Genomic DNA, 44,328 nt, shown 5'->3' with positions numbered 1-44,328 from the left:
AATGATGAAGGTCCTATCTTTGAAGGGGAACAGTTATTAACACTTGTAAAATAATGAATAATGGAGAGTGTATTCCTATGCTCTCCAATTAAATATAAGGAGTGAATGATAATGGCAAAAGCAATTAAAGGATTCAAACCAGACTTTTTATGGGGTGGAGCTACAGCAGCCAACCAGGTAGAAGGTGCATATGACAAAGATGGCAAAGGCCTGAACACCGCTGATATGGTGAAATACATTCCAAAAGAAGAACGAGGCATTCACAACTTTTCAATGGATGTAACAGCAGATTATATTGAAGATGTTCTAGCAGGAAAAGTAGATGATCGCTATCCTAAACGTGATGGTATCGATTTTTACCATCATTACAAAGAAGATATCGCATTATTCGCCGAGCTTGGCTTTAAAGTATTCCGTCTATCCATTAACTGGTCACGTATTTTCCCTAATGGTGATGATGCAGAACCAAATGAAGCAGGTTTACAATTTTATGACAATGTCTTTGATGAATTAAAGAAATATGATATTGAGCCATTAGTTACACTGTCACACTATGAAACACCATTAGAACTTTCCCGTAAATACAATGGCTGGTATGATCGCAGAGTGATTGGCTTCTTCACGAAATATGCAGAAACAGTTTTCACAAGATATAAAGATAAAGTAAAATATTGGTTAACTTTCAATGAGATCAATGTAATGACACACAGTCCTTATACTGGCGGCGGGGTTTTAGTTGATAAGCTACCTAATAAAACAAAAGATCAAATCGCTTATCAAGCAGTTCACCATCAGTTTGTAGCAAGCTCACTTGCTACTAAGTTAGCTCATGAAATCATTCCTGACGTTCAAGTTGGTTGTATGCTTGCGCGTATGGAAACATACCCACATACGAATAATCCAGATGATATTCTGGAAGCACAGCATCAAAATGACCTGAATTTGTTCTTTACAGATGTACAAGTAAAAGGGGAATATCCAAGCTATATGAACCGTTACTTTGCTGAGAATAACATCACTGTCGAAAAAGAAACAGGAGATGATGAAATTATTAAGCAATATCCTGTTGATTTTATTTCCTTCAGCTATTACATGTCAGTAACTGTGTCTACACAAGGTAAGCATGATGAAGTAGCAGGAAATATGATTAAAGGCGGAGTGAAAAACGAATACTTAGAAACATCTGACTGGGGCTGGCAAATCGACCCTAAGGGCTTACGTGTAGCATTACGCGATTTCCATAATCGCTATGGCAAGCCATTATTCATTGTAGAAAATGGCCTTGGTGCTTTTGATAAAGTAGAAGAAGATGGATCCATCCATGATCCTTACCGTATTGACTATTTGAAGAAACACATCGAGCAAATGAAAGAAGCAGTAAAAGATGGCGTTGATTTAATGGGTTATACAGCTTGGGGACCAATCGATTTAATCAGTATGTCTACATCTGAAATGTCCAAGCGTTATGGATTTATCTACGTTGATCAAGATGATGATGGGAATGGAACATTGAACCGTTCTAAGAAAGATTCCTTTGACTGGTATAAGAATGTTATTGCTACGAACGGGGAAGAATTGTAATATAAAAATATTGCGGCATACTTCTTAAGTGTGCCGCAACTTTTTTATCATTCTGCTTTAATACAGTCTTTTTGAATAGCTTTCTTTCAGTCTCTTCTCAATTGAGTAAACAGTTGTATCCGATTGTCTGGCATGTTCAAAAATCATTTTCGCTGCTGTCGGTAATTGTTTTTTATCAGCCCAGGATTCAGGATCCCAGAGACCTGAGCGTATGAAAGCTTTCGCGCAATGAACATAACATTCATCTACCTCAACTGCAATTGCTAATAAGGGAGTTTTTCCCTTTGCGATCAGTTGATTAAGTATCACTTCATCTTTAATGATTGTGGCATTCCCATTCACCCTCAGTGTTTCACCCAATCCCGGGATAAAGAATAAAAGGCCAACTTTTGGATTCGATATTATATTTCGCAATGAATCTGCCCTCTTATTCCCAGGTCTTTCTGGAATAATCAATTGGCGATCATTCAATACTTTCACAAATCCTGCATCATCACCTCTTGGGGAAACATCGCAAAATCCCGACTTCTCAGATGTTGAAATGGTCAAAAATGGCGATTTGGATATAAATTCAATACAATTGCTGTCAAGATGATGTATTACCTTGTTATTAATTAATTCACCGGGATATCCAATCAGTTCCCGAAGTTCTTCTTCTGTATCAATGGTATTTAAAAACTGATAACATTCTTGCATATCTGCACCCTTTTCTTTTTCATTCAATCAAAAACTGACTAATTTTATTTGCTTTTGTGAACTATCCAGGATAACTCTGCCACCAATCGGGAATGTGATACTTGGCTGTGTATGTCCAAAGTCCACATCATATAAAACAGGAATAGACATTAATAACGGATGTTTACCTAAGATAAATCGCAATTGAGCGTTTGTCATTTCAGAAGCTCGCTGAAATCTACCAATCACAAGTCCTTTCAATTGTTTAACCGTCTGCAGCAAGGAGCTTAAATCTCTTGCAAATGTTTCGGGAATGGACATCTCATCATCTTCTATAAATAATATACTGTCTTCTATGTCAGGCATATGTGGCGTGCCCTGCAGTAAATTAAATGTGCAAAGATTCCCTCCATAAAGCTGCCCCTCCGCATACCCCTCATTAAATATCTTCCATTCAGCCTTTTCGAATTGCCGCTTTTTCTGATCCAGGAACCAGGCATCATCACTCCAGAGATCAGAAGAAAAGATCTCATATGGTCCACTTTGCATTACACATTTTTTGAAATAGTCTGTTTGATACTCTTGCAGCATATTCATATGAAAGCTCGAAAAATGGGGACCACAATATGTCACTAATCCTGTTTTCGCTGTAATTGATGCTGCAATTGCCGTTATATCACTATATCCACAGAATACTTTAGGATTTTCGCGAATACAGTCATAATCAATATAAGGCAATAACTCGTTGCTGTTAAAACCACCGATTACGGTCAAAATTCCTTTAACATTCGGATCCTGAAAAGCATGATGTAAATCTTCCAATCTGCTATTTATGGAGGAAGAATTTTGGATATCAGATTCAAAGATATGTTCACCAAATGTGACGATAAAGCCCATCTCTTCCAGTCGTTTTGTTGCAGCCTGAATCCCTTCTTCTGATAAGATAACAGCACTTCTGCTTGGTGCAATTATACGGATTTCGTCCCCTGCTTTTAATTTATCCGGGATGTACAATTGTCTCACCTCTCTTCTATATCTTTAGCAAACTTATATTAGTAATCTGCTTTATATTTTATCACATTGCTGCCCTGGAGATGTTCTGCACACAATTGCTCTGATTTGGTGTATACTTTATATGATAGATAATAAGCCAGAAAGAGAGTGTTCACAATGGGTCGTAAATGGAATAATATTAAAGAAAAGAAAGCTGCGAAGGATAAAAATACGAGTCGTATTTATGCCAAATTTGGCCGTGAAATTTATGTTGCCGCTAAACAAGGTGAACCTAATCCTGAATCAAATCAGGCATTGAAGATTGTATTAGAACGAGCAAAAACATACAGTGTACCAAAAGCAATCATTGACCGCGCCATCGACAAGGCAAAAGGCGGAGATGATGAGAACTTTGATGAATTACGTTACGAAGGTTTTGGACCAAATGGAGCAATGGTGATTGTTGATACATTAACCAATAATGTCAACCGTACAGCGGCAGATGTTCGTGCTGCCTTCAATAAAAATGGAGGAAACATGGGCACAAATGGTTCGGTTTCTTATATGTTTGATCATACAGCTGTTTTCGGAATTGAAGGGATGTCTTCTGATGAGGTACTGGAAATCTTAATGGAAGCTGACATTGATGCACGTGATTTAATGGAAGAAGATAATGTTGTCATTGTTTACGCAGAGCCTGACCAATTCCACGCCTTTCAAGAAGCTTTTAAAGATAAAGGTGTGACTGAATTTACAGTTGCAGAATTAACCATGCTTCCTCAAAACGATGTTAATCTTGATGAAGACACGCAAGAGCAATTTGAAAAACTGATTGATGCATTAGAAGATTTAGAAGATGTGCAACAGGTCTATCATAATGTTGAATTAGGATAAGGTAATCAACCTTTCCAGAAATAGTTGGGGTGTCCTGGAAAAACAGGATACCCTTTTACCCTAATTAATTCTTTTCCGGATCCCTCTCCTACTGGTATAACTTGTATTTCATACCATTTTGATCTCATACATAATTCCCTATCAAGAAAAATAAATTAAATACAGGATTATTCACTAAGTAAACTATTGTTCAATTTTGCTTAGAATAGATACAATGATAAAAAGGAGTGTGATAATCGTGAAATATAATGATACATGGGATCTTGAATCCATTTTCTCTGGCGGTACAGAATCCGAGGAGTTACAAACAAAGTTAAAAGAAACAGAACATCAAATGAATGCATATCGTACTTTACTGAAAGACTGGGAAGGATCAGTCGACTTATTTAAAACCATACTCGAAAAGCGTGAGTCAATCGAAAAAAGCTTAGAGCAAGCCTCCACCTTCGTTCACATGTGGCATGACGCCTACATGAATGATGAACATGCAAATGTTGTAAAAGGGCAAATTATGGAGCTTTATAGTGAAATGCAAAAGCTTTCCAATATCTTTACCAAAAAGTTAGTTGAAATGGCGAATAATGAGTGGGACCACTTATTAGAGGATAAAGATTTACAGAAAGTCTCTTTCGCTCTAAATGAAATTCGTGATGAAGGAAAACGCCTGTTATCTGAACAGGAGGAAGAGCTTATCGCAGAGTTAAACAAAGATGGGCTTGCTGCATGGAGCAGTTTATATGATACAGTTGTGTCGATTATGACAATTCCATTCACAGATAATGCAGGGCAAACTACCGAGTTGTCAGTTGGACAAGCGATGAATCGAATGTATTCAGATCCAGATCCCGATGTAAGGAAACAATTATTCGAAAATTGGGAAGCAGCTTGGGCAAAAAACGGGCCAATATTCACCGATACTTTAAATCATTTAGATGGATACCGTATTACCCTGCAAAAGAAACACCAGTATGATAACCACTTGGAAGAACCTTTGGAATATAATCGGATGAGCAAAGAATCGCTCGATGCGATGTGGTCAGCGATTACAAAGAATAAGCAGCCATTTATTGATTTTCTAAATCAGAAAGCAAAATTGTTAGGGATGGAAAAACTGGGCTGGCAGGATGTGGATGCTCCTGTAACTTTAGGAGAAGTAAAACCAACAAAATTTACGTATGATGAGGCTAGTGATTTCGTTAAGGAAAACTTTGCTACATTCGGGCCAAAATTAGCCGATTTCACAAAACATGCCTTAGAAAATCGTTGGGTAGAAGCAGAAGATAGACCAAATAAGCGGCCAGGCGGATATTGCACAAGTCTTCCAGAGTTTGAAGAGTCAAGAATTTTTATGACATTTACAGGTTCATCATCTGACACAAGTACCTTAGCTCATGAACTGGGACATGCTTTCCACAGCCATGTGATGAAAGATCTGCCAACATTAAATCAAAGTTATGCAATGAATGTAGCCGAGACTGCCAGTACATTTGCTGAGACAATTATCGGGAATGCAACACTAGCGAATGCAAAGTCAGAGGAAGAGAAGATTTCCTTATTAAACACAAAACTGGAAAACGCAACAGCAATGTTTATGAATATTCATGCCCGTTTCTTATTTGAAGATGCATTTTATAAGGAGCGTGCAGGAGGAATTGTTTCTGAAAAGAGATTAAATGAATTAATGGTCGAAGCACAGAAAGAGGCATATGCAGATAGTTTATCAGGGTATCATCCTCACTTCTGGTGCAGTAAACTGCATTTCTTTATTGACGATGTGCCGTTTTATAATTTCCCATACACCTTTGGCTTCCTGTTCAGTTTAGGTATTTATGCAAAGTATATAGAAAATCCAGAAGGGTTCGAAGATAAATACATTGCCTTACTGCGGGACACAGGATCGATGAAGGTGGAAGATCTTGCAGCAAAACACCTTGGCGTTGATATCACAAAAGAAGACTTCTGGGTTGGCGGAATTGATTTAATGGCAAAAGATGCAGAAGAATTTATCCGATTGACTAATAAAGTGATATAACATTCTAATTATTGACCTAAGAAGCTAGGACATAACAAAAATAGTTAATTCTAAAAACCGAACAATAATTAAACAACTATATCACTCATTAATGTACTAATAGAGTTAATGCCAGCTCACCGCTGGGAAAATACCCGCTTTCACCTGAAGGTATAAGTGCGACATCTACTCAAGCAAAATGCACTTGAGTAGTGTCTACTTTACCATGGCCACGGCGGTCTGCTAACTTGGTAAAGACAGCAGCACTTAAGGTAAGTTTAAGTACGATCATCCATTCCATTGAAAGTTTTTCTTCCAAAGCAGTAATCTGCCATTTGGTAGAGGATGATAAATCCAGTTTATAGAAGCTAGCCGTCCGGGTTACAGATACTAACTTAAATACCTCTGACTAAATAGATAAACCTCCATCTATTGTTATATTACTTCCATTCATAAATGCCGCCTCATCACAGGCAGCAAATAATATGGTATGGGCGATTTCGGAGGTTTTAGCTAATCTGTTCACAGGCTGTCTGGCAAGGTACATTGCTTCCATTGCTTCTGGATCGTCAGCAGAATCAATTTTTGCTTGTACCCCTTCTGTTATCGTCGTACCTGGCGACACACAGTTGACTCGGATATTATCGTCAATACAATCCTTTGCGATTGATTTTGTTAGTGCTAACACTGCACCCTTTGATGCTGAATAAGCACTTCGATCCTTATGTCCTTTTTCGGCTGCGACCGAACCTACATTTACAATAACCCCGCCATTTTGTTTCTTCATTTCTTTCACCACATACTTTGAAACTAAAAAAGTCCCTTGAACATTAACCAGCAATGTCTCTAACAAATCTTCTTCGGTTGTAGTCTCAATTGTTCCGGGCAATACTACTGCAGCATTGTTCACAACAATATCAATCCGGCCATAGGTGTCAATCACTTTCTGTACCATTTGCATAACATCGTTCACATTGGAAACATCTGCTTGAACAAAGATGGCATCTGCACCATTTTCCTTTAATTGCTTTAGCGTTTCTCCCCCTCGGTTACTGCGCGAATTAACGACAACTTTTGCCCCATTTCTGGCAAACTGAAGTGCCGTTTCTCTTCCAATCCCCACTCCAGATCCAGTAATTAATACCACTTTATTGGTAAAATCCAATGAAATCGCCTCCTATTGTATAGCCCTGATAATAAGTGCGCACCATTAACTAAAAATATATTCCCCTTGGCCGATTCTAATCGTTTTTCCTTTTAGTGACTCGGAGTCTGTGTTGAACACAAGCTGCTGCATTCGGTTTTCTTCCCCTTTTCTAAATAAAAAGGATTGATTCCCAACCACTAGTTTTTTTTCACTCACCACACCACTTTCTGCAGCTCGCTCAAAGTCAAACAACTCTTGCCAATGCTTGGAAACTGCTGATGGATCCCTGACATCGAATACTGCTTCCACAATAGAAACATTACCTGCTGGATGCTTCTTAATAACTCCTGATTCGATCATTTTTTGTCTTCTTTTTTCATCCGTCCCTGCCCACTGAATTACAAAGGGATATGGCAGTCCTTGATAGTCACCTGCTATTGTCATCATTTTCCACTCAATTAGATTGCCTTGAGAATCTAATCGTTTTCCATCCATAATTGGTGACAGTTCCAGATTGAATTTTGACAGATGCTTTGCTACCGCTTCGATATCATCTGTTCTCAATGCGACACGGCTTAATTCTTCGCGCTCCGGTAACAGTTTTACTGAATCCCTTACTACATCATTTGGTTCCTTGATAGTTTCAGCAAGTTCCCTGTCCTCCACACCAAGAAATTCAATATAACAAAGATCAAAATAACTTAGCACATTGTACGTCCCCCATTGTTTATGAGATCCGCCCATGAAGGCAGTGAGACCTTGTTCATGAAATTGTTCGATCGCATCTTCTAAATCATTCACATAATGAACCGTATGATCCCATTTAATGCTTGTCATTATTGTCACTCTCCCTCTGTGTTTACTCTTCGCCTAACTCTGTAGTCCGTTTTACCGCTTTTAATACACTGCGCTGCAGACCTGCCGCAAAATCTGAATTATTTAACTCATGCAATGCATTAATACCAACACCACCGGCAGAATTATTTATATCAAGTAATTGACGAGGATGTTTGCCTGTCTGTCTTAACATTTCGACAGCACCCGCTACATTCTCCAACGCAATTTCCCATGCCTGGCCTCGGGACAATCCGGCCAGTACGCCAGCATCTGCAAAGGATTCGATAAAATAATACACATAATTCGGACCAGCTACACCAAATCCTGTAAAGGTATCGATTAGCCTTTCTTCCACATACATTACTTTTCCAAATCCTTTTAAAAATGTATCTACTTGTTCAACAGAAGCATGTTCATTTAATGCGACACCACTATACCCTAATCCTGTATCAGTCAGTGTATTCGGAATCACTCGCGCAATCGCCTTTCCTTCGCCAATAAAACCAGTCAATTTGTCGATCGTAACACCTGCTACAATGGAAACAACAACAGCACTCTTGTCACTATAAGTGTGAATTAACTCTCCAACTGACTCCAAATCATCCTGTGGCCTTACACCAATAACGATAATATTTGCCTGCTTCAGGGCTTCTGCTTGCTCCCTTTTTGCCTCTATCTTATATGTTTCACTTAAATATGTATTTCGCTCTTCAGAAATATCGGCAACCGTAATTTTATCTGAAGTTATGGTACCATTTGCCAAAACTGCGCGAATGATTGCTTCAACCATTTGTCCTCCACCAATAAAATGTATCATGAAAAATCCCCCTATGTATTTTTTACTCAGATATGAGAGCAGAGGCGTCCGGAAACGCCCCTGCTGCTGTTTCTCATTTAGTTATTTTCCCATGCTTCCGGAAGGATGAACCCGTCATATTTTTCCTGAGAGTTAATAAATTCTTCAAATTCCGGAGACTCATAAGCTGCTTTTACATCTTTTGCCCATTGTGTATCTACATCTTCTTCTAAAACAGAAACAATAATACGGTGTTCTTCTGGTGTATTTTCAACTTGTAACGCATCGGAAATCTTCATACCAGCATCTGCGATATAGTTACCATTTACTACACCAAAATCAACATCTTCCAGCGCTACGAGAATTTGAGCAGGGTCTAATATCTCAAACTCCAGATCATATTCCGCTGGTGACACACTGTTCATACTAAAATCTGTTGTTCCCGCATCTTCTGCAATTGATACCCATCCTAAATCTTCCAAAATTCTTACCGCACGTTCCTGATTAACCGGATCATTCGGTAAAGCTACTGTTGAACCATCTTGTACAGCATCTAGTGAATCATGTTTCACTGAACGCAGACTTTGCGGTGCTCCTGGAGAAAATGCAAGACGTACCATCTCGATTCCTAACTCTTCATTAATTCCTTCCATATAGGCAGTACTTTGGAAGACGCTCGCATCAATAGCTCCCTCAGCCATTGCCGGGTTCACTTGCATATTCTGAGAGAATATTTCAATCTCCACATTGTAGCCTTGCTCTTCCAGGATTGGTAAAATCCCTTTTCTAAACTGTTCTTCATATGTTCCTACACCGAATCCAAACACCAGATCCTTCTTCTCTTCTGCTCCACTTTCTTCATTTCCATTTTCATTTTCGTTTCCATTTCCACATGCCGCTAAAAATAATACAGTTAACACTGCTAGCAAAGTTAAAACTTTCTTCATTCTTGTCCCCTCGTTTCTCAATTTTTTTATATAAAATTAATAAAAGATCTTATAACACACTATTACGTAATGCTTGTAATGCTCCTTCTGTTGCTTTTACCGAAACTGCACAGTTAGGCACCAATAGAAAAGGCTGATTGGCCATTGATTGAATCGCGCCTTTTGCTTGCTGCTCAATATTTTCGTTATTATCCCCTTCGAATATATGATGATCAATACCTGCAACCTTTGTCTTCTTAAGCTGGATCTCTAATCCCGGGTTCCCCTCAGCTTCTGTATCCCAGCTAATCCCTTCTACAGGATAGTCATCAAACCTTTCCGGCTGTGCATGTACACCACATGTATGAAGGATGCGTCCTCTCTTCTTCATTGCGTTAAGAACTATTAAATCGTAAGGTCTTGAGAATTCATTAAAAGCTGCTTCATCAAATAAATCAGGATGTGCTGTGCCAGTTACTGCATAAAAGAGGCCGTCTGCACCGGCATCTTCCAATGATTCGACATAACTTGCCATTGTCACAGCTATCGTATGAAGCGCTTGATGCACCCCATTACGTTCTGTTTCTATTAGTTTCTGAAAGTCGACAGGTGTTTCACTTCCATACATCGTCTGATTGATATAGGATGAATTTCCTGTTAAAAACATTAAGATAGTTAATGGTGAAAAGACCGTTTGAATAATCGGCGTTTCCGGTAATCCATCGCGAATCAATTTTACTGCCTCAAGCTGTTCCTGAAGTGCAGCAGAATTCGCAGGATCAACCTTCGTAAGTTTCCAGACATCTTCAGAATTCTGAATAATTGCTTTTGTTTGTCTTGGGAATACCCAGCGATAATCTTCAAAATCATACGTATTGCCAAAGGACTCCGCTAAGTAAGTAGCACGTGGATTGATCTTAATCCAATCCCAGTCATACTTACGGGCAAAGCGAATCGTTGCCTCAGCTAAGTCAGCTGCTGTTTGTTCTTTATCCAGAAAATGATGCCAGCCACTCACAATCGGCCGATCAGCCAGTTCTCCATTTAATAATTGCTGGAATCGTTGCATTTTCAAATCACTCATTCTTTTGGCCACTCCCTCTATTCTTTTCTTGCCTTACGTGCCAGTACGTTTCCGGAAGATTGAATACCTTGAACAAAAATAATCAGGATAACGACTGTCGCTATCATTGCAAATGTATCGAATCGTTGGTAACCATAGATGATGGCTATGTTACCAACACCACCTCCACCTACAGTACCAGCCATCGCAGTTGCTCCTATCAGACCGATGGTTGCAGTGGTGATAGATAGAATCAGGGAACCAAACGCTTCTGGCAGTAAGAAATGCCAGATGACTTGAAATGGCGTTGCGCCCATTGATTCTGCCGCTTCAATAATACCAGGATTTACTTCAAGCAGTGAGTTCTCTACTAATCTGGCAATAAACGGTGAAATAAAGATGATCAGCGGCACAATCGCAGCATTTGTTCCAATCGATGTTCCCACAACGATTCTGGTAAAAGGAATAATAGCAACCATTAATATAATAAAAGGAACTGAACGAACGATATTAATAATCGGGTTTAATACCGTGTAAATGATCTTATTTTGTAATATACCTCCAGGTCTTGTCACAACAATGGCAATTCCTAATGGGATTCCAATTAATGATCCGATTAAAAGTGACATACCGACCATATAAAGTGTATCAATACTTGCCTGAATAAATTGATCCAACGTTACAGCTGTTTCGAACATTATGCAGTCACCTCCTCCATATTGGCACCTTTTTCTACTAGAAACTGGATGGCTTTCTCCACATCATTTCCAGCTCCTTCAAACTGCAAATACATAATAACAAGGGTTGTCTCCTGAATTTCGGTCATATTGGCAAATAAAATATTGACTTCCACCTCATAGTTTTTCATAAGCTGATTAACAATTGGTTCAGATGCCGAATCACCCTGTATTTCAAGCCTGAAAACTCTGCTGTTATCTGTCTGTTTCAATGTTCGTTTTACACTCTCTGGAATGTTATTATGGATAACAGTCTGGACAAAGCTTTTGGTTGTTGGATGCTGTGGATGGCCAAATACATCTAACACAGATCCTTGTTCAATAATTTCTCCTGCTTCCATTACTGCTACCCTGTTACACACTTCCTGAATAACAGACATTTCATGTGTGATGATCATTACCGTAATGTTATACTCCTGATTCACTCGTTTTAACAGTTGTAAAATTGACTGTGTTGTTTGCGGATCCAGTGCAGAGGTAGCTTCATCACACAGTAAAATTTTCGGATTTGATGCAAGGGCTCTGGCAATACCTACACGCTGCTTCTGACCGCCTGACAGCTCTTTAGGATAACTCTTCGCCTTATCACTTAATCCAATAAATTCAAGCAGTTCCATCACGCGCTTTTTAATTTCCGCTTTTGGCTTTTTTGATAAAATAAGTGGAATTGCCACATTATCAAAAATAGTTTTTGATTCTAATAAATTGAAATGCTGAAAAATCATACCGATCTGTTTTTTCATTGCACGTAATTTACTGTCAGACATTTTATCAAGCTCTTGCCCATCGACAATCACTTTTCCGCCTGTCGGGCGTTCCAGATAATTCACTAAACGGACTAACGTACTTTTACCAGCACCACTGTATCCAATCACACCGAAAATATCGCCTTCTTCTACTTGAAGGTTGATCTCCTTCAGCGCTTCGGTTGTTATGTTCTTGCGTTTATATGTTTTGTGAATACTCCTCATCTCTATCATAGTCATCTTACTTCTCAACCTCTCTCAGTGGTCATTTCTCTTCTAATTCAGACAATGCTTGTTTGGCTAATGCTGCGAAATATTCGGCTCCAGGAACAAGTATCTTCTCGTCAATATCAAAGCTTGGGTGATGCAGCGCATAAGGCTGCTCTGTTCCAATATTGAGAAAAGCTCCTGGTATTTGTTCTAAATATAAGGAAAAATCCTCCCCGCCAAACTGCGGGTCTAAATGATGGTAATCATAGCCTTGTTCTTCTGCAACCTTTTGTACAACCTGCACCCATTTTTCATGATTTACTGTTGCAGGTGGGCCAGGGTACCATTTTAACTCTGCGTTTGCCCCCATTGCAGCAGAAATCCCTTCAATGGTTTGTTTCATTTTCTGGGGGATTATTTTCCTTAATGATTCATCATGTGTACGAACTGTTCCTTCTAAAGTGACTGTTTTCGGCAGGACATTCCATGTGTTCCCACCTTCAATTCTTGTAACACTGAGCACGACTTGATCTTGCGCTCCTGTCATACGGCTGACAATTGTTTGCAAGGCCATCACAATTTGTGCGGATGTAACGATAGAATCAACACCAGACTCTGGAGCAGCTGCATGGGCTCCAACACCTTCTACTTCAATTTCAAATCTGTCGACCCCAGCTGTTAAAGCACCTGGCCTTGAACCGATCGCACCAGACGCTAGTTCCGGTCGATTGTGCAAACCGAAAATCGCTTGCACATCATCAAGTCCTCCTGACTGTAAGACAGCCTCAGCACCATGACCCGTTTCTTCAGCTGCTTGGAAAAGGACACGGACCTTACCAGGCAGTTCATTCTCTGAGGCTTTCAGCAAATACGCTGCACCAAGTATTGTGGCAGTATGAAAGTCATGTCCGCATGCATGCATTTTTCCAGGGATTTGAGAAGCAAATGGTAAGCCTGTTTGCTCCTCGATCGGTAAAGCATCAATATCTCCTCGGATAGCAACAATTGGCCCTTCCTTTGTTCCTATTTCTGCAACAAGCCCCGTTTCCAATGGTAAATCCAGAATTTTTATACCCACTTCTGACAGCCAATCCCGAAGTTTCGCCGTTGTCCGGTATTCTTGATAGGAAAGTTCAGGCTCTTGGTGAAGGTTGCGGCGAACAGATATTAACTCGTTTTCTAAATCGTCTATTCTCTTTTGTAAAATAGCCCTCATCATTGATAACTCCCTTCATTTTTTTCAAACGATAAAGATTTAAGCCCATTTCTCACCATTGCGTTCCTTTTCCTCAATTCGGTCAATAACTGCTTTTAAGCTGCTCGATATATGTGATTTCATAGCTTTTTCAGCAGCTTCACCATCGTTATTTCTGACACATTGCAGGATAAGATCATGTTCCTCATCTGCTTCTTCATTCCACTTTCCATATATGGACATTAACCGGCAATAGCGGTTGGCATGATCTTTTACCATACTTAATAGTTTGACCGTTGTTTTCAGATTACTTATATCTGCTAAATAATCATGAAATTGATTTCCATAAGAGACAAAGACTTGACTATCACCTAACTGGAACGATCGTCTAATATTGGACAGGATTTCGTTCAGAACCTTGACATCCTTTCTAGTTGCATTTCTTGCAGCACTTTTTGCAATTTCTCCTTCAAGCATGCTGCGGATCATGAAGATCTCTTCCACTTCTTCTTTAATGAATGAGGCAACTTTCAGCCTCCCGTTTGGCTGTCTTACCAGGAATTCTTCCATTTCCAGCATTTGAATAGCTTGCCGCAGTGGTGTACGACTTATCTCCAACAGTTTCGCCAACTGTTCTTCTCTAACGATTTGATCAGGTTTTAATTCACCATAAATGATTTTCTGCTTCACTTCTGAATAAGCAAAGTCTTTCGTTAAACGCCGGCCTTGTGCCATACTCATGTCCTCTTCCTCCGAATATAGTGATTTCTTTTCCATTCATTTCCCTGCAAAGGGCGGAACTATAAGCCTATTTCTTATAGAAAATCTTATGCATACTTGTATAATTGTGTACATTTTTTTGTGGCAAAAAAATATAACAACCCTTTACAAATTAATTTCATCTTCTACACAACCATCAGAAACCTGACTATTCTGTTTTCTTTGAAATTAATTAACCTAGATTTCTATGAAGCTATTATTCCTGATGAGTGACATGGTTTAACTGTAAAATTGTTGGCATAAGATAAACATGATAATTCCTATTTGCTTACTTTGATATTTTTTAATAATATATCATGAATGCAAGATATATTCCACTATATTTTTGAAATTTCATAAAAGATCTTATGTTTTTATGTGAAAAATGATTTTTTTCCAGCGTAAAGGGTAAGAGTATAAAATAGTAAACTTTGAACAGACAAGGAGTTTAATTGATGATTACCTTTGAAAATGTAACAAAGAAATTCCCTGACGGTACCATTGCGGTAAACCAGGTCGATTTCTCTATAAAAAAGGGAGAGTTTTTTGTTCTGATCGGTCCCAGTGGCTGTGGCAAAACGACTACTTTGAAAATGATGAATCGGCTTATTCCATTAACAGATGGAACCATTTATGTAAATGACAAAAGGATTAGTGATTATAACATCCACGAACTTCGCTGGAATATCGGCTACGTCCTGCAGCAAATCGCTCTTTTTCCTCATATGACGATTGAAGAAAACATCGCTGTTGTCCCAGAATTAAAAAAATGGAAAAATGATAAAATAAAACAACGTGTAACAGCATTGCTGGAGATGGTTGGTCTTGATCCAGATACATACCGTAACCGGAAGCCTGGTGAATTATCAGGTGGACAGCAGCAACGGATTGGAGTGGTTCGCGCTCTCGCTGCAGATCCTGATATCATTCTAATGGATGAACCATTCAGTGCATTAGATCCTATTAGCAGGGAAAAACTTCAGGACGATATTATAGAGTTACAAAAAAAGATTAATAAAACGATCATATTTGTCACTCATGATATCCAGGAAGCATTAAAAATAGCAGATCGGATTTGCTTAATGAAACAGGGGAAAGTCGTCCAGATTGGCACACCGGAAGACTTTATTACAAATCCAGCTAATCAGTTTGTTGAGAATTTTGTTGGTTCTGCCAAAACACTCGGTGACAATTTTCATTTAGAAGAGCTGGTTCAGCCCCTTTCTGACACAATCTCCGGAGAACAGGAAACTGCGATTGATGCAACCACTTCGTTAGAAAAGGTTTTAGCCCTCTTAGCGGAAAAGGAAGAAGTTTTCGTGCAATCAAATGGAACGCTTATTGGTAAACTTGACCGGCAAGTGATGGTAAATTATATGGCAAAAGCAATGAAGGAATGCATTTCAAACAAGACAGAATGACCTATGGCAGGCATTATTTGAGCATATTCAGATTTCTTTTATTGCGCTTTTATTTGCCGTACTTATTTCTATCCCATTAGGAATTTACTTAACGAAAGCAGAAAAAATAGCAGAGCCAGTAATCGGTATCGCTGCCATTCTACAAACAATACCTTCATTAGCTTTACTCGGTTTATTTATCCCATTAATGGGGATTGGGATGAAGCCTGCTGTAATTGCCTTAATTTTGTATGCATTATTGCCTATTCTCCGCAATACATATACCGGGATTAAAGAAGTGGATCATTCCCTCATTGAAGCAGCAACGGCGATGGGGATGAACACATGGAAACGATTGATAAAAGTAGAGTTGCCGCTCGCTATGCCTGTCATTATGGCTGGTATCCGAACTTCGATGGTTTTAATTGTTGGAACGGCGACACTTGCTGCCCTAATCGGTGCAGGTGGCCTTGGGGATATCATTTTATTAGGGATTGACCGGAATGATACTTCATTAATCGTGTTAGGTGCGATTCCTGCCGCATTACTGGCGATATTTTTCGATTTATTATTGCGCAAGATGGAAAACTGGCCATTTAAACAGTCAATTATAACGATAAGCATCATTGTAATTATTTCTATATTACTTATTATTGTTCCGAATCTTTTAAATAAAGAGGAAGAAACACTCGTGATTGCAGGGAAATTAGGACCCGAGCCTGAAATCCTGATCAATATGTACCAATTGCTTATTGAAGAAGAGACGGACATAGAGGTAGAATTAGATCCAGGTCTTGGCAAGACATCCTTCTTATTCAACGCATTACTGGAAGGAAGTATTGATATTTACCCCGAATTTACAGGTACAGCTTTATCTCAATTTCTAAACGAGACTGCCACTAGTAATGATGAGAGGGAAGTCTATACGCAAACACGTGATGGCTTAATGGATCAGTATAATTTAGCGTACCTTGAACCAATGGCATATAATAATACCTATACATTGGCTGTTACAGAAGAGTTTGCCGAACAATATAACCTTACAAACATTTCTGATTTACGATCTGTCCAAAGTGAGGCAGAAGTTGGATTCACTCTGGAATTCTCTGACAGGGAAGATGGTTATTTAGGGATTCAGGAAGTTTATGGGATAGAGTTTCCGAATATGACCACAATGGATCCACAGATAAGATATTCGTCCATCGAACAAGGATCCATTAATTTAGTAGATGCTTATTCGACAGACAGTGAACTGAGAAGATACAACTTACAAGTATTAGAAGATGACCAGAACTTATTTCCACCATATCAAGGTGCTCCTCTTCTGCGCCAAGAAACACTTGAGAAATACCCAGAGTTAGAGGGAATACTAAACCAGCTTGCAGGGAAAATTAATGATGACCAGATGAGAGAGATGAACTATCAGGTAGCAGTTGAAGGATTAAGTGCTGCGGAGGTTGCTCAAAATTATTTAAAAGAAGAAGGGTTAATAGAAGAATAGCATTTATCAAAGCCGCATCCTGCGAGGCCAATTAATCGCAGGAAAGCGGCTTTTACTTTCTGATTTTATTTCTCATACTCTCTTGTTCATACCAAATCACTCAGGGAAATCTCAAGATCGAAACTCCCCCTACACTTCCCATATTTAAAAATCAAACTGATCCGGATCAGGAACGCTTCGCTTATTCTCATTTAATCCATCTAATTGACGCATATCCGTATCAGAAAGTTCAAAGTCATCAACATGCAAATTCATCTTCATTGATGTTGTCATTTAGTTTGGGATCGTAATCACACCATGCTGAATATCCCAGCGTAAAATAATTTTAGCAGGCGATTCCCCATATTTATCTGCAATATTTAATACTGTTTTCAGAAACATATCCAATTAAAAATACCCCAGGCAAGTTAGGATTTATCCCCTAACTCCTGGGGGTTTTACAGCTGTTTTTCAAATTATATCCAGCTTCTTCTCCGGCGACATTTACATTTTCGCCCATTATTAGTAGATGCAGGACTTACTCTTTGACAATTTGGAGAATTTATATCACTGCCACAGTTATAATCTTCTACAACTGTTTCGTTGACATTCGAATTTCTTACTGGATAATAATTCTCATTTCTAACAACTGTTCTGTTAACATTTAATACTTCTGTTGGATGGATATGCTTCACTGTTCGATAGTTCGTTCTGGTATTCGTGACTCTTCTAGTTGGACTCACAATCATTTCGTCTTCTGCAGGCGAAACTGAGTTATTGTCACACTCTCGAGAATCGTTATATCGTCCCATTGAATTATCCCCCTTTCTCTCTAACTACTACATAGTATGTATAAGAAAAAGGTTTGTCCTAGACAAATGACTTTATTTATAAAAATGTACGTTTCTTTTGGGAAAATTGCTTGATTTTCGAGAAAAGTATCAATCGGAAATGTCCTTTGTCAAAGAACTATTTATCATTTTCCTCAGTCTCTTTCTCTGCTTCCTTTTCAGCTTCCAATTTCTTAATCTTTTTATATCGCTGTCTTTGCCGATTTCCGTACGTAGTAGAAAGAACTGCTTCCTCATTCTCTAAAGTAGTCCCAAATGCACCAATAAGGGTTGAAATACAAGTAGCGGTCCAAGCTACCGTAAGATAACTTAAAACATTAACTTCTGTAGAAATATTTTTTTGCAAAAGTTCACCTGGTATTAATGTAATCGAAGCAAAAATAAAGGCGACAAATAGTATAAGATAATAAAAACATACAGTTATTAGCAACGTAACTACCGTTGTAAGATTGTATAACCTTCGAAAAGACTTGCTTCTACCTTCTTGAGGCTTCTCCCATAATTTATGAACAAGTAAAATCCATGTAACCATCATGGAAATGGAGATGACAGTTACCAAAATTAATCGTCCAACATTGTAACTATCACTTAGACCCCACAATGCTGGGAAGACTAGCGCAAAACAACCTGAAGTAAATGCAATAACTACAATCTTTAAGAAATGGGGAAAAATAACCCATGGCTGGTTTGCCTTTATCATGCCGAATAACAATTTGAAAAAGCCGAAGAATTTATTGCGATAGGTATAGAATACTTCATGTTTTTCACTATTATCAATCTCATCCCGTTTTACTGGCGACAAATATTTTAACTTTTCTATATTACTGGAAACCGTAGTCTTTAATTTCTTCTCACTGGAATACGAGAAAGCCACTAAATCTCTTACAATACTAACGACTGAATTAACAACCTTGTTGGTTACTGGTAATATCCCTAGTGACGGTACACTTAACCAGGCAATATTCATCATTTTGTCTATTTCTATAACAATTGGTGATTTTTTATGAAAAAAGGGTAAGTCAGTAAGACAAATGGCAATATCCCAATCCTTTTCTTCCATTATTTCAGATATTGCGTTTTTAATTTTCCCTTCATCTTCTGTCACACCAGTTAAGGGATCAATTTGGTATTCAACCTTCCAATCAATCTGGTTATCTAAAAAGTCAGAAAACAGATGTGGAAGCTTCTCTTTTAGAACTTCTCCGAATTGCTCCGTATAACCAGGTGCGGTAATAATGCCAATACGTTTTGTAGAGCCTGTGTGCATGGTGTTAGTTACCCCCTGAGTAGTTTGTTGAATTGTTAAATACTATTTTAGTTGCCTATTATATGCGGGATAAGCGAACCTCCTTCAGGGAAAGAAAGGGTGGATTCGTCTATCTGGCTGATTACTGTATGAAATGGAAATCAAGCCAGGCGGGAGCAATAATAAGGTTGCTTCTGTCATTCTTATATTTATATACCTCGCTTTTCCACAGATAAACATTCCTGTTATCAATGTAATACAATTGAAAAACGCTACTTCAAAGCATTCGGGTTACTTCATTACACAGGAAAATAAAAAAAGGCTAAAATACTGTATTGTAAGTATTCTAGCCTGAAATCTCCGCCTTTAAGCATGAATGTTCTTTTTTGTAACTATTGATCTTAAGCAACAAGGTCTGCTGCTAGCGTTTTATTCTTCCTCACTTAATTCAGTGACATCTACTTCAAAAGTGTCTTCTGATTCTTTCTTATATCGGACAGTCGCCTTTTGGGTTTCATCATCCACCTCGAGGATATATACATATTCACCATTGTATACCACATCTTTCATTACCGGATCATCTTTAATATCCTTTGCTCTCATTAAGTTCATAATATATAGCCTCCTAATTTGATATTTTTCTCTATATAGGAATAATACCTTTTTTTAAGAAGCTGAAACATCGGATTCTAAATCGGAAAGTTATTTAGTTTATATCACCTAAGTATACAGGAAGTTCCTTACCCTCCACATAATCCACTATATATTGCCGCATTGTTTGCGGATAAAGTCTGTAATTCAGTAGTTCTGCTATTGACAGCCACTCTACCCCAATTTGCCCATCATCAGGAACACTTCCATTTCCAATACGTTCGCTTTTTCCGTTAATTTCACATAGAAACATATACTCTGTCTGATGAACTGTTGAATCAAATTCAAAATGCTCATGATTTTTCCCAATATATTCTCGTATAAAAATCACATCACCAACTTCTACTTCCGCATTGACCTCTTCCATACATTCTCTCTTTAATGCTTGATGGAGATTCTCCCCATGATCTTGTCCGCCACCTGGTAAAATATAATAATGACCGTCCTTATCCTCTTTTTTTATTGCTAGTAACCGATCATTCTGAATAATAACTGCTTTTGCTGAATTTCTTATTCCCATTCCCCCACCTCCATTAATTTACAACTCATCTGTTCCTATTTTACAGTAAAATTTACTTCTAATATATATAATATATGAATGTTATGCTTGTGGGGATCAAGCTTCGATAAATTGCATTAACAGCCTATTGAACTTATTATGTTCCTCCCAGAAAAGCCCATGACCGCTATAGAAAAACGGAACCAATTGTGAATTTTGAATACTTTTGTCCAACTCTTCAGCATGTGAGAATGGAATAACTTTATCATGGATACCATGTGTGATGAGAACAGGTACATGAATGCCAGGAAGGTCTGCATACAGCTTTTCATCTCTTAATGTCATAATGATATTCGCTGTTGACCAGCTTGCTGCTTTTAGCCCCATCTGCAAGAACCATTCCGAAAAAGACTTTGTTATATATTGAAAGAAAAAGGTATCAGTTACTCCCTGCATCATGTTTGGACGATCATGTAAAGTTTCTTCAAGTAATTTACTTGCCGTCTCTTGTGTAAACCCTGTAGGAGCCGCTGCATCAATCAGAACAAGTTTCGATACTCCTAAACCGTTATGACGTGCCATATAGCGAATGGCAATCGCCCCGCCTGTTGAATGGCCCACAAGAGTAAAATCATCTAATTGTAATACCTCTACTATCTTTCGGATATCATCCGATAGTCTGTTATAATCATAGCCGCTGACCGGACTGTCTGATTTTCCAAATCCTCTCCAGTCTATTCCTATACATCGGTAACCCATACCAGGCAGAACATTATATTGGTATTCAAACTGATTATGATCCAACGGCCAGCCGTGTAGAAATACAATTATTTTATTACCTTTAGAATTGATATCTTCCAGGTATAAATTCACACCATTTTCCACCGTAACATAGTATCCCATACAGATTCCTCCATTTTCGAACCTTTTTACAACTAGCCTATTCCTGCTCCTCTGTATAGGTGAATATCTCATCATTTACCATTCCCAACGTTCCGAATAAGGGAGAGATACAATAAATCAAGATAACTTCTCGTTTATCCGTAAAAATTAGTTATATTTCACTATTTTACCGTTAATCACTAAACGCTGGCAATGGATCATAAAGCTTATTCCAGTCTAATTTCATTTCCAAACCTGTTAACAAGCAATCATCAAGACTGTTAATAATAGTTTTCTTATCCATTTCTATACCGATGAACACTAACTCTGTCATTCTGTCTCCATATTCTTGATCCCAGCGCGCGTATAACTCTGGATCCTCCTCGAATATCTCCTGTTGTTCCTGTTCCGGATAAGCGGCTACCCACTCTCCAGCTCCCTGGATAGAAAGAGAGGTTCCTGCCTGTGATAATAAACCAGTTATACTATTTCTGGAAGCTAACCAGAAGAAACCTTTCGCGCGAACTATACCTGCGGGCCATTCTTCTAACCATTTCATCCAGCGCTCGGGGTGGAATGGCTTTTTTCGTCGGTAAACAAAAGAACTGATTCCATATTCCTCTGTTTCGGGGATGTGCTCCTCGTTTAATTCCTTAATCCAACCCGCTCCCTGACTTGCTTTTTCGAAATCAAATAAGCCTGTATTCAGTACAGACTTCAGTGGAACCTGACTATAACTTGTTTCGATAATATGGGCATCTGGATTTAATTGCTTTAAGACGGCTTTTAATTCTTCTCTATCGATTTTTTCGATTAAGTCTGTTTTATTTAAAACAATTACGTTCGCAAATTCAATTTGGTCGATTAAAAGATCAATAACTTCTCTTTCATCTTGCTCGTCTGCTCCTTGATTTCGGTCCAGCAGGCTTTCACCAGACCCATAATCATCCCAGAAGCGATTGGCATCCACTACTGTTACCATTGTATCTAAACGACAGTTTTCTCCAAGATTAATGCCAAGTTCCTCATCTTCATAAGTAAAACTTTGGGCAACAGGAATTGGTTCTGATATTCCAGTTGATTCTATTACAATATAGTCTATATCAAGCTTTGAAAGTTTTTCTGCTTCTTTTATTAAATCATCTCTTAACGTACAGCAAATACAGCCATTTTGCAGTTCAACCAGCTTTTCTTCTGTTCGGCTGAAACCGCCTTGTTTCACCATATCAGCATCTATGTTTACTTCACTCATATCATTAACGATAACTGCAATTTTAAGGTCTTCCCTGTTATGAAGTAAATGATTTAATAAGGTTGTTTTTCCTGACCCCAAGTATCCACTCAGTACAGTAACGGGTGTTTTCTTTGACACTTCTATTCCTCCTAAGCATTTTGCGCAATGCGCTCCGCTGCTTTTCTAGCGCCTGCAATATTTCTTGAAACAGGGCCAATTTCTAATTCTGCCAGTGCCCCGGCAACAAAGAGCCCTGCTTTCCATTCTAGTGATCGTGAAACAATAGGGAAGCCACAAGGTGCACAGGGAAGTGCTAATTGGTCAATAACCGGCTGGATCCATTCTTTCCCCGGAAAAGCCAGTTCTGCTCCCGTCGCTAAAATTAATGAATGACCACGAACTATTTCTCCATTATTCATCATTAACTCGATCATTCCATCAATTAGCTTTGCCTCTTCAATCTCTCCGGTATAAAGGTTTAACCTTCCTTGTACTGATTGCCTGTTCAACTCCAAGTATAGATCTCTCGTCATGGATCCCCTGTTTCTAGCCTGTTGAATAAGGCTCCGTCGTTTTTTATAACAATCTGTTTGATAATATTTGGTTAAGTATTTCGGTCCAAGCCAGCCAGGATCACTATCAAACTTATGGATTCTGATTGAATGCCGCTTTACTAAATGGACCGAATTAATCGTTTCCTGCTTTGATAATGTATTGGCAAGGTGTCCTGCTGTCATGCCTCCTCCGAGAATGATAACATCCCCTTGATCTGGCAAAGGTTTATCCAAATCAAAAATATGACTGACAGCATCACTAGCCTTATACTCGGATACCCAGTCTGGATAATGAGGTTCCTGATTCACACCTAATGCCAGCACGACACGCTCACCCTTGACCACTTGGTTGCCGGACATCCTTACTTTCCAATCATTTTTAGACCAGGATAGTCCATTCACAGTCCCTTGCTTCCAGCAATAATGGACGCCTGCCTTGTCGATTTCATCTAAGCTGTGCTGATTAAACATATCCAATCGCGGTCTGGAATAGTTTCCTTTGAAGGCTTTCGCATAGTCGTTTGATCGCGAATATTTCTTCAAACTGTATGGATCGGCGGCGATGTGATGGACGGATGGAGATCTTAAATAAGCCATCCCTATTCTATCTGTCAATGTTCGCCACATCCATATTGGTTCAGGATGTGGATCAATGATTAAGAGTTCTTCTTTGCTGACTTTATTCTGCAGCAGGCGGGTGGCCACACAGCATCCCTGAATCCCGCCGCCTATAATGATCCATTTATACATATACGAATAGACTCCCTTCGCTTACCAGCTTGCTTTCTTCACACCAGGTATTTGTCCTTTATGGGCATATTCTCTAAACGCAATCCGGGACATTCTGAACTTTCTCATATATCCTCTGGGTCTTCCTGTTACCTCACAACGACCTGTTAAACGGGTCGGGGAAGAATCACGTGGAAGCTTTCTCAGTGCCTCATAATCTCCTTTTTCCTTCAATTCTCTGCGCAGCTCCGCATATCTTGCTACCATTGCCTGTCTTTTCTTTTCCTTTGCGATCTTTGATTTTTTAGCCATTTTTTAAATCACCTTTCCTTCTATATATTTATAGATAATTTTGTTCTGCATCTTTATAAATCTGGCTTGCTGTTGTACTCACTTGGCCGGCATACTTTCCTTTATAAGGATCTGTCGGCTGATCGATTTGGGCAATTACTAACTGACAAATTCTCCATCCTTCAATCAATTCAATCGGAGCACGGTTTGAATTATACAGCTCCAAGGTAATCCTGCCCTCAAATCCCGGATCAACCCAGCCGGCATTCTGTACGAATAATCCCATTCTGCCAATCGAGCTTCTTCCTTCAACAAACGCAGTATAGTCATTTGGCAGCTTAATCCACTCTTTGGTTGTGGCAAGCATAAACGAATGTGGAGGTATCATAATTGTCTCTTGATCTCCAATATAAATATCCTGATAAGTTGCTTTCTCTCTCATTGACAGTTTATCTGTTTGATAATCATTCACGATCATAAAGTGATTGCCAAGTGTCAAATCTACTGACGCTGGCTGCACATTCGAGCGGTTTAATGGTTTGATAGTTATCTCCTCATTTTCTAACTTTTCAAGAATAGTCTGGCTTGAAAGGATCATTGCTGCACCTCCCTTTTAATGTGCTGCGAGTTGCCAAGTAAACGGATCTTCCATCTCAGACCACTCTTCATCCATTTCGTCTGGTGTAAGAAGACATTGATCCAGTTCGCTGATTATCGTTTCTTTTTCAAGGTCAGTTCCAATAAAGACTAGATTGGTCTTCCTGTCCCCGTATTCATTGTCCCAATCATGTAATATATTGGGATTCTGCCTGATGGTATGTTCTCTTTGCTCCTTTGGCAGTGAAGCTACCCAATAAGATACTGGTTCAATAGAAACTGACGGACCAGCCTGAGAAAGAAGGAGTGCTAATTCATTTCTTGTTGCACACCATGCAATTCCTTTGGCCCGCACAATTGCGAACGGCATCTGTCTGATCCAATCGTAAAACCGCTGAGAGTGGAAAGGAAGCCTTCGTCTATATACAAATGAGCTGATGCCGTACTCTTCTGTTTCCGGTGTATGCTCTTCTGGACCTGCCATTAATTCTTTCAGCCACCCGGCAGATTGGCTGGCTTTCGCAAAATTAAATCGATGAGTGTTTAAAATCTCTGCCAGATCTACCTCCCCAAATGTTGTACGAATAATCTTCGCTTCGGGCTGCAATGTTTGAATAACTCTGTTTAATGCATCCAGCTGCTCTTCTGTTACCATGTCACATTTATTTAATAAAAGAACATCACAAAACTCGATTTGATCTATTAATAAATCTGCAAGGTTACGATCATCTGCCTGCCCGACCGCCTGCTTCCGATCAAGCAGACTGTCACCAGACTCATAATCATGCCAAAAACGATAGGCATCCACGACAGTCACCATAGTGTCAAGACGGCAGGACTGAGTAAGATCAATACCTAGCTGCTCATCAATATAGGAAAAAGTCTGAGCAACAGGTACAGGCTCCGAAATTCCTGTAGATTCGATCACAATATAATCAACATTGCCTGCCTTCGCGATTTTTTCCACTTCTATCAGCAGGTCTTCTCGTAACGTACAGCAGATACATCCATTTGACATCTCCACCAGATTCTCTTCTATCCGGGAAAAATGCCCTCCCTTTTCGACCAAATCTGCATCAATATTAATTTCGCTCATATCATTTACAATCACAGCGACCTTCAAATTATTACGATTATTAAGGATATAGTTTAGAAGCGTTGTTTTTCCTGCCCCCAGATAACCACTTAATACTGTAACAGGTATTTTCTTCATCAAAATTCCCCTCCAATTTTCTAAAAATCATATTGAAAAATGATGGCTAAAATAACATCAAGGTAATCAAGATTGCCAGCAGCTATACAGATGATGATATAAACAGACATTGCCTGTATATAAATTGTTTGAGCACTCCTTTTAAGCAAAAGGGAATACCTCTCCATGTAAAAGGCTATAAGTAAGGTAATGAAGATATGGAGTGAGTGGAAACAGTTCTTCTCCCATATCCTTTTACGAATCACTCCCACAATAAAATATGGGAAGATAGCAGCAAAAAACGTAATCATTACGATTTAAATCTGAAATTTTTTTGAATGCTAAATCGCCACTGTGTAATGATCGTAACAAATCGAAATCATTCCTGTTTAAGCTGCATAGAAATAGACAGTTTGTAAACTTTGAACAACCAGCTTGTGCTTATCCCCTCTTTCACCAGGCCAGGGGACAACTATGTATTAGGAAAAGTTACATAGAATAATTTACTGTTATTATTTTCTCCTGTTTTGCTATATACCATTTTCGTATAATCAATCCATTTTACTGAGGCGAACATTTCCTCTAATTTTCTTCCAACTTCCTCTTCCATCTCTTCTAATATTGTGATAAGGTCCAATAATGTCATATCATATTGTTCAGCGACTCTCTTATGTGGTGAATCAATTCTCAGATGATTAACGAATTGGTCTGGTGTTAACGCACTTTCTGCCAGCTCGTCTTCCATTTCTATCACAGATTTATATAGTAATCTTTCCTTCTCAGAAAAGTCATTTAGAATTGCTTCAAGGAAAATGCTATTCAAGTAATTATTCATTTCAGCACCCTTTCTAGACATGCTATCTTGAAATGTAACGCCAGATTCACAAAACGAAATGATTACGATTTACCTGCGTGCTATTTACTTTACCATTAAATAATCATGGAATCAAGTTTCTAAACTAAATATTTTACTCATTAATGCAGGCAGATCATGACACCTGTCAAAAATAATATAAAAAAGTATATTAAAAGACGAACCACCTCTCACCGTTCGCCTTCATGTTTCAAAAATATTAGTTAATCAATTTTTTTATATTTTTAATTGCTCCAAAATGCATTCCTTCATGATATAGGCAAAAGCTAATGAATTCTTTCACTGTTGTTAATGTAAACCCTGTAGAAGTGGTATAAGGGTTCTTCACTTTGTCATCTAACTGCCCTGGTAAAACGGAATTCAACCTGTTTATCTGTTCTTCTAATAAACCAGTTAACTCATCAAGGGATGGAGGATCTTGTTTCCAATCACTTGGACTTGTTCCAGGATTAAATAATGCAGAATAATTAGATGGAATATTTGCTTCTTCTTCTGCAATCTGGAATAAGAATTTCTCACCAACTACATAAATATGTCCTAAATTCCACTTAATATTATTATTCAGCTTTTCCGGTACAAGTTCACTCGTGTTTTCTTCCATACCTTTCACCAAATTAATCGTATTTTCTCTTACAATCACTAACTGGTTAATAAGATAATTTTCCATTACAACCACTCCTCTTTTTATTATGCTCTGAGCTAACTAAGGGTCGTTATTAGTGTAATAAAAATAAACGCGAGTCAACTAACCTCATAAAGTTGGTCTTAATGGTTAATAATATATCTGTTTTCAATTAACCTGTCAAGCGTGTTATAATAGGTTAGTAAAAATTTTTAAGGAGTAGTTTTCGATGGAAGAAAAAATAAAATTCCCCCTTTTCTCTGGTCATCTGTCATTAGATCTTGTCAATACAGAAGTAGTTCGTAATGGAGCACGTATTGATTTACTGACTTCAGCAGATGACTTAATCCAATGGATAGATACACTGATCAAAAAGGGCTACTTATCCCAACAGCAAATTTCAGGTAATGTGAAAGAATGGGCTTTGGAGGCATTGCCGCTAATGAGAAACATTCGCTCTTCTTTGCGTAAGGCGTACGAAGATTTCGCGGATGGAAAGGAACCTGATGATGAATGGATCAAAAATCTTGAAGCTCAAATAAAAAAAGCCCCATTTACTTATCAATTGAAAGAGAATCAATTGATAGCAAGACCAGTTGGCAGGTCGGAGGATGCTTTGATTGCAGTATTAGCTTATGATGCTCTCACGCTTTATGCTGAAAATAAGTTATCTAACATGCATCACTGTGCCAATCCGGATTGTGTTTTATTATTTATGGATACAAGAGGAAGGCGGAAATGGTGTTCAATGAAGATTTTTGGAAATCGAGAAAAAGTTACTCGTTATCAAAAGCGAAAAAATGTGCTGGATTAATTTTTTTCAAAGCAGATAAACAGAAATTACTAATTCCAGTCGCAGTCACCAAAACCATATAAAACTGGTGTGAAATTTTGTTTTTCTTATTAAGCTCAATAATATATATAGCACAACCTCATCAACTAGATTGTGCCCCTGTTACTTCTTTTCCCCAGTTTTAATGCTGCGATTATTAACGGAAGCTGCATCGGCAGCCGTAGCCATTGAAGCAAGGGATTGGCTTTTTTGTCTGGCTTGAACGAAATCATGTTCACAGCCATGTAAATATTTGCCGGAAAAATGGCGATCATAAATAACGCTAACAACTTTCCAGTGATTTCCTGACCTTTTCTTATCCAGAGGAAGGCCGAAAATATGAATTCAAATATACCTGAAACTAATACGATAAACCGTCGAAATGGGAGAATCTTCGGGACCATTCTTAGGAAGTTGCGTTCACAGACAAAATGCATAATACCTGTACATAGTAAGAGAAGTGAATATAAGGTTCGGATAAATACTATCATATGTAAACCACCTTTCTATTTACTCTCTACATAACCATTCCAGGTGAGATTCAAACATATTAATATAGATAATTTTTCCATTTTTTCAATAAAAATAAGACTGACACCAATGTTATAAACTATTGATGAAAGTCTTAAAAACAATCCCAACATTAATATTCTCTGCCTTACAAGGTTACCTATGTCTCCTGACTATTTATTGCTTAAGATGCTTATATAAGATGTATCCTCTTGATCTTCTTCCCCCTCTGTTGTGTACCCATAGGCTATGGTGCTGCCATCTAAACTTACCGTTACATTATCAAGGCTTTGGTCTTCATTTAATTCAATTTCATGAAGGGTTTCCAGTTTTTCTGTCTCAAAATCATAAAGATTTACTTTATTTTCATCAACGATAGCAACATTACCATTGGAAAGTGTAAACACACTAGTCCCCTTTCCAAGCTCCATTGGTTCATTTGTTTCCAGATCTAGAGCATAATAGGTAAAATCAAAGTCTTCTCCATTATTGGTATAGTAGATAAGATGCTTTTCATCAGATGTCAGCATTGTTGTAACATTCCCCTGCGGCATGACTTCCTCTGACTTCAGCAAAGTCTCTGTTTCCCCTGATGCGATATCATAAGAAAATATCCCCTCTTTTAATACTGTTGCATAAACCTTCGATGCATCTTTATTTAAATAATAGTGTGGATAGGAAGTTAATTCCCCGGCATTACTCTTTATGTCTTCAAGAAAATCCAAATCTGTAAATTCATTGTTGTCTATATCCCAGAGATATACCTTGGCTTCTTCATTGTTCGGATTTGTATCTGTGTGAATGTATGTCCTTGGATCCTGAAGATATGTACCGTGACCTGGCAGCAATATGTCATCCCGATCATTATGGGCCGTGAATTTTTTCGTTTGATCGATAATCGGATCATACTCTGCAATAGAATGCCTTTCTTCTACACTAGCATCCCAATTCACCACTCCATTGACAAGGTGACCTGTTTTGGTCATCGTGGTAAACTGATCCCATGTTTCGATATCAAGCTCTTTCACTTCTCCATCAACCCATACATTACGTCTCAAGTCATCTCCGATACCACCGTCATTTTCTCCCCATAACATGGTGTTCCCATCTTCATCCAGGGAAAAGTTCATGCCTGTGACTGGACCTTCTAAATCTAATGTTGTAACTTCTTCATAACCGGCAGATTCATCCTTCGTTCCATCAGTGGCAGTACCAGCACCATTACTATTACAACCTGCCAGTAATAACATAGTAATGACGGCCAAACACAGCATACAATATAATTTTCTCATGATCATTCTCCTTTGCGGGTCTTGTAAATTCAGATTTAAGTTAAGAAGAAAATAAAAAAAGCATCAAAAACTTCGCTTGGCAATGTTTATACTTGCAGGAAAGCGAAATATTATTAGCTTTTTCTCAATTTAGGAATTTCCCCCTTTTTAATCAACTTCTTCAAACAATATAAATCTCATATTATTACAATTACGATATTCACCGGCAAAAAGTTTCAATAATTTACATAATCTTTACACTATTCCTGTATTTACTTAGCATTAGTTTTATATATTTATCAATTAGTGGTACAAATTACTACAGGAGAAGCTAGAATTTCAAAGGAATTATCATTTTTGAGATTTGCAATAATGGTTCTATTAACTGTTACAGCATCAGTTCGATTTGCAGTAGTTAGAACTAATACATATAAAATGGTAGTTATATCAGGTAGAGTAATAACATTAGAGACAGGAGGAAAAAACAGAAAGTAATTCCTTACGTTTTATAACTTCTCCTCATTAAGTAATAGCCACATAATAAATACATCCGTTCTTAACAATTGATTTGTGAAAGGGGAAATATGAAAAAAATGAAGTTTACAAGCAAAAAATTAATAAGTTCAGTAGCACTAGCTGGAATGCTGACAATGGGATTTTCTTCAAGCACTGTACAAGCAGCCAGTGAACTTTCCGATATCAAAGGGAACTTTGCAGAAGAGCAGATTCAAACATGGATTGATAATGGCTTAATTACAGGATATCCTGACGGTTCCTTCAAACCAAATAACTTTATGACCAGAGCCGAATTTATGAGTCTTGTTAATAGAACATTTGGGTTTACGGAAGAAACGGATATAAATTATGAAGATGTTGCTAAAGATGCTTGGTATTATGAAGATGTGACCAAAGCGGTTGAAGCGGGATATTTGCACGGTTATCCGGATAATACCATCAAGCCTCAAGATTCTATTACTCGTCAAGAAGCTGCTAGAATGATTGCAGAAATTACTAATTTAAATGAGAACGAAGAAGCCGCTAATTCGTTTACAGATGCTGCTTCTATTCCAAGTTGGAGTAAAGGTTCTGTTGGCGGTATGTTGACTGAGGATATTATGGCTGGCTATCCAGACGGAAGTTTCAAACCTCTCAATAACATTACACGTGCAGAAGCAGTTATTACATTAGATAATGCTTTAGATACAGAGGAAACTGCGAAACCATCTAAGCCACAGGGGACTGATAACGAACTGAACGTACCTGTCCCTGAGGTAGAAGAACCTTTGCCTGCAGTAGAAAATGGCGAAAATGCTGCAGATCCTGAATTAAAGAATATCGCTGCAACTAATCCTTTTATCAATATTTTAGACGGTTTTGATAATGTTTGGTCAATGAACCAGCCTGACTGGAGAGACGGAACAGCGTTAACAGAACCTGGTGCAAATGGGGAAGTTGCAAAATACGGTGACGGACCAACTGTTTATTTTGATGGATATAAAAATGATGAGACAAAAGTAGTAGCAGATAAGGAAACATATGCTAATGCAGAAATCAGAGATCCAGAGACTTGGGAAGCTAACATAAAGTATGTGGAAGAGGTTACTCAAAACAGAACAGATGAAGAAGCTTTAGCAGCATATTATGATGACCAAAGAGACAAGATATATAGTATGATGGATGCTTATGGACCGTTAGCTAATGACTATGCAGATATCGTAAACCCGGTAACAAGTGTTGTTAGATCAAAAGAGGACATGAATAAAGTATTGGAAGAGACGACTGTTGAAGACCAGGCCCAAGGAATGGGAGAATGGGAGGACTCTGAACTTTCGGGTGCGATGGATTTAGTTAGTCTAATTAGATTTGAAAATCCATCTTCGTCAAATCCGTCCAAATACTTCTTCTCCTCCCCTAGACCATATAGAATGAACTCAAACGGAGAAGTTATCGAAGTAATTGACGAGAATGGATTACCTGTATGGGATACGATTGGCAGCGGGAAAACTTTAGAAGAAGCCTTACCTTCAGGCGGGAAAAAAGTAACTGGAGAAAGACATTATCAACAATATGAAACGAATGTTGAAATCATCCCGGCATTAGAATATGTAAAAAGAAAAGCTGAAGACGGAAGAGGAAAAGATGGAGCTTTCCCTAGCGGGCATACAAGTGCATCTTATTTATCAACATTTGGATTTGCATACGCGACTCCGGAAAGATATTCTGAGTTTTTAACTAGAGCTGCTCAAATGGGAGAAAACAGAATCGTAACAGGTATGCACTCACCACTTGATGTAATCGGTGGCCGAATCCAGTCTACAGCAATGACTGCTTATGCATATAATAAGGAAGACAACAAAGAAGTATTAGAGAAGGCATATAATAATGCAGGAGAGGTATTTGGAGAATTAGCTGAAGCCAATAACATGAGCTTGTATGAATATGCACATACAGTAACAGAGGATTATACATTTGAAAGTGCGTATGATGAACAAAAATGGGAAGACCATGAAGCAAATAAAGCATTCTACCGAGAAAAAATGACTTATGGATTACCTCAAACAGGAACAAAAGGTTTAGAGCCTGTCGTACCGAAAGGGGCAGAAGTCTTATTAGAAACTCGCCAGCCATATTTGACAGACGAACAACGGAGAGAAGTATTATATACAACAGAAATTGATTCAGGTTACCCAGTTATTGATGAATCAAACGGTTGGGGCAGAATTGATTTGGTAACAGCAGCTGATGGATATGGTGCATTCTTAGACAATGTCACAGTAAACATGGATGCTTCCAAAGGAAGATTCAATGCTCATGACTGGTGGAGAAATGATATTAGCGGCAGTGGTATGCTTACTAAGCAAGGAACAGGAACACTGACATTAACTGGAGATAACAGCTATACTGGAGGAACTTTGCTGCAGGGTGGAACACTAGAAGCTGCATCAGCTACTGCTTTTGGTACTGGTGATCTTTATGTAGAAAATGGAACAGTTTTAGTTAATTCAGATGAAGCTTTACAATTAGATGGTAACTTTACAATGGATGCTGGAACTTTAACTATTAAAAACAACAGTCAGCTAAACGTTGATGGACTTGTTTATCTTGAAGGCGGAGATTTGAATTTAGATCTTTCTAATTATAAAGTAGAAGGTGCTAAAGAAATTACTTTAATTACTGGAAATGAAGTAATAGGTCAATTTGATAATGTAACAGCTGATGGATACAATTTAACTGTTACTTATGAAGATAATAGTGTTATTGCACATATTGAAACCAAATAACTTGGATATTATTTATCCGAGACTAGCTGTCGACTCTTTGTCGGCAGCATTTTTCTGTTAATAAAACAATCCACTCTCTAAACATTTAAGAAGTTATTTATAAGCATATCATTTTTTATATATAACGTTTATTATAATAAACAATAAAAATTTTAGAGTTTTATTTGTTTAATTTAAGACTTTTTATTATTTCCTTTGCAGCCTTTTTTACTTCGTCATGCCCTGACACCTGTATTATTGATGTTAATCCCTCCAGAATAATTGACAATTGCATACCAAGGGAATCAGAGGTCTTAAACGACTGCAGATCTTGGTTACATTGGGTTAAAAGCTTCGTTTTATGCTGAATGGTTAATTCAACAATTTCCTCATTAATACCCTCGTATTCCTGTTTTGCCCTTAAGAATAAACAGCCATTATAACTCTCTTTGTTTAGCCAGTTTATATGAGCTTTCACCAGAGACTTCAAATATGTATTTAAGTTCTTCTTCTTGTTTACACTCTCTTCCAAGTGCTGAAAATAATTCTCCTCCCGTCGCGCTAAGATTTCTATTATCAGATCTTCCTTTGATTTGAAATGATAATACATGGTCATTGGCGCAACCCCAGCCTGATCCAGTATGCTTTTCACCCCAACTGCATGAAAGCCTTGCTGGTTGAATAACTTTTCAGCTGCATTCATTATGGATTCTTTTTTCAGTGACGTTCTCATAAGATACCCCCCTTTTATTTAGAGCGATCATTATAATAAATTTTAGCATGTCTTATTTCCTCTGGCAAGATAGCGCATACAAGTGTGGCTGTTAACCCCCTACGTACCCTTAAAAATATAAAAAAGACCGAAAGAGCACCAGGGTTTCTTCCTGATTTTCCTTCGACCTTATTTAAACTATTTAACGTCACCATTGGTTTGTTAAGATGCTAGCATCTCCCAATTGTTCGAAAGACAAATTCCTTTTATTCCACTGTTACACTTTTCGCTAAGTTACGCGGTTTATCCACATCACAATCACGGTGCAACGCTGCATAATAAGCAAGTAACTGCATTGGAATAACACTTACTAATGGTGTTAATAATTCATGTACATGTGGCAGAACGAAAGCATCACTGTCTTGCTCTAATCCTTTCATACTTACAACACATGTATTAGCTCCACGTGCCGCTACTTCCTGAACATTTCCGCGGATGGAAAGATTCACATTTTCCTGTGTGGAAATTGCAATAACTGGTGTACCTTCTTCTATTAAGGCAATTGTACCATGCTTTAATTCTCCTCCGGCAAAACCTTCTGCCTGGATATAAGAGATCTCTTTTAATTTCAATGATGCTTCCTGAACAACAAAGTAATCTACTCCACGGCCGATGAAGAAGGCATTACGCGTTGTTTCGAACATTTCTTTCGCCATACGGTCAAATTCTTCCTTTTGATCCGTTAAGGCCTCCATTGCGCTTGCAACAATACCTAATTCCTGTAATGGATCAAATGAAAGATCAATGCCTTTCACTCTTGCTGTATCAACAGCTAAAATCGCAAGTACAGCGATTTGGGCAGTATATGCTTTGGTTGAAGCTACTGCTATTTCTGGTCCTGCATGTAAATGTAACGTATAATCTGCTTCACGAGAAAGGGTAGAACCAGGAACATTTGTAATCGTTAAGGCAGGGTGGCCCAACGCTTTTGTTTGAACTAATACGGAACGACTGTCTGCTGTTTCTCCACTCTGAGAAATAAAGACAAACAGTGGTTTTACAGATAATAATGGCATATTATATGAGAACTCACTAGCGATATGGACTTCAACTGGGATATTAGCCAATTTCTCGATAAATTGCTTCCCAACCAAACCTGCATGATAGCTAGTTCCTGCTGCAATAATATAAATTCTGTCAGCATTCTTCATCGCTTGGCGCACATCATCTGCTAATTTAATACTGTCATCTTCTGCTTGATATTCCTGAATGATGTTGCGGATAACGATTGGCTGCTCATCGATCTCTTTTAACATGAAATGAGGATATGTTCCTTTTTCTGTATCAGCTGCATCGATTTCTGCAATATATTCCTCGCGCTCCACAACAGTTCCATCTAATTTCTGAATTTCTACACGGTCGGCGCGAACAAGTACAACTTCTTTATCTTCAATTTCTACATAACGATTCGTTTCTCTAAGTGTTGCCATTGCATCACTTGCCACAACATTAAACCCATCACCAAGACCAACAAGCAATGGGCTCTTGTTTTTGGCAACATAAATAAGATCAGGATTTTCATTATCAATTAATGCAATAGCATAAGAACCTTTTAATAATGACAGGCCTTTGCGGAATGCTGCCAGAACATCATTTGTTTCAGTATATAGCTGTTCGATTAACTGAACAACAATCTCTGTGTCTGTTTCACTTTTCAGCTCTACATTTTGCAGATACTCATCACGCAGTTCATAATAGTTCTCGATTACCCCATTATGAACTAAAGTAAAACGCTCTGTTGCACTTTGATGCGGATGGGCATTGTTCTCACTAGGCTCACCATGCGTTGCCCAGCGAGTATGACCTATTCCTACATTCGCCATGACAGACTCGTCAACTTTCTCGCGCAATACGGCAATACGGCCTTTTACTTTAAACACATTCATTCCTTGTTCATTTAAAACAGCAATACCCGCAGAGTCGTATCCTCTATATTCTAACTTTTCCAGTCCTGTTAATAAGACTTCCTTTGAATCATTTGCTCCAATATAACCTACAATACCGCACATAACGTTGTTTCCTCCTTGAATATGAAGGGGCAAACAAACGACCGATTGACTATAAATTTTAGCAAGGGGCGTTTCTTTGCCCCTTTCTCGTGTAATGGTTTCATCTTGTTCCCATTCTTGTGCAAAAAGTTGCCTTCTTGTTTTCGAATAAAAACATATCGGTTGAGATGTCCAACCGGGAGGTATCCGCCGATCCCATTCGATAAACCCCCACCTCGTCAGCTAAAAGAGAGTCGCTCTCCTAGCCCTGGCGCTTTAATAATATATAAACTCTATGCTCCTTCCTATCATGAATCAACATCATTTTAAAACAATGACTGTCCCCATTTTACTTGAAAAATCTCCACTACGCAACAAATATTGTGAAATGTGACTTTGATATTGATTATTAGCAAAACTTATTAGGATGTTTAGCGTTGTAAAATGGATTACTAAAAGAATATGCAATTATACGGAAAGCGTGTTAGCAATAAACCTGCAAATATGGTAATAATTGAATGGATTCATAATCAGCCAGAAACAATATACAGGCAACTATTTATCCTTTCAGCATAATACTTCGATAAAGCTTTCCGATTTTCATCCCCTTTTTTAGTATTTTTTCAGATAGTTAGAAAAAATACTTAACCCGCTTGTATTATGTAAAGAACACCTCGACATTCAATGGAGATGTTCCTTATTGGATGAAGGTTTTACTTATTCCTGAAAAAGTTTATCCTCTTATTAAGGATATAAAACATATAAAGATAAACAACAACTATGACAATATCCCCGCCTACTAAAAGGTAGTCATGCCAAGGCCCTTTCCAAGAGACTATAATTCCTAATTGGGAGATAAGAAAAAAGAAGAAGATGAACAAGTAAAAAATGAGCATTCTTTTGTAATTATCTTGTATCGAATTTTTATCTGAATATATCTTCTTTACATCAGTATTAGATGCTTCTTTGCGAAAATAGTGAAAGATGCTCATAGCATTTGTTACATGCTCCCAGCCAGCATCCTCATATAATTGAAGATAATCTTTCGTTGCTTCCTGTCTGAAATCAATTTGGTATACATAGGACTGTTCTGGATCTTCCTCAAAGAAATAGTTAAAAAGGCGATATTTTTTCAAATGCAAGCCCTTTTTAGACATCTCCGTTAACCATTCTTCCTCCTTATGAATATTGGGACCAAGAAATAATTTAAACTTTCTTACAGTCATTGCTGTACCTCCTTTATCAGTTCACTTGAGTTTTCAACTAAGGATTTTAAACGGATAAACTCATGTTGTAATATTGCTCTGCCTAATTCTGTCAACTGGTAATATTTCCGACGATTATCTTGTTGAACAATTGCCTTTTCTATCACTTTTTGTTTCTCTAGTTTACCTAATGCTCCATACAAAGTTCCCGGTCCCATGGTCACTTCACCTTTGCTTATTTCCTCTATATCCTGCATAATACCATAGCCATGACGGACAGCCCTTAATGACAAAAGAATATAAAATGTCGCTTGCGATAAAGGTAGAAAAGATTCTGGTTGCTTTGCCATGTCACCACCACCTATTTAAATTCCGCTCGATATATCGATATACGATATATCGCATATCGATATATTATCATAGATCGGTTTATATTGCAATATTGTTAATGATGCAATTTGAACAATAGAATATTATTACAATAAAAAAGAAAAGGCAGTGCTAAAAATTTATTAGCACTGCCCTTTCTTCTTTCAAACTGATAGCGTTACTGCTATTTATTCCTCTATACCAAATACATTTTGAATGACAGAGACGACTTCATCAACATACTGGTTACAGTCGTCTAAAGTCGGAGCTTCCACCATTACCCGTACTAAAGGCTCCGTTCCAGAAGGGCGTACAAGAACCCGCCCTTGGGTGCCCATCTCCTTTTCCACTTTATCAATAGCTTCCAGAACAATCTGATTGGTCATAACCTCATTTTTGTTAATCACACGAATATTCTTCAAGACTTGTGGGAATTTCTCCATCTCATTAGCAAGTTCAGATAGTTTCTTACCGGTTTCCCGCATAACATTAACTAATTGAAGTCCCGATAACATTCCATCTCCAGTTGGGATATAATCCAGGAAGATAATATGTCCAGATTGCTCTCCTCCAAGGTTATATGCATTTTTACGCATTTCTTCCATTACGTAACGGTCACCAACAGCTGTTTTTTCACTCTTCATATTATTGGCTTCTAATGCTTTATAGAAGCCAATATTGCTCATGACAGTAGATACTACGGTAGAGTGACGCAACAAACCTCTTTCATTTAAATATTTACCAATAATAAACATAATCTGATCGCCATCCACAATATTACCTAACTCATCTACTGCGATTAAACGATCACCGTCTCCGTCAAATGCTAAACCAATATCTGCACCTTTTTCTATTACTAATGCCTGTAATTTTTCTGGGTGAGTTGAACCAAAACCATTATTAATGTTTAAACCATTTGGTGAAGAACCAATTGTCGAGATATCTGCTTCTAAATCAGCAAACAAATGAGAAGCTAAACTTGAAGTAGCACCATGCGCACAATCCAGCGCGATATGTATTCCATCAAATTCATTATCAATTGTCTCTTTCAAATAGTGGATATACTTTTGTCCACCTTCAAAATAATCATTGATTTGACCAACATGTCCTCCAATCGGACGTGGAAGGTTATCTTCTTCCTGGTCCAATAATGCTTCGATCTCTGCTTCTTGTTCATCCGACAATTTAAAACCATCTGATCCAAAAAACTTGATTCCATTGTCTTCAACAGGATTGTGAGAGGCTGAAATCATTACTCCAGCTTTTGCGTCCATCGCTTTTGACAAGAATGCTACGCCGGGAGTTGAAATAACTCCTAATCTCATTACTTCAGCACCAATTGAAAGCAAACCAGCTGCAAGGGCTCCTTCTAACATATTTCCAGATATACGTGTATCTCGCCCAATTAATACTTTAGGATTCTGTGCTTCTTTTGTTAATACATAACCACCATAACGTCCTAATTTAAAAGCTAATTCTGGTGTCAAGTCTTGGTTGGCTACTCCACGTACACCATCAGTACCAAAATATTTTCCCATTTAATATTCTCTCCTTTATTCATTTCCTGTAAGTTCTACGAGTATAGTTGCTTCGTTTATTGCTGGCTCAATTTCGACATTTTCTAATATTTCCTCGGAAATATTGTTATTAATCGGCAATGTGTACTCCCCTGGTGATTGGTTGTCCAACACAACGGAAATAGGTAAGTTCTCTGCAGTTAATCCTTCAATATCGGAAGGAAATCCTCTAACTGTCACACTAGTTGTCCCGGAAGATGGAGTAACAAATGATGTAGCTCCATCTTCCGGCTGTCCTTCAATTGTAATTGGAACATTCTCTACAACTCGTTCTTCTGCCTGTTCTACTTCAATTACTGCATTTACGGTTGCAGGTTCTACTTTTCTCACTTCTTGAGGAATATTTAACTCTACCTCATAAGTGCCGCTTTCGGTGATTTCACTCAGATCAATAGCGTTGGTCTGTATTTGCTCCAGTCCTTCCAGGTAAGATTCAGCTGCAAAAACAGTGGCCTCTTCTGTTTCTAAATCCATTGATGTTATTCTTAAACCTTCTGCCAGCTCAGTGGTTGTTTCTAGTGAAATCGGCACAGTCTTATTCGGATTCTTCACATCTACTGTAATATCAGTAGTTGGCGGATCAATTCGTACACTTAACTCATTCCCTTGATTATCATAAACTTTCACAGGAACATTATCTTCAGTAAATGATTCATCAACACCGTTTACATCAATAAATGCTTTGACGATTGCAATCCGGTCAACAATACTTCTTGAACTTGTTACCGTAACTGTTTGCGGATCTGCATACACATTTCCGACTTCATATCCAGCTGCAATCTGATCTCGATTAATGATATCAATCGTAAGTGAATATTCTTCACTGGCCCGTTCTTCGATGGATACTTCTACTTCTTGCGGCTCTATATAAACATTGCTAAGTTGATTTGATATCCCGGAAACTTGAAGAGGAACAACATGGGTACCTGGCCCTAGTCCTTCTAAGTCGACAAATACTTCGAAATTTCGTTGTGTGTATGTTGATGCAACTAAGCTGACAGATCCTTGTAATGTTACTTTGGCTGTCTCCGGTACACCACTCACTACATATTTTTCCTGGTCAATTTGAAGATTTACAGGCATGTCTTCCAATGTACGTGTTTCATTGGTTGTTCCAAATATATTGCCGAATCCATCATCTTCTTCTGAGACATTCTGGTCAAAGGCAACAACAACAAATAGTAATACGGAAAGTGCTAAAGCGACAATTCGTATGACCCATGGTTTCTCCAACCATTTATTCATCATTTTTCTTCCCCCTCCAGCTCCAACCTATTGTTGCAGAGGACTTGAATTTCGTCACTAGTTCTTTTTCTAACATCTCCGATAACTTCTCAACTGTTATATTCCGATGCAGCTCACCATTTTTTGTGCATGAAATGTTCCCTGTTTCTTCCGATACGGTGATTGTAATGGAATCTGTTACTTCACTTATGCCCAGAGCTGCTCTGTGTCGCGTACCAAGTTCCTTTGAAATAAAAGGGCTTTCTGATAACGGTAAGTAACATGCAGCTGCCACAATCTCATCTTTATTAATAATAACAGCACCATCATGAAGAGGTGTATTCGGTATGAAGATATTTGTTAATAACTGATTGGTTAATTTTCCGTTAATCGGTATACCCGTTGATATATAATCACCCATTGCTGTTTCGCGTTCAATTGTAATTAGCGCTCCTATCCTTCTTTTTGCCATATAATTACAAGAGTCTGCAATCGCCTTTATTGATTGACTAAATACCTCATCTTCTGACTTTGAATTACGAGAAAAGAAGCTTCCTCTTCCTAATTGCTCCAATGCTCTTCTCAGTTCTGGCTGAAATAATATAATAATTCCTAACGGTCCCCACATTATTACTTGCCACATTAAGATTCGAACTGTTGCTAAGTCAAACAGAACACTTATCAGATAGACAGATATTACGACAAAGATGCCTTTTAATAACTGAATTGCCTTCGTTCCCCTGATTAGCATAAGAAGCTTGTAAAGGATATACCAAACTATTCCTATGTCAACAACGATCTTTAATACATTGAGAAAAGACCACTCCCAATTAAACATGCAAACACAACCTTATGTCCATCCGAATCCTCTTCCTATCTAAATTTTTCGTTAACCTCATTATAGCATAAAACAGAGGGTATCTTTAGTGCGAGCATATGATAACATGAAATTTTATAAATAAATTATTATTCCTTGCGTGTAAAAAAAAAGCGATCTTTTATCACTTAAAAAAGATCACTTTTCCAAACCAAATACTTCCTGTGTTAAACCTTTTATTTTATACCAAAGCCAGCCAAACATCTGGTCAACTTGTTTTATATCACCCGCTACATTTCCTGCAGAAGCAGTCAGATTTTCTCCATTTATAATTACTACATCCCCTTGTACCTCTCCATCGATTTTAATATTCCCATTTTTTATTTCAAGATCCTCTGTTATTATGACACCCTCCGGAACAATGACGGTATCATTCTCTACAACCAGATTCATTCCTTTAGGATAGCTCAACTGATCCTCTTGGTTCCATACTGATACCAGGCTTCCAGACATTAACAGAAAGAAGATAGCAGCAGCTGTAACTAAAGGGTGAATTCGCACCCATCGTCGAACAGTCGATCTTCTCTTTTCCTTCGGTAATTTTGCCATGATATTTTTAGTGAAGTCTGCAGATGGCTGCAAGTCTACATTAGTGGTAACTAATGCTACAGTCCGCTTCAATTCCCTAAAGTGTATTTGACAAGCTTCACATGATCTCAAATGGGAGCGTAATGTTTGTTCTTCATCTTTCGTAATATCACCATCTAAATATTGATGCATTAATTCAGTAACTTCTCTATTACAATTCATCTTACTCACACTCCTTTACACATGTCGAAGCTTCTTCCTTAAAGCTTCTCTCCCTCTATGGATTCTGGTTTTTACGGTGCCAACGGGTATCTCTAATATCTCACTGATTTCTTTAAGAGAGAGTTCATCAATAAATCTTAATGCAATAATACTTCGATATTTAGTTGGCAACTCACTTATTTCTTTTTGTATATAGCTTTGAGTTTCCAGGCTCTCTACTTCATCTTCTGGAAGTCTTCCATCATCAGGGATCTGTGCATATAAGTTTAATCCATCTGCTCCTTGTATCTCAGCGTCAAGATAATAATCAGGTTTCTTCTTTCTCATCCGGTCTATCGCTAGATTTGTCGCTATTCTGTATAACCATGTCGAAAACTTCCTGTTTTCATCATAGGATTGGATATTGATATAAGCGCGAATAAATGCTTCCTGAGCTATATCTTCAGCTTCATGCTTATTTCCAACCATACGAAAACAAATCGCAAACACTTTGCCTTGAAAGTATTCTACAATATCTTCGAATGCCGACTGATCTCCTTTTTTAACAAGTTTTATACTCTTTGCTATCTTTTTCTCGTTCATCTTATTACCTCCGCCAAACTTGCGGTTACCTATTGTACGAAAAACCACAACATTAGGTTTCATTTTTTTATAAATTTTTTTTAGAAAATGGCAATAAGCCTATTATAACAAGAAAACTGATTTTTTTGTCTATCATTTGAAAAAATTTCAAATAATTCTTTCATTAAAAAAAGGGGAAAAGTTGTACGATTGTATTCCTGAGATTTCTTTTGTTAAAATAATTAATATTGAACTATCATAGGGGGAATGAAACAAGATGAAAATAACTTCTATTGAGCCGACACCTAGTCCATATTCAATGAAAATCAATGTAGATGAGAAATTACCGGATAATCAAACAGAAAATTACAAGATTAGTGATGAGTTAGATAATGCACCATTATATATTAAGGAATTATTTCAAATCAATGGTGTAAAAGGAATTTACCGAGTTATTGATTTTATTGCATTAGAAAGAAATCCTAAGGTGGCATGGGAAGAGATCTTACCGCAAGTTACAGAAATAATCGGTTCGAGTGATTCATTAGATGCTTCTTTTACCAAGAATCCAGATTCCTTAGATGATTCATTTGGAGAAATAAAAGTCTATATTCAAATGTTTCGCTTCATTCCCATGCAAATAAAACTTATCGAGGACGAGGAAGAGAGACGATTTGGTCTACCACCACGGTTCACAGAAGCAGCTTTAAATGCCTCATCTGCTACTGAGAATATGTTGGATGAACGAAAATGGGTAGAAAAATCGCCTCGTTATGGAGATATCGACAGTATCGGTCAGGACATTACAGAGGAATTGTCAGCAAGTTACGATGAAGAACGCCTCCAGGAACTGGTCAACTTTGCTTTAAATGATACCCATCTGGAACAACATAGTCCTTATCAAAAAGTGACGCTTGATATGCTGGACAATCCTGACTGGAAAGATCGTTATGCAGCACTTGACCGGATGTCCCCGATAATTGAAAACTTGGATATCCTAAATAAAGCCTTAGATGATGAGAAAGCATCAATCAGAAGGCTTGCCACTGCTTATTTAGGAATGATTGAAGAGGAAGAGGTGCTTCCTCTATTATATAAAGCGCTAAAAGATAAAGCAGTTAATGTCAGAAGAACAGCTGGTGACTGTTTATCAGATCTTGGTTTTAAACAAGCTATGCCTGAAATGATACAATCACTTTCCGATCAGAATCGCCTTGTACGCTGGAGAGCTGCTATGTTTTTATATGAATTAGGAGATGAGAGTGCAATACCAGCATTACAGAAAGCAGCAGATGACACTGAGTTTGAAGTAAGAATGCAAGTAAAAATGGCCTTAGCCCGCATTGAAGGTGGGGAAGAAGCCAAAGGCTCGATATGGCATCAAATGACAAAAGCATCCAAAAAGTAAGATTTCTCTGCATGAAAAATGCCCAGATCCGACTCTCAATGATGGATTTGGG

The 44,328-nt window shown here is 38.0% G+C and carries 42 protein-coding genes and 1 pseudogene; 8 read left to right on the top strand and 35 right to left on the bottom strand.

The annotated features are described in order from the left end of the window. The first annotated feature begins 111 nt into the window (after positions 1 to 111). Positions 112 to 1,581: a glycoside hydrolase family 1 protein gene (locus F9U64_RS19530; RefSeq protein ID WP_153406579.1), complete on the top strand. Its 1,470-nt coding sequence runs from the start codon at positions 112 to 114 to the stop codon at positions 1,579 to 1,581. A gap of 57 nt (positions 1,582 to 1,638) precedes the next feature. Here F9U64_RS19530 and F9U64_RS19525 read toward each other — a convergent pair whose 3' ends face one another. Beyond that, complete coding sequence (locus F9U64_RS19525) at positions 1,639 to 2,277, bottom strand: pyridoxamine 5'-phosphate oxidase family protein (protein ID WP_153406578.1); 639 nt, start codon at positions 2,275 to 2,277, stop codon at positions 1,639 to 1,641. Positions 2,278 to 2,304: 27 nt separating this feature from the next. Continuing rightward, positions 2,305 to 3,270, bottom strand: a complete 966-nt coding sequence (locus F9U64_RS19520; RefSeq protein ID WP_153406577.1) for a S66 family peptidase — start codon at positions 3,268 to 3,270, stop codon at positions 2,305 to 2,307. Positions 3,271 to 3,426: 156 nt separating this feature from the next. On the opposite strand from F9U64_RS19520, the gene F9U64_RS19515 reads away from it, so the two are divergent. Beyond that, the gene (locus tag F9U64_RS19515) at positions 3,427 to 4,143 is read left to right on the top strand and encodes a YebC/PmpR family DNA-binding transcriptional regulator (RefSeq protein ID WP_153406576.1); all 717 of its coding nucleotides are present in this window, start codon (positions 3,427 to 3,429) and stop codon (positions 4,141 to 4,143) included. Between the two features lie 238 nt (positions 4,144 to 4,381). Next, complete coding sequence (locus F9U64_RS19510) at positions 4,382 to 6,175, top strand: M3 family oligoendopeptidase (RefSeq protein WP_153406575.1); 1,794 nt, start codon at positions 4,382 to 4,384, stop codon at positions 6,173 to 6,175. A 388-nt stretch (positions 6,176 to 6,563) separates the two neighbouring features. Here F9U64_RS19510 and F9U64_RS19505 read toward each other — a convergent pair whose 3' ends face one another. The 9 genes from F9U64_RS19505 to F9U64_RS19465 form a co-directional block, all read right to left on the bottom strand. Beyond that, on the bottom strand, positions 6,564 to 7,319 hold the full coding sequence (locus tag F9U64_RS19505) for an SDR family NAD(P)-dependent oxidoreductase (protein ID WP_153406574.1): 756 nt from the start codon (positions 7,317 to 7,319) through the stop codon (positions 6,564 to 6,566). Between the two features lie 45 nt (positions 7,320 to 7,364). Then, positions 7,365 to 8,138, bottom strand: a complete 774-nt coding sequence (locus F9U64_RS19500) for a VOC family protein (protein ID WP_153406573.1) — start codon at positions 8,136 to 8,138, stop codon at positions 7,365 to 7,367. 22 nt (positions 8,139 to 8,160) lie between these two features. Further along, a complete protein-coding gene (proC, locus tag F9U64_RS19495; RefSeq protein WP_153406572.1) occupies positions 8,161 to 8,955 on the bottom strand; it encodes a pyrroline-5-carboxylate reductase in 795 nt (264 codons plus the stop codon). Positions 8,956 to 9,032: 77 nt separating this feature from the next. Continuing rightward, entirely contained in the window at positions 9,033 to 9,881 is an 849-nt protein-coding gene (locus tag F9U64_RS19490; protein ID WP_153406571.1) for a MetQ/NlpA family ABC transporter substrate-binding protein, read from the bottom strand. 49 nt (positions 9,882 to 9,930) lie between these two features. Continuing rightward, on the bottom strand, positions 9,931 to 10,944 hold the full coding sequence (locus F9U64_RS19485; RefSeq protein ID WP_153406570.1) for a uroporphyrinogen decarboxylase family protein: 1,014 nt from the start codon (positions 10,942 to 10,944) through the stop codon (positions 9,931 to 9,933). 17 nt (positions 10,945 to 10,961) lie between these two features. Next, on the bottom strand, positions 10,962 to 11,621 hold the full coding sequence (locus F9U64_RS19480) for a methionine ABC transporter permease (RefSeq protein ID WP_153406569.1): 660 nt from the start codon (positions 11,619 to 11,621) through the stop codon (positions 10,962 to 10,964). Continuing rightward, positions 11,621 to 12,640 carry a methionine ABC transporter ATP-binding protein gene (locus F9U64_RS19475; RefSeq protein ID WP_153406596.1) on the bottom strand — a complete coding sequence of 340 codons (1,020 nt, stop codon included), beginning with the start codon at positions 12,638 to 12,640 and terminating at the stop codon, positions 11,621 to 11,623. The genes F9U64_RS19480 and F9U64_RS19475 overlap by 1 nt, the downstream gene beginning before the upstream one ends. A gap of 31 nt (positions 12,641 to 12,671) precedes the next feature. Beyond that, positions 12,672 to 13,832 carry an amidohydrolase gene (locus F9U64_RS19470; RefSeq protein WP_153406568.1) on the bottom strand — a complete coding sequence of 387 codons (1,161 nt, stop codon included), beginning with the start codon at positions 13,830 to 13,832 and terminating at the stop codon, positions 12,672 to 12,674. Positions 13,833 to 13,871: 39 nt separating this feature from the next. Further along, the gene (locus F9U64_RS19465) at positions 13,872 to 14,552 is read right to left on the bottom strand and encodes a GntR family transcriptional regulator (protein ID WP_153406567.1); all 681 of its coding nucleotides are present in this window, start codon (positions 14,550 to 14,552) and stop codon (positions 13,872 to 13,874) included. Between the two features lie 473 nt (positions 14,553 to 15,025). On the opposite strand from F9U64_RS19465, the gene F9U64_RS19460 reads away from it, so the two are divergent. Both F9U64_RS19460 and opuFB read left to right on the top strand, forming a co-directional pair. After that, on the top strand, positions 15,026 to 15,991 hold the full coding sequence (locus F9U64_RS19460) for an ABC transporter ATP-binding protein (protein WP_153406566.1): 966 nt from the start codon (positions 15,026 to 15,028) through the stop codon (positions 15,989 to 15,991). Next, positions 15,972 to 17,471: pseudogene (opuFB, locus tag F9U64_RS19455) on the top strand (osmoprotectant update ABC transporter permease/substrate-binding subunit OpuFB); the annotation flags it as partial. The gene F9U64_RS19460 and the pseudogene opuFB, both read left to right, overlap by 20 nt. 455 nt (positions 17,472 to 17,926) lie before the next feature. On the opposite strand, the gene F9U64_RS19450 reads toward opuFB, so the two are convergent. From F9U64_RS19450 to F9U64_RS19395, 13 genes are all read right to left on the bottom strand, one after another. Further along, positions 17,927 to 18,262, bottom strand: a complete 336-nt coding sequence (locus tag F9U64_RS19450; RefSeq protein ID WP_153406564.1) for a CotD family spore coat protein — start codon at positions 18,260 to 18,262, stop codon at positions 17,927 to 17,929. A gap of 157 nt (positions 18,263 to 18,419) precedes the next feature. Continuing rightward, positions 18,420 to 19,568 (bottom strand): hypothetical protein, encoded by a 1,149-nt coding sequence (locus F9U64_RS19445; protein WP_153406563.1) that lies wholly within the window; start codon positions 19,566 to 19,568, stop codon positions 18,420 to 18,422. 408 nt (positions 19,569 to 19,976) lie between these two features. Next, positions 19,977 to 20,159 carry an H-type small acid-soluble spore protein gene (locus tag F9U64_RS19440; protein ID WP_153406562.1) on the bottom strand — a complete coding sequence of 61 codons (183 nt, stop codon included), beginning with the start codon at positions 20,157 to 20,159 and terminating at the stop codon, positions 19,977 to 19,979. 94 nt (positions 20,160 to 20,253) lie between these two features. Continuing rightward, positions 20,254 to 20,718: an NUDIX domain-containing protein gene (locus F9U64_RS19435; protein ID WP_153406561.1), complete on the bottom strand. Its 465-nt coding sequence runs from the start codon at positions 20,716 to 20,718 to the stop codon at positions 20,254 to 20,256. Positions 20,719 to 20,814: 96 nt separating this feature from the next. Next, positions 20,815 to 21,600 carry an alpha/beta fold hydrolase gene (locus F9U64_RS19430; RefSeq protein ID WP_153406560.1) on the bottom strand — a complete coding sequence of 262 codons (786 nt, stop codon included), beginning with the start codon at positions 21,598 to 21,600 and terminating at the stop codon, positions 20,815 to 20,817. A gap of 172 nt (positions 21,601 to 21,772) precedes the next feature. After that, positions 21,773 to 22,951, bottom strand: coding sequence for a GTP-binding protein (locus F9U64_RS19425; protein WP_153406559.1), 1,179 nt, complete (start codon positions 22,949 to 22,951; stop codon positions 21,773 to 21,775). 11 nt (positions 22,952 to 22,962) lie between these two features. Further along, on the bottom strand, positions 22,963 to 24,117 hold the full coding sequence (locus F9U64_RS19420) for an FAD/NAD(P)-binding protein (protein WP_153406558.1): 1,155 nt from the start codon (positions 24,115 to 24,117) through the stop codon (positions 22,963 to 22,965). Positions 24,118 to 24,138: 21 nt separating this feature from the next. After that, entirely contained in the window at positions 24,139 to 24,408 is a 270-nt protein-coding gene (gene rpsN / locus F9U64_RS19415; protein ID WP_153406557.1) for a 30S ribosomal protein S14, read from the bottom strand. A gap of 28 nt (positions 24,409 to 24,436) precedes the next feature. Further along, positions 24,437 to 24,985 (bottom strand): dCTP deaminase, encoded by a 549-nt coding sequence (dcd, locus tag F9U64_RS19410; protein ID WP_153406556.1) that lies wholly within the window; start codon positions 24,983 to 24,985, stop codon positions 24,437 to 24,439. Between the two features lie 15 nt (positions 24,986 to 25,000). Further along, the gene (locus F9U64_RS19405) at positions 25,001 to 26,197 is read right to left on the bottom strand and encodes a GTP-binding protein (RefSeq protein ID WP_153406555.1); all 1,197 of its coding nucleotides are present in this window, start codon (positions 26,195 to 26,197) and stop codon (positions 25,001 to 25,003) included. A gap of 20 nt (positions 26,198 to 26,217) precedes the next feature. Next, positions 26,218 to 26,346: a hypothetical protein gene (locus F9U64_RS23415; protein ID WP_266095260.1), complete on the bottom strand. Its 129-nt coding sequence runs from the start codon at positions 26,344 to 26,346 to the stop codon at positions 26,218 to 26,220. Positions 26,347 to 26,648: 302 nt separating this feature from the next. Continuing rightward, a complete protein-coding gene (locus F9U64_RS19400; RefSeq protein WP_153406554.1) occupies positions 26,649 to 27,011 on the bottom strand; it encodes a hypothetical protein in 363 nt (120 codons plus the stop codon). 238 nt (positions 27,012 to 27,249) lie between these two features. Further along, positions 27,250 to 27,717, bottom strand: a complete 468-nt coding sequence (locus F9U64_RS19395) for a DinB family protein (protein WP_153406553.1) — start codon at positions 27,715 to 27,717, stop codon at positions 27,250 to 27,252. Between the two features lie 184 nt (positions 27,718 to 27,901). Between F9U64_RS19395 and F9U64_RS19390 the strand changes: the two genes are divergently transcribed. Beyond that, positions 27,902 to 28,486, top strand: a complete 585-nt coding sequence (locus F9U64_RS19390) for a CGNR zinc finger domain-containing protein (RefSeq protein ID WP_153406552.1) — start codon at positions 27,902 to 27,904, stop codon at positions 28,484 to 28,486. A 125-nt stretch (positions 28,487 to 28,611) separates the two neighbouring features. Here the strand turns inward: F9U64_RS19390 and F9U64_RS19385 are convergent, their stop codons facing one another. After that, positions 28,612 to 28,995, bottom strand: coding sequence for a DoxX family protein (locus tag F9U64_RS19385; protein WP_153406551.1), 384 nt, complete (start codon positions 28,993 to 28,995; stop codon positions 28,612 to 28,614). A 192-nt stretch (positions 28,996 to 29,187) separates the two neighbouring features. Then, entirely contained in the window at positions 29,188 to 30,306 is a 1,119-nt protein-coding gene (locus F9U64_RS19380; protein WP_153406550.1) for a hypothetical protein, read from the bottom strand. A gap of 563 nt (positions 30,307 to 30,869) precedes the next feature. Here F9U64_RS19380 and F9U64_RS19375 point away from each other — a divergent pair. After that, on the top strand, positions 30,870 to 33,566 hold the full coding sequence (locus F9U64_RS19375) for an S-layer homology domain-containing protein (RefSeq protein WP_228275808.1): 2,697 nt from the start codon (positions 30,870 to 30,872) through the stop codon (positions 33,564 to 33,566). Positions 33,567 to 33,726: 160 nt separating this feature from the next. Here F9U64_RS19375 and F9U64_RS19370 read toward each other — a convergent pair whose 3' ends face one another. From F9U64_RS19370 to sigW, 9 genes are all read right to left on the bottom strand, one after another. Then, positions 33,727 to 34,278 carry a TetR/AcrR family transcriptional regulator gene (locus tag F9U64_RS19370; RefSeq protein WP_153406549.1) on the bottom strand — a complete coding sequence of 184 codons (552 nt, stop codon included), beginning with the start codon at positions 34,276 to 34,278 and terminating at the stop codon, positions 33,727 to 33,729. A gap of 245 nt (positions 34,279 to 34,523) precedes the next feature. Beyond that, positions 34,524 to 36,326 carry a glutamine--fructose-6-phosphate transaminase (isomerizing) gene (gene glmS, locus F9U64_RS19365; RefSeq protein ID WP_153406548.1) on the bottom strand — a complete coding sequence of 601 codons (1,803 nt, stop codon included), beginning with the start codon at positions 36,324 to 36,326 and terminating at the stop codon, positions 34,524 to 34,526. Between the two features lie 692 nt (positions 36,327 to 37,018). Then, on the bottom strand, positions 37,019 to 37,531 hold the full coding sequence (locus F9U64_RS19360) for a DUF2812 domain-containing protein (RefSeq protein ID WP_153406547.1): 513 nt from the start codon (positions 37,529 to 37,531) through the stop codon (positions 37,019 to 37,021). Next, positions 37,528 to 37,860: a PadR family transcriptional regulator gene (locus F9U64_RS19355; protein ID WP_153406546.1), complete on the bottom strand. Its 333-nt coding sequence runs from the start codon at positions 37,858 to 37,860 to the stop codon at positions 37,528 to 37,530. Before F9U64_RS19355 ends, F9U64_RS19360 begins: the two co-directional genes overlap by 4 nt. Positions 37,861 to 38,067: 207 nt before the next feature. Then, a complete protein-coding gene (gene glmM / locus F9U64_RS19350) occupies positions 38,068 to 39,417 on the bottom strand; it encodes a phosphoglucosamine mutase (RefSeq protein ID WP_153406545.1) in 1,350 nt (449 codons plus the stop codon). 15 nt (positions 39,418 to 39,432) lie between these two features. Further along, positions 39,433 to 40,704, bottom strand: coding sequence for a CdaR family protein (locus tag F9U64_RS19345; RefSeq protein WP_228275807.1), 1,272 nt, complete (start codon positions 40,702 to 40,704; stop codon positions 39,433 to 39,435). Further along, the gene (gene cdaA, locus F9U64_RS19340; protein ID WP_153406544.1) at positions 40,694 to 41,518 is read right to left on the bottom strand and encodes a diadenylate cyclase CdaA; all 825 of its coding nucleotides are present in this window, start codon (positions 41,516 to 41,518) and stop codon (positions 40,694 to 40,696) included. Before cdaA ends, F9U64_RS19345 begins: the two co-directional genes overlap by 11 nt. A gap of 177 nt (positions 41,519 to 41,695) precedes the next feature. Then, a complete protein-coding gene (locus F9U64_RS19335; RefSeq protein ID WP_153406543.1) occupies positions 41,696 to 42,307 on the bottom strand; it encodes a zf-HC2 domain-containing protein in 612 nt (203 codons plus the stop codon). A gap of 15 nt (positions 42,308 to 42,322) precedes the next feature. Beyond that, positions 42,323 to 42,889 carry an RNA polymerase sigma factor SigW gene (gene sigW, locus F9U64_RS19330; protein ID WP_153406542.1) on the bottom strand — a complete coding sequence of 189 codons (567 nt, stop codon included), beginning with the start codon at positions 42,887 to 42,889 and terminating at the stop codon, positions 42,323 to 42,325. Positions 42,890 to 43,145: 256 nt separating this feature from the next. On the opposite strand from sigW, the gene F9U64_RS19325 reads away from it, so the two are divergent. Next, positions 43,146 to 44,276 carry a conserved virulence factor C family protein gene (locus tag F9U64_RS19325; RefSeq protein WP_153406541.1) on the top strand — a complete coding sequence of 377 codons (1,131 nt, stop codon included), beginning with the start codon at positions 43,146 to 43,148 and terminating at the stop codon, positions 44,274 to 44,276. Positions 44,277 to 44,328: the final 52 nt, after the last annotated feature.

This window comes from Gracilibacillus oryzae, assembly GCF_009498735.1.
GTDB classification, from domain to species: domain Bacteria; phylum Bacillota; class Bacilli; order Bacillales; family Amphibacillaceae; genus Gracilibacillus; species Gracilibacillus oryzae.
The sequence above is the reverse complement of the archived record's forward strand: the minus strand, read 5'-3'. Positions and strand labels throughout refer to the sequence as shown.

Excerpts from the sequence above, each read along its gene's own strand:
- F9U64_RS19530 (WP_153406579.1), top strand. The coding sequence starts at position 112 with ATGGCAAAAGCAATTAAAGGATTCAAACCAGACTTTTTATGGGGTGGA.
- F9U64_RS19525 (WP_153406578.1), bottom strand. The coding sequence starts at position 2,277 with ATGCAAGAATGTTATCAGTTTTTAAATACCATTGATACAGAAGAAGAA.
- F9U64_RS19515 (WP_153406576.1), top strand. The coding sequence starts at position 3,427 with ATGGGTCGTAAATGGAATAATATTAAAGAAAAGAAAGCTGCGAAGGAT.
- F9U64_RS19500 (WP_153406573.1), bottom strand. The coding sequence starts at position 8,138 with ATGACAAGCATTAAATGGGATCATACGGTTCATTATGTGAATGATTTA.
- proC (WP_153406572.1), bottom strand. The coding sequence starts at position 8,955 with ATGATACATTTTATTGGTGGAGGACAAATGGTTGAAGCAATCATTCGC.
- F9U64_RS19490 (WP_153406571.1), bottom strand. The coding sequence starts at position 9,881 with ATGAAGAAAGTTTTAACTTTGCTAGCAGTGTTAACTGTATTATTTTTA.
- F9U64_RS19485 (WP_153406570.1), bottom strand. The coding sequence starts at position 10,944 with ATGAGTGATTTGAAAATGCAACGATTCCAGCAATTATTAAATGGAGAA.
- F9U64_RS19480 (WP_153406569.1), bottom strand. The coding sequence starts at position 11,621 with ATGTTCGAAACAGCTGTAACGTTGGATCAATTTATTCAGGCAAGTATT.
- F9U64_RS19475 (WP_153406596.1), bottom strand. The coding sequence starts at position 12,640 with ATGATAGAGATGAGGAGTATTCACAAAACATATAAACGCAAGAACATA.
- F9U64_RS19470 (WP_153406568.1), bottom strand. The coding sequence starts at position 13,832 with ATGAGGGCTATTTTACAAAAGAGAATAGACGATTTAGAAAACGAGTTA.
- F9U64_RS19465 (WP_153406567.1), bottom strand. The coding sequence starts at position 14,552 with ATGAGTATGGCACAAGGCCGGCGTTTAACGAAAGACTTTGCTTATTCA.
- F9U64_RS19460 (WP_153406566.1), top strand. The coding sequence starts at position 15,026 with ATGATTACCTTTGAAAATGTAACAAAGAAATTCCCTGACGGTACCATT.
- F9U64_RS19450 (WP_153406564.1), bottom strand. The coding sequence starts at position 18,262 with ATGGGACGATATAACGATTCTCGAGAGTGTGACAATAACTCAGTTTCG.
- F9U64_RS19445 (WP_153406563.1), bottom strand. The coding sequence starts at position 19,568 with ATGCACACAGGCTCTACAAAACGTATTGGCATTATTACCGCACCTGGT.
- F9U64_RS19440 (WP_153406562.1), bottom strand. The coding sequence starts at position 20,159 with ATGAACTTAATGAGAGCAAAGGATATTAAAGATGATCCGGTAATGAAA.
- F9U64_RS19435 (WP_153406561.1), bottom strand. The coding sequence starts at position 20,718 with ATGGGAATAAGAAATTCAGCAAAAGCAGTTATTATTCAGAATGATCGG.
- F9U64_RS19430 (WP_153406560.1), bottom strand. The coding sequence starts at position 21,600 with ATGGGATACTATGTTACGGTGGAAAATGGTGTGAATTTATACCTGGAA.
- F9U64_RS19420 (WP_153406558.1), bottom strand. The coding sequence starts at position 24,117 with ATGTATAAATGGATCATTATAGGCGGCGGGATTCAGGGATGCTGTGTG.
- rpsN (WP_153406557.1), bottom strand. The coding sequence starts at position 24,408 with ATGGCTAAAAAATCAAAGATCGCAAAGGAAAAGAAAAGACAGGCAATG.
- dcd (WP_153406556.1), bottom strand. The coding sequence starts at position 24,985 with ATGATCCTTTCAAGCCAGACTATTCTTGAAAAGTTAGAAAATGAGGAG.
- F9U64_RS19405 (WP_153406555.1), bottom strand. The coding sequence starts at position 26,197 with ATGAAGAAAATACCTGTTACAGTATTAAGTGGTTATCTGGGGGCAGGA.
- F9U64_RS19400 (WP_153406554.1), bottom strand. The coding sequence starts at position 27,011 with ATGAATAATTACTTGAATAGCATTTTCCTTGAAGCAATTCTAAATGAC.
- F9U64_RS19395 (WP_153406553.1), bottom strand. The coding sequence starts at position 27,717 with ATGGAAAATTATCTTATTAACCAGTTAGTGATTGTAAGAGAAAATACG.
- F9U64_RS19390 (WP_153406552.1), top strand. The coding sequence starts at position 27,902 with ATGGAAGAAAAAATAAAATTCCCCCTTTTCTCTGGTCATCTGTCATTA.
- F9U64_RS19385 (WP_153406551.1), bottom strand. The coding sequence starts at position 28,995 with ATGATAGTATTTATCCGAACCTTATATTCACTTCTCTTACTATGTACA.
- F9U64_RS19380 (WP_153406550.1), bottom strand. The coding sequence starts at position 30,306 with ATGAGAAAATTATATTGTATGCTGTGTTTGGCCGTCATTACTATGTTA.
- F9U64_RS19375 (WP_228275808.1), top strand. The coding sequence starts at position 30,870 with ATGAAAAAAATGAAGTTTACAAGCAAAAAATTAATAAGTTCAGTAGCA.
- F9U64_RS19370 (WP_153406549.1), bottom strand. The coding sequence starts at position 34,278 with ATGAGAACGTCACTGAAAAAAGAATCCATAATGAATGCAGCTGAAAAG.
- glmS (WP_153406548.1), bottom strand. The coding sequence starts at position 36,326 with ATGTGCGGTATTGTAGGTTATATTGGAGCAAATGATTCAAAGGAAGTC.
- F9U64_RS19360 (WP_153406547.1), bottom strand. The coding sequence starts at position 37,531 with ATGACTGTAAGAAAGTTTAAATTATTTCTTGGTCCCAATATTCATAAG.
- F9U64_RS19355 (WP_153406546.1), bottom strand. The coding sequence starts at position 37,860 with ATGGCAAAGCAACCAGAATCTTTTCTACCTTTATCGCAAGCGACATTT.
- glmM (WP_153406545.1), bottom strand. The coding sequence starts at position 39,417 with ATGGGAAAATATTTTGGTACTGATGGTGTACGTGGAGTAGCCAACCAA.
- F9U64_RS19345 (WP_228275807.1), bottom strand. The coding sequence starts at position 40,704 with ATGATGAATAAATGGTTGGAGAAACCATGGGTCATACGAATTGTCGCT.
- cdaA (WP_153406544.1), bottom strand. The coding sequence starts at position 41,518 with ATGTTTAATTGGGAGTGGTCTTTTCTCAATGTATTAAAGATCGTTGTT.
- F9U64_RS19335 (WP_153406543.1), bottom strand. The coding sequence starts at position 42,307 with ATGAATTGTAATAGAGAAGTTACTGAATTAATGCATCAATATTTAGAT.
- sigW (WP_153406542.1), bottom strand. The coding sequence starts at position 42,889 with ATGAACGAGAAAAAGATAGCAAAGAGTATAAAACTTGTTAAAAAAGGA.
- F9U64_RS19325 (WP_153406541.1), top strand. The coding sequence starts at position 43,146 with ATGAAAATAACTTCTATTGAGCCGACACCTAGTCCATATTCAATGAAA.